The following is a 55,217-nucleotide window of genomic DNA, read 5'->3' as shown; positions in this document are numbered from 1 at the left end:
GTGAACTTCCCCACCCTACCCGATCGTCATCAGGCTGGCATTGCCGCCGGCCGCTCCAGCAGCAGCCATTCCAGGGCGTAGAAGGTGCGTCCGTCGGCCAGGTCGTCGCGGATCGCGCCCTGGACCGCGGTCGCTTGGTTCACCGTGTGCAGGGCAATCGGCGCCACCCTCGAACAGCACCGCGTCCGTCGTCAGAAGGCCATCGCAGCCGATTGACTCGGACGACTCCGGATCCATGATCTTTCCACTGCACCATCGCTTCGGCCCGTATCGGGGGGCGGGCGCGAGTGGGACCATTGCGGCCGGGCCCACCACAAGCCGGGATCGAGGCCCGTCTTCGAACGCTCCGGCCGGGACCGTGGCCTCGCGACGCGGGGGCAACCCGTCGTCGCCGTTGAGCACCTCCAACGCCGCGAGGCACTTCAGGAGGATCGACATGGCATATCTCGATGTGAGCCCGATGATCGTCGCGCTGCGCACCTCCCCGACCGAATTCGATCTCCGCCGCGGGCTGCTGCGCCACAAGCCCAGCGGCCACCGGGTGCTGTTCGACCCGCTGGGCGGCAGCGCCCGGATCGAAGCGAACTGCGACTGCGCCCTGCTTCGCATCTCGTACCAGCAGAGCCGCGAGCTGACCGAGGCGTATCACGACTGGGAGGAGACGTATTGGCGCGTCGTGCGGGTCAACCGCGACTTCGCCTCGCACTTCGACCGCCGCTTCTGGCCGAGGCTGGCGACCCATCTCGAACGCATCCTGCAGGCCGGCCTGACGGCTTTCGAACGGCTCGTCCCGGCACGGCGATCGAGGTCCGCCGAGACCACAGCCGCTCGCGACACCGCTCTGCCGCCGATGCCGGCGGAATGACGCCGTAATCGGATTGCGACAGGGCGGGACGGCCTGTTGCGGGCGGGGCGATCGGCGCCTCGCCCGCTCGGCTCACGCAGTTTTCACGCTGGGCGACCGGTCGGTACACGGAGCGTGCCGCTGTTCCGGAGACACTCCTGTCAACACCCCAGGACAAGGGAAAGACAGGGAGGTTCTCTTGTACACGACCAGAATGATCAGCAGGTCTCCGACCCGACCGGACGCCGCGACATACAGCCATCGGCACGCGTTGGGCCACGCACCCAGAATCGAACGCCGACGCCTCACCATCCTGGTCGCGGATGTCGTGGGGTTCAGCCGGCTCGTCGAGCTCGACGCCCTGTCCACGGCGCTCGATCTGCGGGCACTGCGGCGACGTTTCATGTTGCCGACCATCCTCGCCCATCGGGGCCGGCTGGTGAGCTCCGCCGGTGACGGCGCGCTGATCGCGTTCCCGCGCCCGGCGGACGCCGTGAACTGCGCCGTCGCGCTGCAACGCGGCGTGAACGCCGAGCAGGCTGGAGCCGGCACCGACCGCAGCCTTCGCCTGCACATGGGCGTCAGCACCGGCGACAGCATCGCCGTCGATGGCGAGTTGTTCGGGCATCCCCTGAACGTCGCCGCCCGCCTCCAGGCGCTGGCCGAGCCCGGGGACGTCTACCTGTCCGAGACCGTGATCGCCGAGGTCGCCGACACGACCGGGATCGGCTTCGAGGCCCTCGGACAATGCCTGCTCAGGAACATGGCCGAACCGATCGGCGTCTACCGGATCGCCCGCAGTGCGTTGGGGGGCTGATCAGCTCGACGCGCCGCTCCGCCTCCCATCGCCTTCCGGATGCCTGCGCATCCCAATGGAGGGCTTTCCATCTCCGGCCATCGGCCGCACGGTCATCTCATTTGACGCGCCAGGGGGAATGAACCATGCCGCGCTTCGATCCAATTGCCACCCCGAACGATTTTTCCGTGATCGACCTGGGCAACCGGGACCAGTTGCTCGCCGTCGGCGGGGAGGTCTTCAAGGCCGCGACGAACCCGGCCGATCTGGCCAACTTCATCGTCAACGCGAAATCCATCCTGCACCAGTCCAATCTCCTCAACGGGCTCGATCCCAGGGCTGTCGCAGGCAGGGGCATCAACGTGGTCGTCGATACCAATGAGGTGGTCAACATCGTCATCCCGCAGGTTCAGACCATCTTCAAGGACCAGCAGGAGAAGGATGACTACCTCAGGAGAATCGGGTTCATCGTCCTCTGCGGATGCCGGTGAGCGACCGATCCGTCTCGGGACGAGGTGATCCGCGCGACGGCGTCGACGAACTGCCATCGCCTGGCTTCGTCGGGGATGAGCACGACCTCGTCGAGCCAGCGGAGGGCGCGGTCGCGTGCGAACGGCTCCTCCCCTCCCCAGCTCCGGCCGAGGCGCCGGAAGAACTCCTCGCCGGTCGCCCTGGCCTCCACGGCGCGCCCCGAGGACGCCAGGGCCACCGCCCGCCAGGCGACCAGCTCGGGAACCGTGTCCGGGCCGAGCCGGGACAGTGTTAGTGCGCGCTCATAGGCCCCCGCATGGGTGCAGGCGACGGCCAGATACCAGTAGAAATAGGGCGGCGGGGCCGGGTGAATCTCGAGGGCGCGCTCGCCGCATCGGATCGCGTCGTCGATCGAGCCGAGATGCGCCAGCCCTTCGGCACAGGCGATCAGCGTCATCGGGTCGTCGGGGTTCAGCGCCCGTCCCTGCTCGAAATGGCGTCGCGCCTGCTCCGGCATGCGCTGGCGCAGATAGGCCCAGGCAGCGATGATGTGGCCATGGCTGTCCCATGGATCGATGGCGATGGCGTCCCGGGCGAGCCGGGTGGCGTGCGCGAAGGTCTCCGGGTCGCATCGTGAGCCGGGCACGAGCTGCTGCCGCGAGAGCTCGATCGAGGCCAGGCCGGACAGCGGGCGGGCAAAGCCAGGATCCGCCGATGCGGCGCGGTTCAGCAACGGTATGGCCGCGTCGAACGCCTCGCTGCTGAAGGTCTCCACCATCCGGTCGCCGGCGAGCCAGAGGTCATACGCTTCGGCGGTCTCGCCGAGCTGCGGGATGCGTGCCGTCCGGGCGACATAGTCGACCCGATACGCGAAACTCGCCAGGCCGGGCAGCACCGCGGCGAGGTCCGGGACCGCAGGAAAGGCGAGCACCTCGACCAGATGCTGCTGGTTCGTCGCCGTGTCGCACAGCCGCAGGCCGTACCGCCAAGCGGTTCCGTCGTGCCGCAGGCCGATCCGCAGCAGATAGGGGCCGGCCTCGGCCGCTTGCTCGGGCGAGGCGATCAGGCGGGTCGAAAAGGTCCGGTATCGGGACAGCGCGGTGACGAGCTCGTCTTCAAGCAGCTGCGACAGGTCGCGGACCAGCTCGGGCGGCCCGATGGCGGGCTGAACGAACACCGCCACCACCGGCGTGCGGTGCGGGATGACCCGTATGGTCGAGCCCGCGGGCGACGGCTGCTGACGACGGAGAGCGTCGACATGCGAACGCAGCTCGGCGGAGGGTTCGATGTCGAGCGCATGGGCCAGTGCCCGGCGGCATTGATCGAACTGGCGGAGAGCGGCCCCGATGGCTCCCTTGCGCGCATGCAGATCGATCAGGATGCAGTGCCCGCGCTCATGCGCCGGGTCGACCCGGAGCAGCGCCTGGGCGAGCGCCTCGATATCATGGTCCCGTCCGGACCGCTCCGCCGCCGTGACGGCGTCCTCCAGCGCATGGAGAATGGCGGCCTGGCGGGATGCGCGCTCGGCTTCCAGCCAGTGGTCGAAGGCCGTGCCGGGCGATGCGACGCCGTCGAGCAGCTCGCCCGTCCAGCCGGCGCTGGCCTGCAGGATCGACTCCACGGTCCCGGCCGCCAGGAGGCGGTCGATGCCCAGGGCGTCCACGGCCAAGGCCCGGGTGTCGAGCCGCACCGACAGGCGGTCGGCGATGAGCAAATCGTCGGCCTGATCGTCGAGACTCTGCCGCAGCTCGAGCAAGGCATGACGCAGCGACCCCTGGGCCTGCGCCTGGCCGCGATCGGCCCAGAACAGCCCGATCAGGCGCTCGCGCCGAGCCTGGCCGTTGGGCTGCAGGGCAAGATAGGCCAGAAGGCAGAACGCCTTCTTCAACCGCGGCGTGCAATCGGACCCGTCAGGCCCGACCAGTCGCGGATTCCCGAAAAGCTTCAGCGCAAAACCGCTCGCCAGCATATTCATGACCGTCGCCTCGCATTCCCGGCAGAGAACGTCGTCAGCAACGAAACCAACCGCACAATCACAGCAAAGGACGGCCGCAGTGTCAGATTTCAGGAATTCTCTCTTTTCTGCCGAGAGAATCCACAGGATACGGATATCTTCCTTTAGTCTGCAGATTTACTTAGTAATATTAGAAAACAACTTTGCTTAAATTATGTCAATCTGCACAACTCCGGTTCGGAATTGCTGGAGTGGGAAGGCTGCCGGTCTCACGGTGCGGGGTGCGGAAGCGCTCCCCGCACCGTGGATGGCCATCCAGAGCGTCACCCGATCGTCATCAGGCTGGCATTGCCGCCGGCCGCGGCGGTGTTGTTGCTGACCGAGCGCTCCAGCAGCAGCCATTCCAGGGCATAGAAGGCACGGGCCCCGGCGAGGTCGTCGCGGGTGACGCCCTGGACCGGGACCAGCGGGCCCGGCCGGGCCGCGACCGCCTGGTTGACCGCGTGCAGGGCGTCGCTGTCGCCCTCGAACAGCACCGCGTCGGCCTCGGCCGAGGCCCAGTCGTCGGCGCGGGACAGGAGGGGCTTCAGCGACGCCGGCACGGTCTTGAGCAGCGCATCGGCGACCTCCGACGGGGCCGACAGCACCGCCTTGTTGCCGGTGGCCAGGGCCACGCCGATCTGCAGCGCCGCGCCGGCCGCGGTCTGGGCCAGGCACAGCACCGTGCCGCGCGGCTCCAGGCTGTAGCTGTTCTTCTCGCCGACCGGGCCGGGCAGGTCGAGAGTCACGCCGAGCGGGCTGCGCGCTTCGAAGGCGGCGACGCGGTCGGCCTCCGCCGTCCGGCCGGCCTTGCGCAGGGCCGCCGCCCAGTCGCGCAGCGGCTGGAAGCGCTTGTCGTCCGCGACGCTATCCGCCGGCACCGGCCCGGCCTCGGGCCGGACCGAGAGCAGCCGGTACAGGTACATCGGCCCGCCGGCCTTGGGCCCGGTGCCGGACAGGCCGTGGCCGCCGAAGGGCTGCACCCCGACCACGGCGCCGATCAGGTTGCGGTTGACGTAGATATTGCCCGCCGTGGCGCGGTGCGAGACCCGGGCGATGGTCTCGTCGATCCGGGTGTGGACGCCGAAGGTCAGGCCGTAGCCGGTGGCGTTGATCGCCTCCAACAGCCGGTCGAGCTGGCTGCGGCGGTAGCGCAGCACATGCAGCACCGGGCCGAATACCTCGCGCTTCAGCTCGGCGATGTCGTCGATCTCGATCAGGGTCGGCGGCACGAAGGTGCCGTGCTTCGCCGCCTCCGGCAGCGGCAAGGCCTGGGTCTTGCGGCCCTTGGCCTGCATCGCTTCGATGTGCTTGGCGATGATCGCCCGCGCCTCGTCGGTGATCACCGGGCCGACATCGACGGCGAGGCGGTCGGGGTTGCCGATCGCCAGCTCCGCCATCGCCCCCTTCAGCATGGTCAGGACCCGGTCGGCCACATCCTCCTGGATGCACAGGACACGCAGCGCCGAGCAGCGCTGGCCGGCGCTGTCGAAGGCCGAGGCCAACACGTCGCCCACCACCTGCTCCGGCAGCGCCGAACTGTCGACGATCAGCGCGTTCTGGCCGCCGGTCTCGGCGATCAGCGGGATCGGCCGGCCCTCCGGGTCGAGGCGGTCGGCCAGCACCTTCTGGATGAGCTTGGCGACCTCGGTCGAGCCGGTGAACATCACCCCGCGGGTGCGGGGATCGGCCACCAGCCGCGCCCCGACCGGACCTGCGCCCGGCACCAGCTGCACCGCGCCGGCCGGCACCCCGGCCTCGCGCAGCAGGCGCACGGCGGCGGCGGCGATCAGCGGCGTCTCCTCGGCCGGCTTGGCCAGCACGGCGTTGCCGGCGGCCAGCGCTGCCGCCACCTGGCCGGTGAAGATCGCCAGCGGGAAGTTCCACGGGCTGATGCAGACCATGGGGCCGAGCGGCCGGTGGGTGTCGTTGGAGAACTGGTCGCGCACCTGGGCCGCGTAGTAGCGCAGGAAATCGACCGCCTCGCGCACCTCGCCGATCGCGTTCGGCAGGGTCTTGCCGGCCTCGCGGATGATGGTGCCCAGCAGGGCCGGCATCCGCGCCTCCATCAGGTCGGCGGCGCGCAGCAGGCAGGCGGCGCGGTCGGCGGGCGGGGTGGACTGCCAGATCGGCGCGGCCGCGGCGGCCTGGGCCATCGCCTCGTCGACCTGGTCGGCCGAGGCCTCGACCACCTGCCCGACCACGTCGCGCCGGTCGGCCGGGTTGCGGACCTCCCGGGCCGGGCCGTCGCGGTCGCCATCGCCCAGCATCGGCACGGCGCGGACCGCGGCGTCGACGCCGCCGAGCAGCGCGGCCGACAGCGAAGCCAGGCGCTGCTCGTTCGACAGGTCGATGCCGGCGGAGTTGTCGCGGCTGTCGCCGAACAGGGCGCGCGGCTGGGCGATCTTGGCGTGCGGGGCGCCCAGCGGCTGCACCTTGCGCGACGCCTCGACCGGGTCGGCGATGAGCTCGTCGATCGAGACGTCCGGGTCGCCGATGCGGTTGACGAAGGAGGTGTTGGCGCCGTTCTCCAAGAGGCGCCGGACCAGATAGGCCAGCAGCGTCTCATGGGTGCCTACCGGTGCGTAGATCCGGCACGGCCGGTCCAGCTTGTCGCGGCCCACCACCTCCTCGTACAGCCCCTCGCCCATGCCGTGCAGGCACTGGAACTCGTACTGGCCGCGATAGTAGTTCTCGCCGGCCATCTTGTAGATGGTGGCCAGGGTCTGGGCGTTGTGGGTGGCGAATTGCGGGAACACCGCGTCGGGTGCAGCCAAGAGCTTGCGCGCACAGGCCAGGAACGAGACGTCGGTGTAGATCTTGCGGGTGTAGACCGGGAAGCCTTCAAGGCCGTCGACCTGGGCGCGCTTGATCTCGCTGTCCCAGTACGCGCCCTTGACCAGCCGCACCATCACCCGGTGACCGCTGCGCCGGGCCAGGTCGACGATGTAGTCGATCACGAAGGGGCAGCGTTTCTGATAGGCCTGGACGACGAAGCCGATGCCGTTCCAGCCGGACAGCGCCGGGTCGAAGCACAGCGCCTCCAGCAGGTCGAGCGACAGCTCCAGCCGGTCGGCCTCCTCGGCGTCGATGTTGAGGCCGATGTCATAGCTGCGGGCCAGCACCGCCAGGGCGGTCAGCCGCGGCAGCAGCTCACCCTTCACCCGGTCGGCCTGGGCGCGGGAATAGCGCGGATGCAGCGCCGACAGCTTGATCGAGATGCCCGGCCCCTCATAGATGCCGCGCCGCTCCGCCGCCTTGCCGATGGCGTGGATCGCCTGCTCGTAGTCGCGCAGGTAGCGGTCGGCGTCGGCTGCGGTCGTGGCCGCCTCGCCGAGCATGTCGTAGGAGTAGCGGAAGCCCCTCGCCTCCAGCTTGCGGCCGTTGGCCAGCGCCTCGGAGATGGTCTGGCCGGAGACGAACTGCTCGCCCATCATCCGCATCGCCATGTCGACGCCCTTGCGGATCAGCGGCTCGCCGCCGCGTCCGATCAGTCGGGTCAGCGCGGCGGACAGGCCGGCCTCGCTGTTGGTGGTCACCAGCTTGCCGGTCACCACCAGGCCCCAGGCGGCAGCGTTGACGAACATCGACGGGCTCTGGCCGACATGGGACTGCCAGTCGCCGGACGAGATCTTGTCGCGGATCAGCGCGTCGCGGGTGGCGCGGTCGGGGATGCGCAGCAGCGCCTCGGCCAGGCACATCAGGGCCACGCCCTCATGGCTCGACAGCGAGAATTCCTGGATCAGCCCCTCGACGCCGGCGCCGACGCCCTTGGCACGCAGCGCCTCGACCAGCGTGCGGGCGATGCCCCGCGCCCCGTCGGTCACCGGCTTCGGCAGACTGGCGCCGGCCAGGATGAAGGGCAGGCATTCCTCCTCCGGCCGGCGATAGGCGGCGGTGATCTTGGCGCGCAGCACGGTCTGCGGCTGCACCGACTGGGCGAAGTCGAGGAAGGGCTGCGGCCCGGACTCCTCAGCCGCCGGGCTGTCGCTCGGGTCGCCGGCATCGGCCTCGTCGTGGCCGCCGAAGGTCTCGCCGCGCTCGACCCGGTCGAGCATCGCCAGCATCGCCTGCTTGACCAGCCAATGCGGGGTGCGGCCTTGCTTCTCCGCCGCCGCTTTCAGCCGCGCCCGCAACTCGTCATCGATCTTCACGCCGAATGTCGTGCTGGCCATGGCCCTGCCCCGCGAGATTGTTCTGCGGAAGTAGTACCATCAAAAGAGCAAAAGGTGAAACCTCACCTTTCTGAGGGTTGCACCTCTCGGCGGCAGCCTAGGATAGCCAGATCGGCTGCCGTGACGGGACACGCCCGGTGAGCGCGGCCTCGATGCAGTCGTCGAGGGTGCCGAGGCGCACGGCGCAGCCCGACAGCCCCGGTCCGTAATGGGCGTATTTGCCGGACGTGGTGATGACCGTCTGCGTCGCCGCCGGAAACACCGGCCGCGAGATCGAGCACCAGCACAGGTCGGGGATCACGTCGACGCCGCTGGCCCGGAGCTTGGCCATCGTGCCGTCCGCCTCGGCGGCGGCGATCACCTGCCGTCCCGCGGTGACGATCACCGCGACCTCCGGCTTCCGCCGACGGCCCGCCAGCCCATCGGCGAGGGTACGGCATTCTGCGAGCGAGGCGTGCGGGCTGCCGATCGCGATGAGGTCCATCACCTCCGGCCCGTCGTTCAGCCTGGCCCAGCCCTCGGCCAGCTGCGCGCGGGAGATGACGACGCGATCGGCGCCGGTGTCGACCATGGCTGCCTCCGGCGTGATGCCCTCGACATGCAGCATCGGCGCCGCCGAGGTCGTCCCGAAGGCGGCGCAGAGGGCCTTCAGGTCGTCCTGGGTCGGCATTGCCCCGGCCAGCCCGCGCAGCAGCGGTACTCGGTCGGGCGCGGCGTGGCCGGCGAGATAACCGATCAGCGGCCAGGCCTCCGGCCCGGCGCCGTCGGGAAGCTCGATATCGACGATGCGCTTCGCCCGCCGGTGCTCGTCCAGGAAGGCGCCGGCGAGAGGCGCTCGGCCGGTGAGCGCGATGCAGAGGTCCAGGAAGTCGGGATGCTTCGCCGTCCGCGCGCCGAGCACGGAGTTGGCGAAGATCACGGCATTCGATTCCGACCAGCCGATCGGCTCGCCCGAAGCCGGCGCGTCGTCCAGAAGGTAGGGGGCGCAGGTGAAGGTCGGCCGGCACCCCATCCGGACATAGCTGTCGGCGAGCCGCGCCGCCGGCCCGCCGAAGTCCGGCGACACGCCCTGGGCCTGCCAGTTCTGCCGGTCGACCGAGATGGCGTTCATCGTGGTCGGGACGCGGACCCGCGCGCCGAGCCCTTCCATCGCCTCGGCGAAGACGAGGTTCGCGGGACCGGCATAGATGCAGCCGTCGATATGGGCGCGCGTCACGTCGGTGAGCGCCGTCGCCCCCTGCTGCCGCGCCATGGCGGCGAGGATGCGCATGGCCTGCTGCAAAGCGGGGCCGTCCGCGCCGTCGAGCATGGCGCGGTCGCACGCGTCCAGCGCCAGCGCATCGGCGAGCGGCGGCGCGACCGGGATCCGCAGCCCATCGATCTCCACGGACTCCGGCGTGATCGACGCCGTCCCGGCGGCCGCCACGGCCGCGAAGGCCGCGGCCGGCAGGCGCAGCACCGGGATCAACCGCCCGAACATCTCCGCGGCGACGATCGCGCCCAGGGTCAGCGTGTCCTCCGGCTCGCAGAAGATCAGTGCCGCCGGCGCCCGACCGGCCATCGCCAGCTCGAGCAGCACGCCCGACCCCGAGCAGGAGCCGCGGCTGGTGGGCATGAGAACGACAGCCCCGGCCAGCGGGACACCATGCCGGGGATGATGCACGTCGATCACCATGCCGGTGGCGGCGTCGACCCCACCCCAGAAGCTCAGCCCTTCGTCCATGGCGATGACGGGACCGCAGGCGATCCCACTCAAGATGCTGAGTCCCTGGGCGAGGCGAGAGCTGTCGGCGCTGGTTGGCATCCGTGGAATCCGCTGGCTTCAGGCAGACAACTCTAGCGCCTCTCCATCATGGGTAAATCGGTCTGCGCCTAGACCAGGTCGCGCGGGATGTCCTCGGTCCAGGACCGTTCGGTCACCACCTGCCCATTCTCCTTCGCCGTCAGCTCGGTGGTCAGGTGCCAGCGGTCGAGATCGGCGGTCAGCACCGAGCGGCTCTCGATCAGGATGCGCCAGCCCTCGCGGCCCATCTCGTAGGACTGGGTCAGGACATAGCGGGCCGACAACGGGTCGTCATCGCGGATCGTCAGCTCGCGCTTCAGGCTGTGGGCCAGGGTGGTGTCGATCTCGTCGAAGCGCAGGATGCCTTCGCCGAACACCCCGCCGATACCCTCGGTGACATAGGTGGTCTCGCCGCTGATATGGTCCTGCTTCGAGTACCGCCGGATCGTTCCGGGCGACAGCTGTGTGGCTGGCGCGGCCGGGCCGCGGACCGGCGGCTCGAAGACCACATCCCCTGCCCCGCCTTGCCGAACCGGCAGGTCGAGATGGCTGGTGCCCGCCCGCAGGGTCAGGGTGGCGGCATACGGGGCCGGCCAGACGGTCGGCCAGTAGCCGGTGGCGATGGCGATGCGGATGCGGTGCCCCGCCGGGAAGCGGTGACCGCAATCGTTCAGCTTCACCCGCACCTGGTAGCGCTTGCCGGGCTCCAGCGGCACCGGCGCCTCATGCCCGTCGCGATGGGTCAGGTTCAGCACGCCGTAGCTGACCCGGGCCGAGCGCCCGTCCGGCGCCACGTCGCACAGCCGCACCGCCAACTGCGCCACCGGCGCGTCCGAGGCGAGGTCGAGCAGAAGCTCCGGCGCACCCAGGATCTCGACCGCCTCGTTGAGTGGCATAGTGTCGAACAGCTGCGCCGCGCCGTCATCGAGGCGCTGGTCGACCGGCAGCTCGCCGGGGCAGCCGGTGGCCATCCATTCGCCGGCCGCCTTGCCGTGGCTGAGCGGCGAGCGGACGAGGATGTCGCTCTCAGCACCGGCCGTATCGGCCAGCGCGCCCGGCGCGTTCAGGGCCCAGCGCCGCGGCCCGATCGCCGGGCTGGGCCATTCCGCCTCGCCGACCCAACAGCCTTTGGTCTCGGCGCGGGAGCCAACGGGGGCGTTCCAGTCCTCGACGAAGGCGCGCAGCATCGGCTCCGCCATCACCCCGGTGTCATGGCCCTTCAGCCACTGGTCCCACCAGCGCAGCGCCTCCTGCAGGAAGCCGATCGCCGGGCCCGGCGCGCCGTCCTGCGGATAGACATGGCCCCAGGGCCCGATGATGCCGCGGCGCGGCACCTTCAGCCCGGCCAGCAGGCGCGGCACCGCGTTGGTGTAGCTGTCGGCCCAGCCACCGACGGCCAGGACCGGGCATTGGATCGCCGACCAGTCCTCGCACACCGAGCCGTGCTTCCAGTATTCGTCATAACGCTGGTGCCGCAGCCACAGGGCCGGGAAGAAGGGCATCCGCTCCAGCCGTTCGAGCCACTGCCGGCGCCAGCCCTCGCCGACGATCGCCGGGTCGGCCGGCCGGGCCTGGTAGGCCAGCATGATGGCACCCCACCACAGATTGTCGTTGAGCAGGCAGCCGCCCTGGTAGTGGATGTCGTCCGAATAGCGGTGATCGGTCGAATAGACAGTGATGATCGCCTTCAGCGCCGGCGGCCGGCGCGCCGCCACCTGCAGCGAATTGAAGCCACCCCAGGACTTGCCCATCATGCCGACCGCGCCGGTGCACCAGGGCTGCGCGGCGATCCAGGCGATCACCTCCAGCGCGTCGTCCTGCTCCTGCTTCAGGTACTCGTCGGCCATATGGCCGTCGGACTCGCCGGTGCCGCGCATGTCGACGCGGATGGCGGCATAGCCCTGGCCGGCGAACCAGCCATGCATCGGCTCGTCGCGGCCGCGGGTGCCGTCGCGCTTGCGGTAGGGGATGTATTCCAGCACGGCGGGCGCGGGCGCCGCCTCCGCCCCCTCCGGCAGCCACAGCCGGGCGGCCAGGCGGGTGCCGTCGGCCAGAGGGATCCAGATGCTCTCCTCGACGCGGATCGGCATGTCGGGGTCTCCCATGAAGGCAGTCAGGCGGTGGCGCGTGCGGCGAGGACCTGGTCCAGCCAGTCGCGGCGCAGCTCGGGGACGGAGGCCAGCAAGCGGCCGGTGTAGTCGTGGAAGGGCGGCGTGAAGATATCCGGCGTCGGCCCCTGCTCCACCACCCGGCCGCGCTGCATCACCGCGGTGCGGTCGGCCAAGCGGCGGACGACGCCGAGGTCATGCGTGATGAACAGATAGGCGACGCCCAGCTCGTCCTGCAGCCGGCGCAGCAGGCGCAGGATCTCCTCCGCCACCAGCGGGTCGAGCGCCGAGGTCACCTCATCGCAGATCATCAGGTCGGGCTTGGCCGCGAGCGCCCGGGCGATGCAGACGCGCTGCTTCTGCCCGCCCGACAGCGCGCCGGGCAGCCGGCCGGCGAAATCCGGGTCGAGGCCGATCAGGCCGAGCAGATGCGCCACCTCCTGGGTCTGCTCGCGGCCCTTGAGGCCGAAATAGAAGCCCAGCGGCCGGCCGATCGCCTCGCCCACCGTCTGGCGCGGGTTCAGCGCCACATCCGGCAGCTGGTAGACCAGCTGGATCCGGCGCAGCAGGTCCCGCTTGCGGGCGGTGTAGGAGGACGGCAAGGCCTGCCCGTCCAGCCGTACCGACCCGGCGGTCGGCGGCAGCAGGCCGGTGATCACCCGCGCCAGGGTCGATTTGCCGGAGCCGGATTCGCCGACCACCGCCAGGGTCTCGCCCCGGCGCAGCGACAGCGAGACATCGGCCAGCACCGGCACCTTGTGGTAGGCGGCGGAGATGCCGTCGACGGTCAGCAGCTCGGCGCCGCCCTCATGCCGGCGCGGCTCGCCGGCCAGGCTGGCCTGGCGCTCGCCAACCAGGCGACGGGTGTAGTCCTCGCGCGGCGCCGCCAGCACCTGCTCGGTGGGGCCGAGCTCCACCGGCTTGCCGTGGCGCAGCACCTGGATCCGGTCGGCGATCTGCGCCACCACGGCGAGGTCGTGGCTGATGTAGAGCGCCGCCGTGCCATAGCGCTGGATCAGCCGGCGCAGCAGGGCCAGCACCTCGATCTGGGTGGTGACGTCCAGCGCCGTGGTCGGCTCGTCCAGCACCAGGATGTCGGGCCGGCAGGACATCGCCATGGCGACCATGGCGCGCTGCAGCTGTCCGCCCGAGACCTGGTGCGGGTAGCGGTCGCCGAAGCGCTCGGGGTCCGGCAGGTCGAGCGCCCGGAACAGCTCCAGCATCCAGGCGTGCGCCTCGGCCTTGGCCATCGTCCGGTGATGCTTCGGCCCCTCCAGCACCTGGCGGCCGATGGTCAGCGCTGGGTTGAAGGCGGCCGCCGCGCTCTGCGCCACATAGGCGATCCGGGCGCCGCGCAGCTTGGCGCGGGCGGCCGAGCTCTCTCCGGTCACCGTCTGGTCGTCGATCGCCACGGTGCCGCCGGCGATGCGGCAGCCGCCGCGGCCCCAGCCCATCGCGGCCAGGCCGATGGTCGATTTGCCGGCGCCGGATTCGCCGATCAGGCCCAGCACCTCGCCCTTCCTCAGGTCGAGGTCGATGCCCTGCACCAGGACGGCACCGTTCGGCGCCTCGACCCTGAGGCCGCGGATGGTGAGGATGTCGCTCATCGCCCCTCTCCCTGCGGCCGGGTGCGGCCGGCCAGCAGCCAGTCGACCACCAGGTTGACGCCGATGGTCAGCAGCGCGATGGCCGCGGCCGGGTACAGCGGCGCGTAGAGGCCGTAGAGGATGCCCTGCTGGTTGTCCTTCACCATGCCGCCCCAATCGGCATAGGGCGGCTGGATGCCGAGGCCGAGGAAGGACAGGCCGGCGACGAACAGGAAGGTGAAGCAGAAGCGCATGCCGAATTCGGCGATCAGCGGCGCCGCGGCGTTCGGCAGGATCTCCTTGCGGATCAGCCACCAGGCGCCCTCGCCGCGCAGCCGCGCCGCCTCGGCATATTCCATCACGTTGATCCCCTGCCCCAGGATCCGGGCCAGGCGGAAGACGCGGGTCGAGTCGAGCAGCGCGATGGTCACGATCAGCACCGGCAGCGAGGAGCCGAGCGCCTGCAGCACCACCAGGGCCGAGATCAGCACCGGCACGCACATGATGGTGTCGACCAGCCGCGACAGCACGGTGTCGACCCAGCCGCCGCGCAGCGCGGCGAGGAAGCCGAGCGGCAGGCCGACGGTGAAGGACAGCAGCGAGGCGGCCAGCGACACGCCGATCGACATCTGCGCGCCGAAGAGCAGGCGCGAGAGCATGTCGCGGCCGTTCTGGTCCAGGCCGAACCAGTTCAGCGCCGTGGCGGGGTCGAACGGGCCGCCGATGATGTCCTCCTCGCCGAACGGGGCCAGCAGCGGCCCGAACAGCAGCGCGGCGAGGTTGAGGGTGATGATTGCCAGGCCGATCCAGGCCGTGAGCGGGATGCGTCTCATGGGTCTACCGGGGATGCCGCAGGCGCGGATTGAGCGCGATGGCGGCGATGTCGGCGATCATGTTCAGGATGACGTAGGCGGCACCGAACACCATGGCGCAGGCCTGCACCATCGGCAGGTCGCGCTTGGCCACGGCGTCGACCATGAACCGGCCGAGTCCGTTGTAGTTGAACACCGCCTCGACCAGCACCACGCCGGTGATCAGATAGGCGATGTTGAAGGCGACGACGTTGACCACCGGCGCCGCCGCGTTCGGCAGGGCGTGGCGCAGCACCACCCGGCCGGTCCGCAGGCCCTTCAGATAGGCGGTCTCGACATAGGCGGAATCCATCACCGCCAGCACCGCCGTCCGGGTCATGCGCATGATCTGGGCGACGGTGACCAGCAGCAGGGTCAGCATCGGCAGCGTCGTCGCGTCCAGCCGCTCGGCGAAGCCCATGCCGGGATAGACGTCGGCCAGGCTGGGGAAGACCGGGTTCTGCACCGCCAGGACCAGAATCAGCACCAGGCCGAGGAAGTATTCCGGCAGCGACACGGTGCCGAGCGCCAGGATATTCACCAGCCGGTCGAACACCCCGCCGCCGCGGACCGCGGTGAGGATGCCGAGACCCACCGCCAGTGGCACGCCGATCACCGCGGCATAGGCGGCCAGGAACATGGTGTTCCAGAAGCGCGGCCACAGCAGCTCGGCCACCGGCTGCTGGTTGGCCAGCGACCGGCCTAGATCGCCCTGGACGAAGCCCCACAGCCACTGGCCGTAGCGGAGCAGCGCCGGCACTTCGAGCCCGAGGTCGCGGCGCAGCGCGGCCAGCGCCTCCGGCGTCGCCGACTGGCCGAGGATGGCCGAGGCGACGTCGCCGGGCAGCAGCTGGGTGCCGGCGAAGACCAGCACCGACACCAGCCACAGGGTGAAGAGTCCGAGTGCGATCCGTCTGAGGATCAGCGATGTCATCAGGCCGCCAGCCAGACGCGCTCCGCCAGCCGCCCGCCCATGAAGTTGAACATCGGATGCGGCATCACGCCCTGCACCTGGGTCGACACGCCGTCGAGATAATCGCCGAACATCGGGATCATGGCGCCGCCCAGATCCGAGATCATCTCCTGCAGCGTCCAGTAGATCTCTTTGCGCTTGGCGTCGTCGAGCAGCCCGCGTGCCTCCAGCAGCAGCCTGTCGAATTGCTGGTTCTTCCAATGGGTGTCGTTCCATTTGGCGTCGGAGGCATAGGCGATGGACAGCATCTGGTCCGCGGTCGGGCGGCCGCCCCAATAGCCCATGCTGAACGGTGCCTGCATCCACACCTTGTCCCAGTACCCGTCCGGGGATTCGCGCTTGATCGAGACGTCGATCCCGGCCTTGGTCGCGGCGGTGCGGAAGATCGCGGCGGCGTCGACCGCGCCCCCGAAAGCGGCGTCGGAGGCCGACAGCTCGACCTTCAGGTCGCTCATACCGGCCTGCTGCAGATAGTGCTTGGCCTTGTCGGGATCATAGGCGTGCTGCGGCAGCTCGCTGTTGAAGAAGCGGTCGGTGCGCGGGATCGGATGGTCGTTGCCGAGCTGGCCGTAGCCGCGCAGCGCCACCTTCAGCAGCTGCTCACGGTCGATCGCATATTTGATGGCGAGGCGGACATTGTTGTCCACGAATGGCGGCTTGGTGCAGTCCATCAGGAAGGTGAAGTGCTGGCCGCCGGCCGACTGCACGATCTGCAGCTTCGGGTTGCGCTTCAAGAGGTCGACCGTCTTGAAGTCGAGCCGGTTGATGGCGTGGACCTGGCCCGACATCAGCGCGTTGGTGCGCGCGGCGACGTCGTTGATGACGATGACCTCGACCGCGTCGACATTGGCGCAGCCCGGCTTCCAGTAGCTCGGGTTTCGGGTGAAGCGCGAGCGCACGCCGGGCTCGTAGCTCTCATAGACGAAGGGGCCGGTGCCGACTGGCTTCGACCAGTCGGTGAAGCCCTCCGGCACCACCAGGAAATGGTAGTCGGACAGGAGATACGGCAGGTCGGCGTTGCCGCCGGTCAGCTCGATCGCGATCTGGCTGTCGGAGAGCTTGCGGACGTCCTTGATCTGCTCGGCGATGGCACGGGCGGCGGAGGTGCTTTCGCCGCGATGCAGGTTGATCGAGTAGATCACGTCCTCGACCGTCAGCGCCTTGCCGTTGTGGAAGGTCACGCCCTGCCGGAGATTGAACACCCATTCCGCCGCGCCCGGTTTGGCCTCCCAACTCTCCAGCAGCTCCGGCACCGCCTGGTTGTCGCGGTCGATCTCGACCAGGCCGTTCATCAGCATGAAGGCCTGATTGAGCGGCACCCAGTCGGTCATCACCCGCGGGTCGAGCGTATCGGTCGTGCTGCCGCCGCCCATGCCCAGCTTCAGCACGCCGCCCTTGCGCGGCGTGTCCAGGGCGAAGGCGCGGCCGAATCCGCCCGATGCAGCCGTCGCGAGGCCGAGGCCGGCGGCGCCCAGCAGCAGGCCGCGGCGCGTGGTTTCGAGTTGCGGGAAGTCCCTGCGTGTCATGACCGATCCCTGTTGTCGGGTGGGTGGCGCTCTGTGGCGCCCGGGCGGCAGCCGTTGCGTCGCGCTGCCTTGAGCGGCCGGACCCTAGTGGATGATGGCAATAAGTCGGACATGATTTTTGGACATGACCCCATGAGCAAGATTCGGTGCCACTTGTCCCGGCCGGCCCCTATGCAAGGCGCCTTCGTTGATCGAGGTCGAATCGTGAGTCTGCCGGATGTGGTCGGCCTGGTCGGTGTCCTGGCCTATCTGCACGCCTATGCTCTGGCCCAGTTGCAGATCCTCGCGATCACGGACTGGCGCACTGCCCTGCTGAACATCGTCGGCGGCGTGTTGGTGATGTATTCGCTGCTGTGGAGCTTCAACCTGGCCTCCTTCGTGGCCCAGGCCTTCTGGATGCTGTTCACCATTGTCGGCCTGGTGAAGGCCCAGCGGATGCGTTCGCGGCCGGCGACAGCCAGCACCTAGCTGGCATTGCTGGCGACCAGCCAGTCCATCGCCTGGCGCACCACCCGGCGGACATGCCGGTCCAGCGGCCGCATCAGGTAGAACGAGCCTTCCGAGTGCAGGTAGAAGCCATTCGCCGGCACCAGTGCGCCGGAGGCCAGCTGGTCGCGCAGCAGCCAGGTCCAGCCCAGTGCCGTGCCCAGCCCCTGCGACGCAGCCTGCACCGCCAGGGCATAGGAGCCGAGCCGCCAGAACCGGGCCCGCGGCGGCATCGGCATCGCCGCGGCACCGAACCAGTGCGGCCAGTCCATCCATTCGCGCAGCGAATCCTCGATCGCCAGCAGGGTCGGCGCCGGGTCGTCCTGCAGTGCCGGCCGCCCGGGCGCCGCGACCGGCACGATCTCCTCGGTGCCCAGCACATGCAGCGCCACGCCGGACGGCCGCTCGCGCCGGTAGAAGATGGCGAGATCGAACTCGTCCAGCCGCAGGTGCTGGACATCGTCGGTCACGCGCAGCCGCAGCTCGATCCCCGGCAGCGCGGCGTCGAGCGCTTTCAACCGCGGCATCAGCCAGAGATCGGCGATGCCATGCGAGCAGGCCAGCGTCACCTGGCGCGGCCCGGCCGAGCCGCGCACGCCATGCGTCACCGCCATCAGATCGCCGAGGATGCGCCGGACCTCGGCGACATAGCTCTCGCCCAGCGGGGTCAGGCTGACGCCGGACGGGGTGCGCTGGAAGAGCTTGCCGCCGATGAAGGCCTCGAGCTTCAGGATCTGGCGGCTGACCGCGCTCTGGGTCAGGCCGAGCTCGGCGCCGGCGCGGGAGAAATTGGCCAGCCGCGCCGCCGCCTCGAACACGACGAGGGCGTTGAGCGGCGGCAGGCCGAGATGGGAGGACGCGGGCATCCGCGCACTCAACGGGAAGACCGCCCGCGGCACAAGCTAGGCGGCAGCAGAATCGTCATCGAACTTGTCTAGACCTCTATATGATGCCCGCCCGGAGAATCCGATGAGCACCAAGACCCTGGGGCCTGAACCCCTGATCGCCCCGAGCGCCCGAGTCTCGGCCTGCCAGCTCGGCATCTACACCGAGATCGGCGCCCATGCGGTGCTGAACGAGGTCACCGTCGGCGACTACAGCTACCTGATGGACGGGGCGATGGCCTGGTGCGTCCAAATCGGCAAGTTCTGCTCGATCGCCGCCTATACCCGGCTGAACGCCCCGAACCACCCGACCTGGCGGGCGACGCAGCATCACTTCACCTATCGCTCCGCCGCCTACGGCCTCGCCGACACCGACGACACCGAGTTCTTCGCCTGGCGCCGCGACCACCGGGTGACGATCGGTCATGACGTCTGGATCGGCCATGGCGCCATCGTGCTGCCGGGGGTCACGGTCGGCACCGGGGCGGTGATCGGCGCCGGCGCCGTGGTCACCCACGACGTACCAGCCTACACCATCGTCGCCGGCAGCCCGGCCCGGCCGATCCGCCGCCGGGTGACCGAGACGGTCGAAGCACGGCTGCTGGCGCTGGCGTGGTGGGACTGGCCGCAGGACCGGCTGCGCGCGGCGCTGCAGGATTTCCGGACGCTCGACGCCGAGGGCTTCTGCGCCAAGCACCAGGCCTGACAGCCTTCGACGGAACCGACCCTCCCGATACCCGGTTGTTGCAACGCCTGCTGCCGCAACCGGGAGGACCGGCCGATTCCGTCGATCATCGCCGCCGCCGCGCCGACGCTGCACGACCCGCAGGCCGAGGCGTTCTACTCCGACGCGCTGCGCGAGCTGGCGACGACCGGCCTGCCCTTTCTGCTGGCCGGCACCTATGCCGTCAGCGCCTATACCGGCATCTCGCGGCCGACCAAGGATCTGGACATCTTCTGCAAGGCCGGCGACAGCCCGCGCATCCTCGGCCATTTCCACGACCTCGGCTTCTCGATCGAGATCGAGGACGAGCGCTGGCTCGGCAAGGTGCACAAGGGCCGGCACTTCTTCGACGTGATCTATGCCTCGTCGAACGGCACCATGCCGGTGAACGACCAGTGGTTCGAGCACGCCCGCGAGATCGAGGTCTTCGGCACCCAGGTCCAGATCGTCGCCCCGACCGAGCTGGTCTGGTCCAAGGCCTTCATCCAGATGCGCCACCGCTACGACGGCGCCGACGTGATCCATGTCATCCTGAAGCAGCACGACCAGATCGATTGGCAGCGGCTGCTCGGCTACATGGAGCTGCATTGGGAGATGCTGCTGGTGCATCTGCTCAACTTCCGCTGGGCCTATCCGACCGAGCGCAACCGGGTGCCGCGCTGGCTGATGGACGAGCTGATGGACCGGCTGCGCCACCAGCTCGACCTGCCGCCGCCGCAGATGAAGGTGTGCCGCGGCCGCATGCTGTCGCGGGTCGACTACGCCATGGCGGTCGAGGAATGGGGCTTCGCCGATGTCGGCGGCGAGGGTGAGTGGCGCGACGCCTGACACAGGAGAACGGGACCGACTCATGGCGGAGAACGGAAAATTCACCGTCGCCGCGATCGGCGACATCCATGTCAAGGACGAGTCCGATCCGCTGCGCGAGATGTTCGGCGAGATCGCGCAGGCGGCCGACGCGCTGGTGCTGTGCGGCGACCTGACCGACACTGGCACGGTGCGGCAGGCCGAACGCCTGGCCGAGGATCTGCGCGCCTGCCCGGTGCCGGTGATCGGCGTGCTCGGCAACCACGATTATGAATGCGGCGAGATCGACAAGGTGCGGTCGATCCTGACCCAGGCGGGGCTGCGGCTGCTGGACGGCAGCGCGGTCGAGATCGACGGCGTCGGCTTCGTCGGGGTCAAGGGCTTCGCCGGCGGCTTCGGCCGGCGGATGCTGGGCTCCTTCGGCGAACCGGAGACCAAGGAGTTCGTCTCCGTCGCCGTGTCCGAGGCGATGCGGCTGGAGAATGCGATGCGGACGGTGAAGACGCAGCGGGCGATGGTGGTGCTGCACTATGCCCCGATCTCCGAGACCATCGAGGGCGAGCCGCTGGAGATCTACCCCTTCCTCGGCTCGTCGCGCCTGGCCGAGACGATCGACCGCTTCACCGTGAGCGCGGTGGTGCACGGCCACGCCCATCGCGGCGTGTACCAGGGCCACACCCCGGGCGGCGCGCCGGTCTACAACGTCGCCTGGGCGATCGAGAAGCCGAGCGGCCGGCCTTATGCGCTGATCGATCTATGAGCCGGGGTGCCCCAATAGAAAGGGCCGCCCTGCGGCGGCCCCTGCCCTTCGATGCGGCATCGTCACCAAGTGCGGACGTCGCCGGTGTCGACATGGACGAAGTTCGAGCGCGGATAGTAGCCGACGCCGCCGGCCTGCAGCCCGACCGCGTTGCGGCGCAGGCTGGCCAGGCTCATATTCGGCATGAAGATGTCCGCCGCCTGGCCCTGGATGTGCAGGGAATTGCGTGCGACGCCGCGGCTGCGGCGAGCCAGCATGGCGTTGGTGGCGCGGGAGCGATAGCCGCAGACGACGTGGATCGGCTCGTCCGACCCGCCCTTACGCTGCAGCGTGTTGAGGATGTCGAGCAGACCCGGATCCATCACCCGGACCTCGTCCGACCGCCAATCGCGCAGGAAGTAGTTGAACTTGGCCAGGACGTCCGGGTTGTACCAGCCATCAGCCCAGTACTCTTCCTTGATTTCGACAAGGTTGTGGGCGTCGTACAGATGGAGCGTTCGTCGATTGGGGGCGGCTAAGGCTGAGAGTGGTGCGATTGGCGCGACGGCGGCGGCTGCAACAGCCCCGGCCGACATCCTCAGGAAATGCCGTCTCTGCATCGTTCCCGCTGCTCCTAACCTTCACTAACCGCGCTTCCGGCATTTCTGACGCTTTACACGCCTATACTGGGCGCCGGGCGTTTGATGGCGTCCTTTGTGAAGCAGGGCGAAGCGGGAATCAACAGTTTCTTCTCAGCTTTACAAAGAAAGCCTGTGATATAATGGCAACATTGTGGTAGATCTGTCGCACTTTTGGTGATGGATAAAGTAAATGCCCTGAAAATCGTAATATAGATTTTACACCCATTCGAAATCATCAAGGCGACATAAAAAAAGGCGACCGAAATTCGGCCGCCTTTTGGAGCAACGTTCGAATCGTACGAGGATTTCAGCGGGAAGATGCGAGTTGTTCGCGCCGGGTTTCTCGGGCCTGGAGCGCTGCGATGACCTTGGCATCAATGCCGTAAATGTCGTCGCGGAACGCCACCTCGCCGGTCCCGTCGACCCAGGCTGTCTGGTAGACGATGTAGAGCGGCATCGGAGCGGGCAGATTGATCCGAGTCGTCGGGGTCCAGCTGCCCATCACCCGCTCACGCCGCGCCGGCGACCAGTCGGGCGATCCGTCGAGCAGATAGTCGGCCAGCCAGATCGGATCCTGCAGCCGGACGCAGCCATGCGACAGGGCGCGGTCGGTGCGCTTGAAGTAGCTCTTCGACGGCGTGTCGTGGAGATAGACGCTCCAATTGTTCGCCATCATGAACTTGACCTTGCCCAGCGCGTTGCCCGGCCCCGGGTCCTGCCGGATGCGCATCGACCGCATGGTGCCGGCGCCGACGCCGTACCAGTCGACATAGTCGGCGCTCATTTCGCGCGAGCCGCCGCCCCAGCCGGAGAACAGCCGGTAGTTGCGGCTGGCGAGATAGCCCGGATTGTTGCGCAGCTTCGGCAGGTACTCCTTGGCGGCGATCGAGGGCGGTATGGTCCAGGTCGGGTTGAACTCGAGATAGGTCAGGGCGCTGTTGAACAGCGGCGTCTGATTCTTGGGCTGGCCGACCACGACATCCATGGTCCGCACCAGCTGGCCGTCGGCGACGACGTCCATGGTGAAGGCGGCGATGTTGACCATCAGGTAGTCGGGGCCGAGATCGTCCGGCAGCCAGCGCAGCCGCTCCATGCTGGCGACGATCTGGTTCATCCGCTCCGGCCCCTGCCGGTTCAGCATGGCCAGGGTGGCGCGGCCGAGGATGCCGTCCGGCTTGAGCCCGTGCTTGGTCTGGAACTGCTCGACCGCGGCCACCAGCTGCGGGTCGTAGAGCCGGCTCTGGTCCGCGGGATCGCCGACGAGCTCGCCGGTGGCGGCCAGGCGGGCGCGCAGCACCGGCACCCGGTCGCTCTCCTCACCCGGGCGCACACTGTTGCCCGCCGGGATGGTCGGCCAGCCGGCCTCGGCCAGCGTCTCGAACCCGCTCAGCGCGCCCTTCAGCTGCTGGTACAGCGCATGCTTCGGCGCCAGATCGGCCAGGAACCTGTACGGGTCGGGCAGCATCGACGCGGCGGTGGCCAAAGCGGCCCTGTCGACCGGTTTCGGTGTGATGTCGAAGGTCGGATCGATCTCGCGCGGCACCAGCCGGCCGGAATGCACGTCGACGCCGTAGCGCATCACCGCCGCGCTGAGCAGGATCTCGGTCGCGACGACGTCGTCTGCATCGGCGGAGCGGATCAGCTCCTTCAACGACTCGACATAGTAGTCGGACGGGACCAGCCCCTCCTCACGCGCCTTGGCCAGCCGCGCCACGATCGGCTCGACGCGCGGATCGAGCCGCCCGTCCATGTCGATCCACAGCGGGAACCAGCCGCGGCCGGAATAGAGGCCGCGCACCTCCCGCGCCTTCAGCACCACGCCGCCGACGGTAATCGTGTCGGCGTCGCCGATCACGGCCTCGATCGCGGCCCGTGGGTCGGACAAGGAGGCCGCGTCCAGCGACGCGGCGGCCGGCGTCAGCCCGGCCTGTGCCACGGCCGGCAGGGCAGCCGCGCCAAGCAGCAGGGACAAAAGCGGGACAATGAAGCGTCGCATCAATGGATCTCCAGCAATCTTGAGATACGTAGCGCGGCACGGGGCGCAGAGGAGTCCTTTTGCCGTGATGCGATCGTGAAAGTCACACAGCGTTGCTGCATAGCAACATAATCATCGAATTTTAGCAATATACGCCTAGCGGCTGCGGCGGCTTTGCCCTTCCCGCCTGCGGATCGCCCGCTTAGGGTACGCGCCATGAACGCCGCCACGCCCCCTTCCGTCATCGACGCCGCCAAGGGCCGTCATCCCTTGCGCTCGCTCGCCCCCTATCTCTGGCCGGTGGGCCAGCTGGAGATGCGGGCCCGGGTTGTACTGGCGGTGCTGCTGCTGATCGCCGCCAAGATCGCCAGCGTCTACACCCCGATCTTCTACAAGGAGGCGATCGACGCCCTGTCGGTGAAGGGCGGGCTGCCGCTGATCCTGCCGGTCGGCGTCATCCTGGCCTATGGCGCCGCCCGGGTGCTGAGCCTGGCCTTCGGCGAGCTGCGCGACGCGATCTTCGCCAAGGTGGCGCAGCGCGCCATCCGCCGCACCGGCCTCGCCACCTTCCAGCACCTGCACGCCCTGTCGCTGCGCTTCCATCTCGACCGCCAGACCGGCGGCCTGTCGCGGGCGATCGAGCGCGGCAATGCGGCGATCGACACGCTGCTGCGCTTCATGCTGTTCAACATCCTGCCGACCCTGGTCGAGATCCTGTTCGTCGTCGCCGTGCTGTGGTGGATCCTCGACCTGTGGTTCGCGCTGGTCACGCTGGCCACCGTCGTCCTCTACATCGCCTTCACCCTGTGGGTGACGGAATGGCGGACCAAGTACCGCCGCCAGATGAACGAGACCGACCAGGAGGCCAACACCAAGGCGATCGACAGCCTGCTGAACTTCGAGACGGTCAAGTATTTCGGCAACGAGGACCATGAGGCGCGGCGCTACGAGGCGTCGCTGATCCGTTACGAAGCGGCGGCGGTGCGCAGCCAGGTGTCGCTGTCGCTGCTGAACATGGGCCAGGCGGCGATCATCGCCGTCGGCCTGACCGCGGTGATGTGGATGGCCGCGGCCGGTATCGTCCAGGGCCGGCTGACGGTCGGCGACTTCGTGCTGGCCAACACCTATCTGATCCAGCTGTACCTGCCGCTGAACTTCTTCGGCTTCGTCTATCGCGAGGTGAAACAGGCCCTAGTCGACATCGAGAAGATGTTCTCGCTGCTCGGCGTGCCGCAGGAGGTGACGGACGCGCCCGGCGCCCAGCCGTTGCAGGTGCAGGGGGGCACGGTCAGCTTCACCGATGTCGAGTTCGGCTACGACCCGCGCCGGGCGATCCTGAAGGGCGTCACCTTCGCCGTGCCGGCCGGGCACACCGTCGCCATCGTCGGGCCGACCGGGGCCGGCAAATCGACCATCAGCCGCCTGCTGTTCCGCTTCTACGACATCACCGCCGGGTCGGTGCGGATCGACGGCCAGGACATCCGCGACATCACCCAGGCCAGCCTGCGCGCCGCCATCGGCATCGTCCCGCAGGACACGGTGCTGTTCAACGACACCATCCGCTACAACATCGCCTATGGCCGCCCGGGGGCGAGCGACGAGGAGGTCGTGGCCGCCGCCCAGATGGCGCGGATCCACGAGTTCGTGCTGCGCCTGCCCGACGGCTACGACACCAAGGTCGGCGAGCGCGGGCTGAAGCTGTCGGGCGGCGAGAAGCAGCGCGTGGCCATCGCCCGCACCATCCTGAAGGACCCGGCGATCCTGCTGTTCGACGAGGCGACCTCGGCGCTCGACACCAACACCGAGCGCGAGATCCAGGCCAATCTGCGCGAGGTCAGCCGCGGCAAGACCACGCTGGTGATCGCGCATCGCCTGTCGACCGTGATCGACGCCGACGAGATCATCGTCCTGGCCGATGGCCGCATCGCCGAGCGCGGCAGCCACGCCCAGCTGCTGGCCGAGGATGGCCGCTACGCCGAGATGTGGCGCCGGCAGCAGGAGGCGGCGGAGCGCGGCGAGCTGGCGGCGCCGGAGCGGCCGAACCGCGATCCGGAGATGGTCGCGGCGTCGTGACGGCGCAGCAGGAGCCCGGTTGATGCGTTTCTCCAGCCGATCTTTCGCCTGGTGCCTGCTGCTGCTCGCGATGGCCTGCTCTCCACGGGCCCCGGCGGTGGAGGCGTCGTGGCCTCTGCCGCAAGCGGTGTTGTTCTCGCAGGCCTTCGGCCCCGGCTTCACCGTCACGCCGCCAGACGGGCCGATCGAGCTGTCAGGGCTGGAGATCGGCAAGTTGGCCGTGCCGAGTGGCCGGATCGTCGCCTGCGATCCCTTCATCTGCGATCGCATCGAGGCCTTCGGCCGGCGCGTGCCGGTGGGCAAGTTCCCGGTCCAGCTGGCCATGGCAAAGCTGCCGAACGACGAACGGGTGGCCTTCGCCCGCATCCTTTTCGCCGACCGGCCGGTGGAACGCTGGGAGATGGCACTGCGGCCCGGGCAGACGCTGCAGGACCTGAAGCCTGGCTACATCCACGGCTACGGCGTCGACACCGGCACCGGCGCGTTCATGGACGCCGCCACCCAGGTTTCCTATCTGGCGGCGACGGCCGGCGAGGCCGCGACGATGCGGTTGGTCGACGCCCTGAACAATGCTCCGTCCGGCAGCCGGGCCTGGCTGCTGCGCCCATACGGGCATGCCAATGTCGCGATGTTCTCCTCGGGCTGGGGCGACGGCTTCTACGCCTCCTATTTCGGCCTCGACAGCGCCGGCCGCGTGGTCGCGCTGGTCACCGATTTCGGCGTGGTGGAGTGGCGGGCCGGGACATAGCGCGCCCCGTCACGATCGCGGCGACCCGGCCAGCGGTCTGGCCATTCGCAGCCACTCCGTCCGGGCCGGGCTGCGCACGAACACCGCGACCGACAGTGCGCCCACGATCGCGATCGCGCCGGTCAGGACGAAGGCCCCGGCGAAGCCGCCCGACCATTCGACGATGAAGCCGGTGACGGACGGCGCCACGATGCCGGCGAGGTTGGCGATCAGGTGGACGAAGCCGCCGACGCTGCCGACCCGCCCCTCCTCCACCGTGTCGAGGATGATCGCCCAGTAGGTGTTCGCGGTCAGGTACATGAAGAAGACCGAGACCGCCATCAGCGCCACCACGCCGGCGACCCCGGTGACGATGCCGGCCAGCGCGACGCAAATGGCGGCGATGGCCAGGCTGCCGACCAGGATCAGTTTGCGCGCGAAGACGGCGTTGCCGGTGCGCTGGTAGATGCGATCGCAGACGAAGCCGCCCAGCACCATGCCGATGCAGCCGACCAGCCAGGGGATCGCGTTGACCACGCCCATGGTGCCGATGCTGAGACCCTGCGCCTTGACCAGGTAGGTCGGGAACCAGGACAGGAAGAAATAGAGGATGTAGGCGTAGCCGAAGAAGGCGAAGGCAGTGGCGAGGATCGCCGGGCGGCGCAGATAGGCCGAGAGCGGCAGCTTGGCCGTCACCGCCGGAGGCTTCGCCCGCTCCTGCTCCATCTCCTCGCGCTCGGCCGCGCCGAGCCAGCGATGCTGCTCCGGCCGGTCGGTGGCCAGCAGCATCCAGGCGAGGACCCAAGCCAGCCCGACCACGGCGATGACGGTGAAGGAGATGCGCCAGCCCGCCAGCACGGCGATCGACCCGACCACCGGCCCGGCCAAGGCGGCGCCGATCGGCTGGCCGGCATTGGCGAGGCCGACGGCGGTGGCCTGCTCGCGCCGCGGAAACCAGTTGCTGACCACCTTGTTGGCGGTGGCGCTGAACGGCCCCTCGCCCATGCCGAAGACCACCCGCACCACCAGCAGAAAGACCAGGCTGGTGGCGGCGGCGGTCAGGCCGCAGAACACCGACCAGACCGTCATTGCCAGGGTAAAGACATTCTTCGGCCCGATCTTGTCGGAGGCCCAGCCGCCGACGAAGCAGAACAGGGCATAGCCGAAGAAGAAGCTGCTGAAGACGATGCCGAGCCGGGCGGGGTCGAGATCGAGGTCCTCGGCGATCAACGGCGCCGCGATCGACAGCGCCGCCCGGTCGAGGTAGCTGATGCCGCCGCCGAGAAACAGCAGGAAGACGATGAACCAGCGCAGCCGCGCTCCCATGACGTCCCTCCCTTATGATTCGGCCTTTGCCGGCCGGTGGTTTGTCGGGCCGCCGCCCGGGACGGGCGGTCGGTGGCCGGGCCGCTACATGGCCGGCGGACGACCGGTGCCGCGCATCAGGATCTGCTGATGGGCGCCGGTGATCTGGGCATGGAAGGCCAGCGCGGCCTCAGACAGGTCGGCGTCCGGCCGCTGCTCGGGCTCGAAATTGTGGAATTCGTCGACGCCGCGGACGAGGGTCGCCGCGTCATGGGTGCCGACGATCTGGCGGACATAGGTGGGCAGGTAGCGGATGGCGAAGCCGATCCGGCGCTTGCCCGACGGGTTGGGGTCGGAGCCGTGGATCAGCCGGACATGGTGCAGCGACATCTCGCCGGGCTGCAGTTGCAGCATCCGCGCCTGCGCGTCGTCGACCTCGACCGCGATCTCCTGGCCGCGCGACAGCAGGTTGTTGGCGGCGAAGGTGTCGCGATGCGGTACCTGCTCCAGCATGTGACTGTCCGGGATCACCCGCATCGCGCCGTTCTCGGCCGTGCTCTCGGACAGCGCCACCCAGGCGGTGACGATGTCGGCCGGGTCGAGCCCCCAATAGGTCGAATCCTGGTGCCAGGAGACGAAGCCCGGATCGCGCGGTTCCTTGATGAAGAAGCTCGAACCCCAGACCAGGATGTTCGGGCCGATGATATCCTCGACCGCGTCGAGGAGGACGGGATGGCGGATCAGCCCGTCCAGCCAGGTGAACAGGAGATGGCTCTTGTGGCGCATCGGCCCCTTCAGCGTCCCATGCACGCTCTCATGCGCTTCGAGATGGCGGCGGATCTGCGTCGCCTCGTCGGCCGGCATCACCCGGATCGGGGCGTGGTAGCCGTGCGCGCGGTAATGCTCCACCGCGGCCGGGGACAGCATCTTCATGGCGGCTCCTCCGATGTCGGGCATCTTTGCGATGCACTAATTTTATTGGTGTCGTTATGATTTCAAATATGGAAAACCATATGAGCCAGGATGTCAACGCCGACGACAGGGATGCCAAGCCCGGTGCCCCGGCGCTGGAAAAGGGGCTGGACCTGCTGGAGGCGCTGGCGGCCGAGCCTGGCGGCATCAACCAGAAGTCGCTGGCGGCGCGGGTCGGCCGGTCGGTCGGCGAGATCTTCCGCATGCTCGGCGTGCTGGAGCGCCGCGGCTATGTCGCCCGCGACCCGAAGACCGGCGAGTACCGGCTGACCTTGCGGCTGTTCCAGCTGGGCACCCAGCATCCACCGACCCGGCGGCTGCAGCAGGCGGCGCTGCCGGTGATGGAGGCGCTGGCGGCGCAGGTCGGCCTCGCCTGCCATCTCAGCATGGCCAGCGGCGGGCATTTCCTGATCCTGGCGCAGGCCGAGCCGGACCGGCCGATGGGCTGGACGGTGAAGTTGGGCGCGGTGTTCCCGCTGTCGATGCACCTCGTCTCCGCCCGCATCCTCACCGCCTTCCAGCGCGAGCCGCGGCGCGGCGAGATGGTGCAGGCGATCGCGAAGCGCGACGGGATCCCGGTCGAGGATATCCTGGCGCGGCTGGAGGGCATCGCCGCGGCCGGGCACGACCTGGCGCCGAGCGAGACCGCCCCCGGCCTGACCGATATGAGCGCGCCGGTGCTGGACCCTTCCGGGCTGGCGGTCGCCGCGCTGACCCTGCCCTTCCTGCCGCAGCGGGGCAACACCGTCTCCCAGGCGGAGGCACTGGCCGCGCTGCAGGACGCCGCCGCGCGGATCTCGGCGCAGATCGGCGGGCCGGGCTGAGGCGCTGCCTCAGCCCTCCTGCTTCGCCTTGGCCAGCCGCGCGCTTTCCTTCTTCAACGGCCGGGCGACCGGGCAGATCTCCGAAACGAAGCCGTTCAGCGTGTTGGCCAGGTTGTCCTGCAGCAGCCGGTAGTAGATGTACTGGCCGCGCTTCTCCCCCGCGATCAGGCCGGCCGCCTCGAGCACGCTGAGATGCTGCGAGATCGACGGCTTCGACATCTCGAAGCGCGACGCGATCTCGCCCGCGCTCAGCTCCGCATGGGCGAGATAGGCCAGGATCTTGCGGCGGGGGGCCGAGGCCAGGGCTTCGAAGACGCGTTGCATGATCCATCCTGTCGCCGAACCGGCGCCATCATTTAGGTAATTAACTAACCATTGACAAGCGTCGCCGCCCCATAGTTAGGTAAATACCTAAATACCGAACCTCGCCGCATGGCGCAACCCTGCCGGAGGATCCGATGGCCTGCCTTTCCACCGCGCGGATGATCGCCGACCCCGATACCAGCGCCGCCCAGGGCCGGGTGGAATGGGCGCCGGCCCGCTCGCTGTGGACCGGCGGCATGACCGTCGCGGCGCTCGGCCTCGCTCCCTTCGCGACCAGTTGGAGCGCCGTGGCGCTGTTCGTCGCCACCACCGCCGTCACCATCTGCGCCGGCCATTCCGTCGGCATGCACCGGCTGCTGATCCATCGCAGCTTCTCGGCCCCGCTATGGCTGGAGCATCTGCTGGTGTATCTCGGCACGCTGGTCGGCATGGCGGGGCCGATCGGCATGATGCGGCTGCACGACACCCGCGACTGGGCGCAGCGCCAGGCGGGATGCCACGACCTGCACGCCCATCGCGCCGGGCTGCTGCGCGACGCCTGGTGGCAGATGCACTGCCGGCTGGTGCTGGACCGCCCGCCGCGCTTCGCGCCGGAGGCCCAGGTGCTGGACGACCGCTTCTACCGGTTCCTGGAGCGCAGCTGGATGCTGCAACAGCTGCCCTGGGCCCTGCTGTTCTGGGGCGTCGGCGGCCTGCCCTGGCTGGTCTGGGGCGCGCCGATGCGGGTGGCGGTGTCCCTGACCGGGCATTGGCTGGTCGGCCATTTCGCCCACCGCCGCGGCGACCAGGGCTGGCGGGTCGAGGGCGTGGCGGTGCAGGGCCACAACATCCGCTGGTGCAGCCTGGTCAGCTTCGGCGAATCCTGGCACGGCAATCACCACGCCTTCCCGGACTCGGCGCGGCTGGGCGTCGAGCCCGGCCAGGCCGACCCCGGCTGGTGGCTGCTGCGCGGGCTGGAGCGGCTCGGCCTGGTCCATGACCTGAGGCAGCCGGCCGACTTGCCGCCGCCGCCAGGGCTGCGACGGGTGCGCACCGCCGGGTCTCTCGTCCATCTCGAACTTCGCCGAGAGCCGCTACCATGACAGGATCGAAGGGCGGCGCATCGAAGGCGAGCGAGGCCTTTTGGTTACTAAGTGGCCTCCTCTTCCTTACGCTTGTTTGGCTCATGCTCATATTCACCCTTCGCTGGGGATGGCTCGCCAATACCGTTCTTCATGGTCCTAGCAATCACTTCTTTTGGATTGGTCACTTCGCCAGCATCATTTCGATAGTATTGTTATGGATCTTCTACCCATCGTCACTCGTTGTCGGTCTTTCCTATTTCGGTGGTTTCACTTTCCCCTATCTGATTTTTGGCATGCCCTCGCAATTGGAATTGCCAGGTCTGGCCGTGGCAGCGCTGTGTGCGATCGTGGCCGGTCTGCTCGCGCGCTTGCTCAACCTGTTCCGAGGTGACGGTTGAACGGCGTTGCCGCCGAGCCGCAGTCGCCGCCATTGGATCGGTTCCCGTGAAGGGCCAAATCGCCTAGCCTCGCTGCGCAAGACACGCGAGGGATTCGGACGGTGACGGCGGAGACGGTCGAGGCGATGGCGATGCAGATCCGGGTCGGCGACCGCCGCGCCCTGGCCCGCGCCATCACCCTGGTCGAATCCCGCCGTGCCGACCATCGCGAGCGGGCCGAGGCATTGCTCGAGGTTCTGGCGCCCGCCGCCGGCGGCGCGGTCCGCATCGGCATCTCCGGCCCGCCCGGCGTCGGCAAGTCGACCTTCATCGAGGCCTTCGGCCTGCACCTGACCGGCCAGGGCCACCGCGTCGCGGTGCTGGCGGTCGACCCTTCCTCGCAGCGCTCCGGCGGGTCGATCCTCGGCGACAAGACGCGGATGGAGCTGCTGACCCGCGACCCCGCCGCCTTCATCCGCCCCTCCCCGGCCGGATCGACGCTGGGCGGGGTGGCGCGGCGCACGCGCGAGACCCTGCTGCTGTGCGAGGCCGCCGGCTACGACGTGGTTATCGTCGAGACCGTCGGCGTCGGCCAGTCCGAGACCGCGGTGGCGCAGATGGTCGACGTGTTCCTGCTGCTGCTGCTGCCCGGCGCCGGCGACGAGCTGCAGGGCATCAAGCGCGGCATCGTCGAGGTCGCCGACATCCTGGTGGTGAACAAGGCCGACGGCAGCCAGAAGGGCGCCGCCAACCACGCCGCCGCCGAATACCGCCACGCCTTGGCGCTGCTGCGCGGCAGCGGCGGCTGGACCCCGCCGGTGCTGCAATGCTCGGCGCTGGAAAACCGCGGCATCGACAAGGTCTGGGAGACGATCGGGTCGTTTCGCGCTCAGATGGGCGAGGCTCTGGGCGAGCGCCGCGCCGAGCAGGCCAGGTCCTGGCTGTGGCGCGAGCTTGGCGACGGCCTCCTGGACGCGCTGCGCGCCCACCCCGCCGTGGCCAAGGCGCTGCCGGCGCTGGAGGCCGAGGTCGCCGCCGGCCGCCTGCTGCCGACCGCAGCAGCGCGACGGCTGCTGGAGCGATTTCTGGAGGGTTGAGCCCGCTGATTGACACGGCGTCGGCGCCCTCACACCCTTCCGGTGGGGGGACATGCCGATGCGGCACATGATTGCGGCGGCACTCATCTGCGCCGGGCTGGCCGGCTGTTCGGACCCGCACCCGGTCGAGACGGGTTGCCCATCGCCGGAATCCGACGCGAACGTGATCGTGATCGTCCATGTCTCGACCGGACTGGTCTTCTTCGACTCCGGCAGCGACCGGCTGAACCAGCGCGCCGTGGCCTATCTGGACCGGATGGAGCCGGCCATCTGGTTTGCCTGTTCCGATGCCGTCGTAATCACCGGCCACACCGATCGGGTCGGCTCCGCCACCAGCAATCTGGAGCTGTCACGGCGTCGGGCGGAGGCGGTGCGCGACGCCCTCGTCGCCCGCGGCGTGCCGGGCAATCTGCTCTCCGTCCACGGCGCCGGCGAAGCCGATCCGTTCGTACCCACCGCAGATGGCGCGGCCGAGCCGCAGAATCGGCGGGTTGATATAATCCCCTATTAGCCGAGAGAGCGACTGCAGCGGACCGCGAAGCCCGTGCCGGCCGAATCCTTGAGAGATCCGGCCGGCGCCGGGTGTCAGGCCTTCTTCAGCGTCGAAGGTGCGGCCGCAGCGCCCTTTTTCAGGGCCGCGTCCTTCTTCGGCTTCTTGGCTTCCTTGGGCTTGCGCATTTGACCCTTGGCCATGGCATGCCTCCTTCGCTCGTGGCCCACACATCATAGCGAAACGCCACGGATCGTCATAAAAATTCAATGTCGGCCGACGATACGAGAGATCCCGTCCCCGGCGGCCGGATGCGCTATCCTCTCCCCAGAAACAGGGAGGCGGCGATGACCAGCTATGACGCCATCATCATCGGCACGGGCCAGGCCGGACCGGCGCTGGCGGACCGGCTGAGCCGGGCCGGGCAGCGCGTCGCGGTGATCGAGCGGGCACGCTTCGGCGGCACCTGCGTCAACACCGGCTGCATCCCGACCAAGACCATGGTCGCCAGCGCCTATGCCGCCCGGATGGCGCAGCGCGCCGCCGAATTCGGGGTGGTGCTGCCCGGCCCGTACCGGGTCGATATGAAGCAGGTCAAGGCGCGCAAGGACGCCGTCTCCGGCCAGTCGCGGGTCGGGGTCGAGGGCTGGGTGCGCGGCATGGCGAACAGCACCGTGATCCAGGGCCACGCCCGGCTGACCGGCCCGAGGACCGTCCAGGTCGGCGACGAGACCCTGACGGCCGAGCGGATCTTCCTGAATGTCGGCGGCCGGGCCACGGTGCCGCCGATGCCGGGGATCCAGGACGTGCCGTTCCTGACCAACAGCACGATGATGGACCTCGACACGCTGCCGGAGCATCTGGTGATCGTCGGCGGCTCCTATATCGGGCTGGAGTTCGGCCAGATGTTCCGCCGCTTCGGCTCCCGGGTGACGGTGGTCGAGATGGGACCGCGGCTGATCGGCCGCGAGGACGAGGACGTCTCCGCCGCCATCGCCGGCTTCCTGGAGAAGGAGGGCGTCGCGATCCGCACCAACGCGAAATGCATCAGCCTGGCGCCGGACGGCGACGGCGTGGCGGTGTCGGTCGACTGCACCGCCGGCGCGCCGGTGGTCGCCGGATCGCATCTGCTGCTGGCGGTCGGGCGCAAGCCGAACACCCACGATCTCGGGCTGGAGGCCGCGGGCGTGGCCACCGACGAGCGCGGCTACATCACCGTCGATGACACGCTGCAGACCAGCGTGCCCGGGATCTGGGCGCTGGGCGACTGCAACGGCCGCGGCGCCTTCACCCACACCGCCTACAACGATTTCGAGATCGTCGCCGCCAACCTGCTGGATGGCGACACGCGCCGCGTCAGCGACCGGATCACGGCCTATGCCCTCTACACCGACCCGCCGCTGGGCCGCGCCGGCATGACCGAGGCGGAGGCGCGCCAGTCCGGCCGCCGCATCCTGGTCGCCAAGCGACCGATGACCCGGGTCGGCCGCGCCGTCGAGAAGGGCGAGACCGAGGGCTTCATGAAGGTCGTGGTCGACGCCGAGACGCGGCAGATTCTGGGCGCCGCCATCCTCGGCACCGGCGGCGACGAGGTGGTGCACGGGCTCCTGGACCTGATGTACGCCAAGGCGCCGTACGATTTGCTGCAGCGCTCGATGCCGATCCACCCCACGGTGTCCGAGCTGCTGCCGACCCTGCTCGGGTCGCTGGAACCGGCGTCATGAGCGGGCGCGACCGGGCCGAGGCCACGGTGCTGCGGGTGCTGGGCACCGCGGCGCCGGCGGGCCGCACCGTCACGCCGGACGATCGGCTGCTGGAGGATCTCGGCCTCGCCCCGGCCGACGTCACACGGCTGGCCTGGGACATCGAGGAGGCGCTGGGCGTCGACCTGCCGCGCGACGACCTGGCCTCGGTCTTCACCGTGCGCTCGCTGATCGATCTGGTCGACCAGCATTACGACCCGGCGACGGCCGATCCGAAGCATGGCTGGCACATGTGACGGCACCGGCCACGGTTACGACTAATGGATGAGTGCACTGCAACGCGGGACCGGCTCTCCGGCGTTGCGGGATCCGGAAGCAGACACCAAGCTGGCTCAGCAGCTGGAGACGCCCGCCCATGAATCCCCAGCGCCGGCTGACGGTCATCGTTTCGCTCGACGTCGCCGGCTTCACAAGGCTGGTGCAGGAGGATGAGCGCGGCACCCTGGCAGCGCTCGCCTCGATCCGCCGCGAACTGCTGGGCGCGCCGCTGCGGGCCCGGCATGGCCATGTGTTCAAGACCATGGGCGACGGCGTGCTGATCGAGTTCTCCAACATCGAGGACGCCGTGTGCTGGACGGTCGACTTCCAGAAGGCGATGGCGATCCGCAATGCGCAGAAGCCCGCACGAGCGATGCTGGTCCGCGCCGCCGTTGCGCTCGCCGACGTCTACATCGAGGGTGAGGACCGTTTCGGGGCCGCGGTCGCCTTCGTCGTCCGCCTGCAGCAGGCGGCGCCGCCGGGCGGGATCGCCATCACCCATTCCGTGCGCTGGCAGCTCGGCAAGTCGTTGTCGGCGCCCTTCATCCGGGTGATGAAGACGTTGAAGGACATGGGCGATCCGATGGAGGTCTGGATCTGGGCGCCTCCCGGCACCGAGGTCGAATCTGCCGCAGCGGCGAACCGCGACGCCGATGCGGCGGAGGACGATGAGGACCTGCCCTCGATCGTCGTCCTGCCGTTCGACAACCTGTCGGGCGATCCCGCCGCGTCTGCCCTCGCCGACGGTGCGGTGGAGGAGATCACCGCGACGCTCTCCCGCATCCGGGATTTCACCGTCATCGCCCGCCATTCGGCCGTGGCCTATCGCGCCGCCGGGCGACCCGTGGATCCGCGGGAAATCGCCCGCACCTTCAAGGTCCGCTACGTGCTCGAAGGCAGCGTGCGGATCTCCGGCAGCCGGGTGCGGATCTCGGCGCAGCTGATCGATGCGGCCAGCGCCTTGCACCTGTGGTCCGGGCGTTTCGACGGTACGGTCGAGGACATGTTCGACCTGCAGGACCGGATCGCCGAGGGCGTCGCCGGCGCGCTGCACCCCTCGATCCGGGCGGCGGAGATCGCGCTGGCGCTGAGCAAGAAGCCCGGCAGCCTGGCGGCCTACGACCTGATGCTGCAGTCCCTGCCGCATCTCTGGGCCCATCGTAAACCGGAGAATGCCGAGGCGATCCGGCTGCTGCGGGAGGCGCTGCGGCTCGACCCCGACTACAGTCGTGCCGCCGCCCTTGCCGCCTGGGCCCATGGGCAGCAGGTCACCTACAACTGGGCCGCCGATTATGCGGCCGAGCGGGCGGCGGGCGATGTCCTGATCAAGCAGGCGTCGGAAGGCGCCCAGGACGATGCGACGGCGCTGAGCGCCCTGGCCACGGCGACCATGCTGCTGTTCGGCGACGTCGGCCGGGCCGAGCAGTTCGTCGATCGGGCGCTGACGCTCGACCCGAACCATGCCTGGGCCTGGACGCGCCGCGGCTTCCTGCACGTCTATCGCGGCAATCCGGCTGCGGGCCGACCCTGCTTCGAACGGGCGATCCGCCTGAGCCCCCTCGACCCCTTCAGCTTCAACTGCTTCATCGGCCTCGGCCTTGCCGCCTTCGCCGAGGGCCGTCCCGACGAGGCGGCCGGCTGGACCCGCAAGGCGCTGCACCAGAAGCCGGCGGCGACCTGGATGTTCCGCGACCTCGCCACCTTCCTCGCCCATGCCGGCCAGGACGAGGCTGCACGCAAGGCGCTGTCGCAGTTCACGGCGTCGCGGCCCGGCGTCGCCGTCTCGACCGTGGCCGACGCCCTGCACTATTTCGAGCCGGATCTGCTGCGCCGCTATCTCGATGGCCTGAGCCGTGCCGGCCTGCCGCAAGAGCCGGCGGACAAACCGGCCTCATGACCGCCGACGGCCTCATCTTCCGCCCGGTCGACGCGGCGCGATGGCCCGATTTCGAACGGCTGTTCCAAAGCCGCGGCGGGCCGAAATACTGCTGGTGCATGGTCTGGCGTGCGACGCCGCAGGAGGTCAAGCTCGACGGCGCCGGCCGCAAGGCGGCGCTGCATGCCAGGGTGCGGGACGGGGTGCCGATCGGGATTCTAGGCTATCGCGACGGCGAGCCGGTGGCCTGGTGCTCGATCGCCCCGCGCGAAACTTACCGCCCACTCGGCGGCCCGAAGGACGAGGACCGGGTCTGGTCCCTGGCCTGCATGTTCGTCCCCCGCCGGCTGCGCGGCCGCGGCCTGGCCGACCGGCTGATCATGGCGGCCGTCGAGCATGCGCGGGCGCAGGGCGCCACGGCGGTCGAGGCGTATCCGGTCGATCCGGACTCGCCCAGCTACCGCTTTATGGGCTTCGTCCAGGCCTTCACCCGGGCCGGCTTCACCGAGATCGGCCGCGCCGGCAGCCGCCGCCACGTGATGCGGCTGTCAGTCTAAGCCGGCTTCCATCAGGCCGATGGCGGATACGGTCAAATCCGCAAGCTCTTCAACCCTAAAGTAGGACAAAACCACAGGGAGAGAGCGCGATGCGATCGTTCCGGTCCATGCTGGCCGCCACTGCCGTCCTGGCGCTCTCCGGCCCGCCCGCCTTCGCCGCCGACCCGGCGCCGACAGTGCCGGCCTCGGACCTCACCGACCTCCAGGCCGAATTCGACCCGATGGGACCGGCGGTGCAGGCGCTGACGCTGCCGGATGGTCGCGTGGTGCACTATATCGACGAGGGCGAGCCCGGCTGGCGGCCGGTGCTCTATGCCAGCGGCACCGGCACCAGCGCCCGCGCCTTCGGCATGACCGAGTATCTGCGCAGCCTGCGCACCCGGCTGAAGCTCCGCTTCATCAGCGTCGAGCGCAACGGCTTCGGCGACACCGAGTTCCGGCCGGGCTGGACCACCAAGGACTATGCGACCGAGGTCCGCGCCGTGCTGGACCATCTCGGCATCCAACAGACCGCGGCGCTGGCCATCTCCGGCGGTGGGCCGTATCTGGCCGAGATCGCGGCGGAGATGCCGGACCGGCTGATCTCGCTGCACTTCCTGGCCGCCACCTCCGGCTTCGGACCGGAGAAGAAGGCCTGCACCATGTCGGAGGCCGAGCTGACCGGGATGATGAAAGTGGCGCAGAACCCGGAAGACTGGTGGGCCTATCCGGAGACCAGCCCGACCCGCAAGATCCCGGGCTTCGCCGACCGGGCCTATGAGGAGGGCGCGCGCACCTATTTCATCCGCGGCCAGATGGGCGATCTGCGTGGCCAGGTCGCCGAATACCGCCGCTACTGCACCGAGCCGAAGGCCGATGTCACGAAGGTCCAGGTGCCGGTCTATGTCTATCAGGGCACCGCCGACACATCGGTCCCGCTCGACCAGGCGCAGTACTGGCAGTCGCAGTTCCCGAACCTGCGCAAGGCCCGGATCTACGAGGGCGAAGGCCATGACGTGCAGTACCGGCACTGGGATCAGCTGCTGCTGGACGTCGCCGGCCATGCCGAGCTGACCATGCTGTGCGCCGACGGCCGGTCGCAGGCGGTGCCGGAGGCCGACGCCCAGGCGCTGCTGGCGAAGGGCGCCGCGCTGGGCATCTGCGCTTGGCGCTGAAGGCCGGCTTGCGGGTAGACTAGGGGCTCCGCAGCGAAGGATGCGCGCCATGGCCACCACGCCCCCGCCCCTTGCCCTCGACCTGCCGGCCCCGGGCTTCAGCCTGCCCGCCACCGACGGCCAGACCTATTCCCTGGACGATGTCGCCGGGCCGCGCGGCACGGTGATCGTCTTCATCTGCAACCACTGCCCCTATGTGAAGGCGGTGATCGACCGGCTGGTGGACGACGCCATGACGCTGCTGGCCGAGGGCATCGGCTTCGCCGCGATCTGCTCGAACGATTCCGTCGCTTATCCGGAAGACGGCTTCGACCGGATGAAGGCCTTCGACGAGGCGCACGACCTGCCCTTCCCCTATCTGCACGACGAGGACCAGTCGGTGGCGCGGGCCTATGGCGCGGTCTGCACCCCGGACTATTTCGGCTTCGATTCGCACCGGCAGTTGAAGTACCGCGGCCGGCTGGATGAAGGCCGGACCACCCCTCCCCCGCCGCATGCGCGGCGCGAGCTGGTCGAGGCGATGATCCAAATCGCCGAGACCGGCCAGGCGCCCGCCGACCAGGTGCCGTCGATGGGCTGCTCGATCAAATGGAAGGCCGCCTGAGCCGCTTGGCGGGACTCGCTATCTCGCGGCCTTGATCTGCGGCAAGTCCCGGGTGAACGCGCGGAAGCCCACGCCGTAGTACAGGTCCCGGGCGGCCGGGCGCGCCGGCGCGCCGAGACAGGCGACCAGCATGCGGTTCGCGCCGGCCGCCCTGGCCAGCTGCATGCCGTACAGCTGCAACGCGGTGCCCAGCCCGCGTCGCCGGAAGTCCCGGTGCGTGCCGACGGGCTCGAACTCGGCGGTTTGCGTCGCCTCGTCCAGCCAGATGATCGCGGTCGCGGCCAAGGTGCCGTCCGGTGCCTCGATCAGCACATGCAGATCGGCCCGATACGGCCAGGTCCGCTGGACCCGGTCGAACGCCGCGGCGGTGAGCCCGGATGTGGGCCACGCGTCCCGATGCGCTTTGACCGCGTCTGCCGCCGGGACGTCCCCGGCCGTCCGAAACCGGAATCCCCCGGGCAGCACCGGATCCGGCACCTCCGTCAGCGCCCGAACATTGAACTGCACCCAGGATCCGTTGTCCGAACCGGCTTCCGTGTCGAACGCGTATCCGTGCGCGGCGACGATAGCATGCGCGTGCACATCCGCGGACTGCACCGTCAGCAACCGGTCGACGTCGCCCGCGACCTCGTCGTACCAGTCCAGCATCCCTGCCAGCAGCTCCGGCCGGTCCGGGTGCGCCTGCCAGATCAGGTTGGCCGCCTCGGCCTCGCGGAACGTCCCGTCGCCGCGCGGGACCCGGTACGGCAGATGCACCCATCCCCATGCGGCCAGCCGGCCGTCGACGAACCACAGCCGGTGCCGCCAGAACCGGCTGAGCGCGTCGACATCCTTGGCCCAGACCCAGGCCAGCTCGCCAACGGTCGCGTCGCCGTTCACCAGCTCCGGCCGCAGTGCCATCACCTGCTGGGCCAGGCCCTGCATCCGCCGGAGTTCGGTCAGGCCAAGAGCTTCCATGCGGGCACCTTGGCAGGGCCCGGACCAGGCTGTCGAGGGATTGCGACCAGGGCAGCGCAGACCGGCAACGGCGCTCGAAACGCATGCGCGTCTCCGCCTTGTTCGCACCCCGGCATCGGCTCCGGCAGCCATGGACATCTGAACAGCCGCTGCGCTTGGATGATGCAGTCCTTCTCGCATTGGTCATGAATAGGTCGTTCTCAAATTTTCCAAAGCACAACGCACAATAGGTTAGTATTCCTTGTATTATTACAGTCACTTGCCGCCCGGATGCGAATCTCAAGATTGTTGTTGGAGGGCTCCCGGTTGTGATGCCAAATGCATAAATTCGTATTTCCATTTTCTTGGGGGGGGCACGTCCAAATGGCAATCATCAACGGCACACCCGACGACGACACCCTGATCGGCACCAGCGATCCCGACACCCTCAACGGGCTGGGCGGCAACGACACCCTCCGAGGCGGCGCGGGCGGCGATATCCTGAGCGGCGGCGACGGCTCGGACACCGCCGATTACCAGGGCTCGAGCGCCGAGGTCTTCATCAGCCTGCCGGGCAACCTGTTCTTTGGCGGCGACGCCACCGGCGACCAGTTGAGCAGCATCGAGAATGTCATCGGCTCCAGCTTCGACGACAGCCTCGCCGGCGGTGCCGGCAGCAACATCTTCCGCGGCGGTGACGGCCGCGATCTGCTCCAGGCCTATGCCGGCGACGATTCGCTCTTCGGCGACGCGGGCGACGACACCGTCGACGGCGGCAACGGGAGCGACCAGTTGTTCGGCGGCGCCGGGAAAGACCTCATGTTCGGCGATGACGGCGTCGATCTGCTCGACGACGGCGCCGATTCGATCGACGGCGGGGCCGATGACGACGAGATCTGGGGCCATGGCGGCAACGACACCCTCGTGGGCGGCACCGGCAACGATGTGATCAAGGGCAATGAGGACAACGACGTCCTCCGCGGCGGCGCAGGGGCGGACAAGCTGGACGGCGGCACCGGCAGCGATACGGCGAGCTACTACACCAGTGGCACCGGGATGCTGGTCAGCCTCGCCACCGGCCTCGGCAGCGGCGGCGAGGCGCAGGGCGATACCCTGACCGGCATCGAGAACGTCTCCGGCAGCCAGGCCGGCGACAGCCTCTACGGCAATGCAGACGCCAATGTCCTGCAGGGGTGGAACGGCAATGACGTGCTCGTCGGCCGGGCGGGCAAGGACACGCTCACCGGCGGCGCCGGCGCCGACCGTTTCGTCTATGTGGCGACCACCGAGAGCATGGTCGGCGCCAATGCCGACCGGATCGCCGACTTCAGCCACGCCCAGGGCGACCGGGTCGACCTGGCGGGCATCGACGCCAACACGACGGTCGGCGGCGACCAGGCCTTCAGCTTCATCGGCTCCGGCCTCTACACCGGTGTCGCCGGGCAACTCCGCTTCGCCGTCGCCGGCGGCGTGACCACCGTCGCCGGCGATGTCAACGGCGACGGTGTCTCGGACTTCCACATCCAGCTGACCGGCGCCATCGGCCTCGTCGCCGGCGACTTCGTGCTGTAGCGCCTGCCGGCCGGGGCGCCCCGTCGGACGCCCCGGCCGATCAGCGCCTACGGTGCCCGGTCGAGTACGCCCCAGTCGAAGCCGCGCGCCCAGTCCGCGAAGCCGCGCCAGCCGACCTCAGGGAAATCCCGCCGCAGCGCCGCGATGTCGGCGGAATAGCCGGTCCGGTCGAACCATTCGAACATCAGTGCCGCATCCTCGCTCTGCTGGCGCATCACGGCGATCGGGATCTCCTGATAGGCGATCGGACGGCCGATGGCCTGCGACAGGATCTTCGCCTGCTCCTCGCCGGCCAGCTCGTCTCCGGCAATGTCGAAGCGTTTGCCGAACACCGTCTCGCGCCGCTCCGCCAGGGCGGCGACGAAGGCGCCGATATCGGCCACCGCCACCAGCTGGACGGCGCGCCGGGGCGGCAGGGCGAAGGCGTGCACCCCCTGGCGCAGGCCGGCAATCGACCATGGCGCGACGGCGTTCTCCATGAAGGCGACCGGCGCGCTGATGGTATAGGGGATCCCGAGCCCGGCGATGTGCCGCTCGACACGGACCTTGCTCTCGAAATGCGGGATGCCGGTGGCCTTGTCCGCGTCGCCGACCGACGAATAGATCAGGTGGCCGATGCCGGCTGCCTTGGCTGCGTCGGCGGCGATGATGCCCTGGTGGGTCTCCTCCTCCGTCCCGGCTTCGTAGCTGTTGCCCATCAGGAACATCGTGTCGACGCCCTGGGCGGCCTGCCGCACCGAGGCGGCGTCGCCGAGATCGCCGGCGCGGATCCCGGCACCGGCCGAGGCCAGCCGCCGCGCGGCGTCGCCGTCCGGCTTGCGGGTCAGCGCCGTGACGCGATGGCCCCGGGACAGCAATGCGGCGGCAACCGCCCCTCCCTGCTGGCCGGTGGCGCCGGTCACCAGGACATGTCGCTTGGTGGTCATGGGTCTGCTCCTCGTTTCCAACGGAGCAGAGTTGGGGCTTCCCCTATTGGCCCATAATGAAGGATAATCGGGAAATTCTGTCCCATCCCAGCCTACAATGATCGACCTCAACGACATCCAGGTCTTGGCCCGTGTGGTCGAGGCCGGCAGCTTCACCGCCGCCGCGCGGTTGCTCGGCATGCCCAAGACGACGGTCAGCCGCCGCATCGCCGCGCTCGAGCGCGAGGTCGGGGTGCGGCTGCTGCAGCGGACGACACGCAGCCTCAGCCTGACCGATGCGGGCCGCCTCTATTACGAGCAGAGTAGCCAGGCGCTGCGGCTGATCGAGAGGGCCAATCTGCGGCTGGCGGAAGCGCGGGCGGAGCCGTCGGGGACAATCCGGATCTCGGCGCCGGTCGGCTTCGGCGGTCATTTCCTGACCGCGACGGTGTTCGACTTCCTGACGGCCCATCCGAAGACCAGGGTCGAGCTGCGCCTCACCGACGACACGCTGAACCTGGTCGAGACCGGAATCGACCTCGCCTTCCGGACCGGGGTGCTGCCCGACTCCACGCTGGTCGCCCGCAGGCTTGGCTCGACCCATCGGATCCTGTGCGCCAGCCCGGACTATCTCGCACGCTGCGGCGTGCCGGCAGTGCCGGCCGACCTCGCCGGGCATGACTGCGTTATCGCCGGCCCGTCGGCGGCCGGCGCCCCCTGGGTGCTGGAGGGGCCGGAGGGCAGCGAGACGGTCACGGTGTCGGGGCGCTTCGCCGCGAACGAGATGCAGGCGGTGCATGCCGCCGCGCTCGCCGGCCTCGGCATCGCCCAGCTGCCGCTGGGGATCGCCGAGGCCGCGGTGGCGGAGGGGCGGCTGCGCCGCGTCCTGCCCGAGCACACCACGCCGGCAGGCGGCCTCTACGCCGTCTATCCGAGCAGCCAGCACCTCTCGCCCCTGGTCAGGGCGTTCATCGCGCTGGCGGCGGAGCGGGTGAGCGCCGCCGTTGGGCGGCCTTAGCCGAACGCGGCCTCGTACTGCTCCGGCTTGAAGCCCACCAGCAGTTTGCCGCCGATGTCGAGCACCGGCCGCTTGATCATCGAGGGCTGGTCGAGCATCAGCCCGATCGCCCTGGCCTCGGTCAGCCCCTCGCGGGCGGCGTCCGGCAGCTTGCGGAAGGTGGTGCCGGCGCGGTTCAGCAGCACCTCCCAGCCGGCTTGGCGCACCCAGCCCTCGAGCGTGGCGCGGTCGATCCCCGCCGCCTTGTAGTCGTGGAAGGCATAGGCGACACCGCGCTGGTCGAGCCAGGCCCGCGCCTTCTTCATCGTGTCGCAGTTCTTGATGCCGTAGATCGTGACCGTCTTCGCCATGTCGCTTCCGCTGGTTCTCCGTCGTGCCGTCCCGACCATAGATGAAGGTCACGGCCGGCGAATAGCTGACGCCGGATGACAGCCATCGCCTGATAGAGTGCGTGGGCACGGAGAGCGAGGTTAGGGATGGCGAAGACAGCGGTCGAGAAGGTCCGGCAGTCGCCGGCGGCGGTGGCGGAGGGCCGGTGCCTGTGCGGCCGGGTGCGGATCGAGATCGGCGTCCCGGCGCGCTGGGCCTGGCACGACCACTCCCAGGACAGCCGGCTGGCCCATGGCGCGGCCTATGCCACCTATGTCGGGTGCTGGCGCAGCCGGATGCGGATCACCAAGGGCGAGACCGCCCTCGCCCGCTTCACCGAGGAGGAGACCGGGCGGACCCGCAGCTTCTGCCGCCACTGCGGTACGCCGGTGCTGTATGAGCGGCCGCATGCGCCGCAGATGGTGAACATCCCGCGCGCCCTGTTCGAGACCCGCACCGGCCGCGAGCCGCTGTACCACATCGCCATCGAGCAGGCGCAGGAATGGACGTATCGGGGCGAGAAGCTCCGGCCGCTGAAGGGCTTTCCCGGCGTGGTGTGGACCGGGCCGCAGCGCAGGAAGCGGCCGTTGTTCGACGACGAGTTCTGAGAGCCCGTCCACAGGCATCAGACCAGTCTCTCGTCACCCCCGAAGATCGCCAGCCGCTCGATGAACTTCCGCTTCGTCCCGTGCTGCACCCGGATCGAGGCGAGGCGGCGATCGAAGGTGCTCCGGTTTCCTTCCTCCGCGGCCAGCGCCCGGAGGTCGGCGAGCAGATTGACGGCCCGGTCATAGCCCGAGGCATTGCGACGCTGGATTTCGACTTCGATCTCGCGCCAGACGGCAGCGGTACCGCGGCGCCTGAGGGCCTCGATCCGGACGCGGCGCTCCTGCTCCGCCGCTGCGGCCTGGCGGCGTCGCTCCGCTTCCCGGCGCTCGGCCTCGGCGCGTTCGCGGGCTTCCGCGATCTCCCCGGCCCGACTCCGCAAGGCGCCGGCCGTGCGGCGCGGAGCAGATGGTTCCGGGCGCTTGCGGAGTCTGCGCACAAGCTCGGCGGCAACGAGGCTGTCGCCCTCGACCACCCGCAGCAGCAGGTCCGTCTTCTCGCCATCGGAGATCGCCGCCAACGCATCCCGCAGGCCGTCCGAGCCCGTCGCCGCCTCGACCGCGGCGGTTTCGGCGGCCGCCTGGACAAGATCCGGATCGATGCCGAAGACCTCGGCGAAGGCGGCAAGCGCCCCGGTCAGCGGTCCGATGCCCGGCAGCGGCTCGACGTCGCCGTCGGAAATCACCTCGTCCTGCACCGCCGCCAGCCACGGGAGATAGAACAGCCTGAGATCGCCCGAGAGCACGTCGGATCGCAGCGGCGCGAGCGCGGCCAGCCGGTCGGAATCGTCGATCCAGTGGTCGTCGAGGTCGATCTCGTCGCGGCAGATGTCGACGATCAGGTTGTCGCCGGCGATCCAGACCTTGACCCAATCGACCTCTTCGAGAAAGGGAGCGATGTCCGGTAGGGTCAACAGGCGCGCGGGCACCCGCATCATCAGACGCCGCGTGCCCCAATTCGCGATGTAGAGATGGAGGTCGAACCAGCGCTCCATGAACTTGCGCGGATCGCCTTTGAAATCGCCCCAATTGTATTCATTGGTGAAGCTCGTCGCGGTGATCCGCGCCCGCGACGAAACCGACCGGATCGCGTCCTGCGCAGCCCTGTCGAGGGGGCGATCGATCGCCTGGAACTCGTAGCACTGGTATTCGCTCATGGCTGGGTCCGGTGTTTCGGAATGGAACTGCAGTGGCCCGCGCGGTCTATGCCGGCGCGGCGTGGCCTTCCGTCTTCACAGAGGCCACAGCAACTCATCCGTCTCGATCAACCGCAGGGCTTCATCGAGCGTCACAGAGGAATGGAGGCGCCACCATCGCCCGGTATGTCTGTACCACATGACCCGGCATCCGCCATCTCTGCCCGATCCGGCCGTCGCTGGCAAGGTGAGGCAGGAAGAAACCGCTAGGCGACTTGGCGCACCGGAGCGGCGACGGCTACCGGGTTGTCGTCGATCGGGAAATGCAGCAGCGCCGCCACTAGCCCGGCGATCGCGGTGGCGATCCAGACCAGGGAATAGGAGCCGGTGACGTCGAAGACGAAGCCGCCGGCCCAGGCGCCGAGGAACGAGCCGATCTGGTGGCTGAGGAAGCAGACGCCGAACAGCGTGCCGAGATGGCGCGTGCCGAACACCTTGGCCACCAGCCCGCTGGTCAGCGGCACGGTGCCGAGCCAGGTCAGGCCCATCACCGCGGCGAACAGCACCACCGACGCCTCGGTCTTCGGCGCCAGGAAGAAGGCGGCGATGGCGGCGCCGCGGATCAGGTACAGCCAGGCGAGCACCTGCTGCTGGCGGAACCGTCCGCCGAGCCAGCCGCAGCCCCAGCTGCCGATCATGTTGAACAGCCCGACCAGCGCCAATGCGGTAGCGCCGAGCCCGGCCGGCATGTGGCACAGCAGCAGATAGTTCGGCAGATGGGTGCCGATGAAGGCGAGCTGGAAGCCGCAGGTGAAGAAGCCGAGGGTCAGCAGGCGATAGCCGCGATGGCCGAGCGCCTGCGCCACCGCCGCCCGCAGCGGCATCGCCGGCTCGGCCTGCGCCGGCGCGCCCCGGCTCTGCCGATCCAGGATCAGCCCGAGCGGCGCCACCGCCAGCAGGCAGCCGGCGAGCACCACCAGCGATGCCGCGGTGCCCGACAGATCGGTGACCCATTGCGACAGCGGCACCAGCAGCACCTGCCCGAGCGATCCGCCGGCGCTGGCCAGGCCCATCGCCATGCTGCGCTTCTCCGGCGGCGCCGCGCGGCCCAGGGCGGTCAGCACCACGCCGAAGGTGGTGCAGCTGATGCCGATGCCGACCAGCACGCCCAGGCCGAGCACCAGCATCGCGCCGGATGAGGCCAGAGCGGTGAGGACCAGCCCGGCGGCGAAGGCGACCGCCCCGAAGGCGACCACCGGCGCCGATCCCCAGCGGTCGGCGGCGGCGCCGGCGAAGGGCTGGGTGAAGCCCCAGACCAGATTGTGCAGGGCGATGGCGAAGGCGGTCAGCGTCACGGGCAGACCGCGGTCGAAGGAGAACGGCCCGATGAACAGGCCGAAGGTCTGCCGCGATCCCATGGCGGCGCTCATGATCAGCGCCCCCGCCAGAATCACCAGCCCGGCCTGGATGCCGGGAGCTGCAAGCCGACTGCTATCCGTCACCGCCATTGTAGGGTCCTCCTCGCCCGGCCCCACCATGGCAACCGGCGAAGGGCGCGGCAAAAGAGAAGGTTTCGGCGACGGGTGAAGGATCTTCACCTGTATCGGCGAGCCTATGCGGTCCGGCGTCCGCCTGCGGCCGTGCCCTGCCCGGCCGCCTCGACCTCGCGCAGCAGCCAGCGCTTGAAGCCAAGCAGGTCCGGGCGACGGTCCGCCCCTTCGGAACCAACCAGCCAATAGGCGGTCTCGGCCGCGATCGCCGGCAGGCCCGCCTCGACCAGGGCGCCCGAGGCGAGCTCCTGGTCGACCAGCGGCCGCCGGCCGAGGGCGACACCGAGCCCCAGGACGGCGGCCTCGAACGCCATCTGGACAGTGTCGACGCGCAGGCCCCCGGCGAGGCCGACGCCTTCGATGCCGGTCCGCTCCAGCCAGGCCTGCCAGTCCTCGCTGGCCGGGGTGACGTGGATCAGCGCGGCCCGGCGGAGGTCGACCGCCCCGTCTTCGCCGGCCATGGCCTCGCGATAGGCCGGGCTGCACACGGGTACCAGGCTCTCGCCGAACAGCCGCGCGGCGCCGGCGGCGGTCGCCCGGCTCATCCGGATGGCGAAGTCGAAGCCGTCGATCGGGAAGCCGACCTGCCGGCGTGAGGTGTCGACGGTGACGCCGATGGTCGGCCAGCGCTCGGCGAAGCGGTGCAGCCGCGGCAGCAGCCAGCGGGCGGCGAAGGTCGGGGCGCAGCTGACGGTGATGCTCCGGCGCTCCCGGTGGTGCGGCAGCCGCTGGGTGCCGATGGCGATCAGCGACAGCGCCTCGGAGACATAGGGCAGGTAGTCCGCGCCCTCCGGCGTCAGCGACAGCCTGCGCGGCTCGCGCACGAACAGCTCGACGTCCAGCGCCCGCTCCAGCCCGACGATGCCGTGGCTGACCGCGCTGGGCGTCACATTCAGCTCGGCGGCGGCGAGCTTGAAGCTGAGATGGCGCCCGGCCGCCTCGAAGAAGCGGAGGGCGGGAAGCGGCGGCAGGCGAAGCGGCATCCACGCAGCATATCCCGGCGGACCTAGCTGCGCAGCCCCCGGGCGATGGCGTCGGCGAAGCCGGCCGCGATGGCGCCGTCCGGGTCCAGCGCGGGGTTGAAGATGGTGAGGTCGATGCCGGCCATCCGCCCGCTCGCAGCGGCAGCGCCGAGGACCGTCGCCAGCTCGTCGAAGGACAGGCCGTCCGGCATCCGGTAGTCGACCGCCGGCATCACCGCGTCGTCGAGCACGTCGGCGTCGAGATGGACCCAGAAGCCGAGCAGCTCTGGCCGGGTCAACCAGTCCAGCGCCCGTTCCAACGCCGCCTGCGTGCCCACCCGCCGGATCGCGGCGAGGTCGAGCAGCTCGACGCCGCTGTCCTCGATTCGCTGGCTGCCGAATTTTTCCGCGTCCTCGGCGTCGCGGATGCCGAAGGCGACCACATCCTCGTCGCGGACCAGCGGCCGCAGCCCTTCGGGATCGGCCACCAGCGCCGGGCCGCGACCGGTGGCCAGCGCCAGGTCCATCGACGCCGCCTCGCCATTGGGCTCGGCCTCCGGCTGGTAGAAATCGGCATGGCCGTCGAGGAACAAGAGGCCGAAGCGCCCGCGGCGGCGCAGCGGCAGCAGGCAGCCGAGCAGGATCGAACAGTCGCCGCCCAGCACCACCGGCACCTCGCCGGCGCCGAGGGCGAGCCCGACGGCGTCGGCCAGCGCGACCGAATAGGCGGCGATGCCGGACGGGTTGAGCAGCATCGTCTCCGGGTCACGCCGGGGGTCGTAGGGCGGCGGCTCGACCCGGCCGGCCCGCCGCGCCCCCAGCCTGTCGGCCAGCCCGGCCCCGAGCAGGGCCTCGGGCAGCCGTTCGACGCCCTTCGGGAACAGCCCCAGCACCGAGGGCGCCTCGACGATCGCGTAGCGGGGACGGCTCATGGCGACGCCTCCTCATCTCTGACCCATCCTAACCGGATCGCGGCGATCCGGGTTCCCGGCTTGACATGCAACTAAAAGGTTGCATATTACGATGATGCAGAGCGACGACGATGCCGTGTTCCGGGCCTTGGCGGATGCCAGCCGCCGGGAGCTGCTGGACCGGCTGCATGCGGAGAGCGGCCAGACGCTGGGCGAGCTCTGCCAGGGCATGGGGATGACACGCCAGGCGGTGACCAAGCATCTGGCGATCCTGGAGGAGGCCAATCTCGTCTCCTGGCAGCGGCAGGGCCGGGAGAAGCGGCACTTCATCAACCCGGTGCCGATCCACGCGATCGCGGAACGCTGGATCCGCAAGTTCGAGCAGCCGCGGCTCGAGGCGCTGTCGGAGCTCAAGCAGAGGCTCGAACGGCAGGGCGGCGACGGCTAGCCCCGCGAACGACCGAGACAACCAAGGAGCGACGTCATGGCTGGAAGTACCTTCGTCTACGTCACCTTCATCCGCACCACCCCGGCCGCGCTGTGGCAGGCGCTGACCGAGCCGGAGTTCACACCTCGCTACTGGCTGGGCGTCCGCCACGAGGCCGAATGGCGCGCCGGCGGCGCCTGGAAGCTGATCCTGCCGGACGGCCGGATCGGCGACACCGGCGAGGTGCTGGAGTTCAACCCGCCGCGGCGCCTGGTGCTGCGCTGGCGCAACGAGTTCCGGCCGGAGTTGAAGGAAGAAGGCTGGTCCCGCTGCATCATGGACATCGAACCGGCCGGCGAAGCGGTCAAGCTGACGGTGACCCACAGCATCGAGCGCGAGGAGTCGAAGTTCATCGAGGCGGTCTCCGGCGGCTGGCCGCTGATCCTGTCGAACCTGAAATCGCTGCTGGAGACCGGCTCGGTGGTGATGACGTCCCGGCCGGGCTGACCGCGGCTGACCCGGGACCGTCCATGGTCCCGGGTGTCGGGCGCGAGCATCAGGTGCCCAGCGGCCAACGGTCGATCACCTCGTACTGGGTGAGGCCGAGCCGGCTGCGGATCAGGACGAAGTCCTTCGCCTGAAAGCGGATCGGCTCGATCGGCTGCGTCGGGACCGGTTGCGGGCCATAGGACAGCGTCACGTGCGGCGTGAACGTGGCCGCCGCCTTCAAGCCGTTCCGAAGCATGGCCGCGCCGAGGGTGCGGAACAGCGTCATCAGGGCCTCGCCGCCGTCGCCGAGCAGAACCAGCGGTCGCCGGTTCTGCCTGTGCGGCGCGGGCTCGAAGCTGTGTACGGCGCGGAGCCAGATCTCGAACGGTGCCGACATCACGGCCTTCGCAGCCAGGCGCGCCGCATACACAGCCTTGCTCGGCAGGTGCGGATAGTCGCCGACATGGTGCAACGACATGTGCAGGCGGTCCCGCCGCAGCCGTGATCCGTCCAGGCGATGCTGGAGGAAGATGTGGTCGCCGAGCCGCATGACCCTGCCGCCGGCCGCCTCATCCGGCATCACGCAGAAGAACAACCGGTCCCAGTTCGGCGGAGGACCGAGAAAATCGAAGACGTGCTGCATATCCAGCCTCCTGGAGTGAGCTCGCCTTCCGCTTCCCTTCGTTGTTGGTGTTGATGTAAATTAGAACATATAGAGAACAAATGCAAGCCGCGAGGCACCATGCCCCGCTCCTCGAAAGGACGGGCATGGCAATTCCACCCCTGCAATTCCACCACTAAGGCAGCAGCACCGTCGCGCCGGTTGTCTCGCGTCCCTCCAGCCGGCGGTGCGCTTCGGCGGCCTCGGCCAGCGGCAGCCGGGCATTGACCGGGATCGTTACCGCGCCGCCGGCGACGACGTCGAACAGGTCCCGGCTCATCGCCAGAACGTCCTCGCGCTTTCGGAGGTGCTCGAACAGCAGCTGCCAGGTGGCGAAGAGCGAGCCCTTCCGCATCAGCAGGGTGATGTCGAAGGGGTCGATCGGGCCGGAGGCCGAGCCGAAGGCGACGAAGGTGCCGAAGGGCCGCAGGCTGTCGAGCGAGCCCTCGAAGGTCGCCCGGCCGACGCCGTCATAGACCACGTCGGCCCCCTGCCCGCCCGTGATCTCGCGCACCCGCGCGGCGAAATCCCGGTACTCGATCACGTGATCCGCGCCGTTCTCACGCGCCAGCGCGGCCTTCTCCGGCGAGCCGACCGTGCCGATGACGGTGGCGCCGAGATGCTTGGCCCATTGCGTCAGGATCAGGCCGACGCCGCCCGCCGCCGCGTGCAGCAGGACGGTGTGGCCGGGCCCGACCCTGATCGTACGCCGCAGCAGGTATTGGGCCGTCAGCCCCTTCAGCATCATCGCCGCGCCGGTCTCGAAATCGATCGCCTCGGGCAGGGGCACCAGGAAATGCACCGGCACGATGCGCTGCTCGGCATAGGCGCCGAGGGTCTCGACATAGGCCACGCGGTCGCCCGGCGCGAAGCCGGCGACGCCCTCCCCGACCGCGACGACCTCGCCGGCGCCCTCGTTGCCGGGGATGAAGGGCAGGCCCGGCGGAGCATAGGCGCCGGTGCGGAAATAGGTGTCGACGAAGTTCAGGCCGATCGCCCGGTTGCGGACCAGGACCTCGCCGGGGCCGGGCCGGCCGACCCCGACCTCCTCATAGGTGAGAACCTCGGGGCCGCCATGACGGTGAACTCTGATCGCTTTCACTGGGTACCTCGCTGCGCTGCTGATACCCGGGAAGATGGCGCGGCATGGGATATGGCTGTAGCCTGATATCGGCAACATCAGAGTTCAGCGAAAATGATATCCGAGCAGATCGGCCTCGACCTCCTCCGCACCTATGTCGCGGTGTGCCGGCAAGGCAGCCTGAGCAAGGTGGCAGCGCAGACCGGCCGGACCCAGTCGGCGCTGAGCATGCAGATGCGCCGGCTGGAGGGGCTGCTGGAGCGGCACCTGTTCCAGCGCACCGGCCGCGGCGTGGTGCCGACCGCGGAGGGCGAGATCTTCCTGGGCTACGCCACCCGCATGCTGGCGCTGGGCGACGAGGCCGCGGCGCGGCTGCAGCAGAAGGAGCTCCGCGGCAGCGTGCGCATCGGCCTGTGCGAGGAGGTGGCAACCACGACGCTGCCGGCCGCGCTGGGCCGGCTGCACCGCGCCTATCCCGACATCCGCCTGGACGTCGTGGTCGAGCATGCCGTGGCGTTGGGCAAGCTGTGGGGCGAGGACGGGCTGGACATCATGCTGGGCCCGACCTCGGTGGTGACGGCCGACGCGCTGATCACCTGGACGGTCGAGCTGCAATGGGTCTGCGCCCCCGATCTCACCCCGGATCCCGACCGGCCACTCGACCTGGTGGCCTTCACCGCGCCCTGCCTGTGGCGCCGGCGGATGATCGAGGCGCTGGCGGCTGCCGGCCGCGAACATCGCGTCACCTTCACCAGCCAGAGCGTCACCGCGCTGCAGCCGGCGATCGAGAACGGGCTGGGCGTCGGGGTGCTGCCGCCCGATTCCGTCCGCCCGGGGTCGATGAAGGTGCTGAAGACCGGGGTGCCGGGGCCGCTGGCCGCCCAGTACGGCCTGTTCGCCCGCGACCGGCGCCCCCCGGTGGTGGAGGCCGCGATCGGGGTGCTGCGCGAGGGACTGCCAGCGGCGCCCCGGCCCTGATCAGGCCCGGCCGATCGCGTCGAGCTCGGCCATCGTCGCATCCGGCAGCACCAGCTCCGCCGCCTTCAGGTTCTCGCGCAGATGCTCGGGCGAGGACGTTCCCGGGATCAGCAGGATGTTGGGCGCGCGGCGCAGCAGCCAGGCCAGCGCGACCTGGCGTGGCGTCGCGCCCAGCCCCTCGGCGATCCGCGACAGCGCCGCGGACTGGATCGGCGAGAAGCCGCCGAGCGGGAAGAAGGGCACATAGGCGATCCCCTGCCCCGCCAGCTCGTCGACCAGCGCGTCGTCCTCGCGCTGCACCAGGTTGTACTGGTTCTGGACGCAGACGATCGGCGTGATGCGCCGCGCCTCCGCCACCTGGGTCGAGGTCACGTTGCTCAAGCCCACATGGCGGACCAGCCCGCGGCGCTGCAGCTCCGCCACCGCCGCGACCTGCCTCTCGATCGAGCCTTCGGACGGGGCGTGAACACTGCCCATGATCCGGACATTGACGACGTCCAGCACATCGAGGCCGAGGTTGCGCAGGTTGTCGTGGACCCCGCGCTCCAGCTCGGCCGGCTCCGGCGCGGGCAGCCAGGCGCCGTCATCGCCGCGGAACGCCCCGACCTTGGTGACGATCGTCAGGCTGTCCTGATAGGGGTGCAGCGCCTCGCGGATGATTTGGTTGGTGACGTGCGGGCCGTAGAAGTCGCTGGTGTCGATGTGGTCGACGCCGGACTCCACCGCCTCGCGCAGCACGGCGACGGCGGCGGCGCGGTCCTTCGGCGGGCCGAACACGCCGGGGCCGGCCAGCTGCATGGCGCCATAGCCCATGCGGCTCACGGTGCGGTCGGCGAGTGGGAATGTGCCAGCGGCGGAAAGAGTCATATCGGGTCTCCTTGAGGGACGAGCCGGATATGGCAGCGATTGTCCTGTTTGATAACTCGACCTAATCTGCACGGGCTGTTGAAAGCCGTGAACAATGGACCTGAACGACCTCGCCGCCTTCATCTCCGTGGCCCGCGCTGGCGGCTTCCGCGACGCGGCCCGGGTCGGCGGCGTCTCTGCCTCCGGCCTCAGCGTCGCGGTCAGCCGGCTGGAGGCGCGGCTGGGCCTGCGCCTGCTGAACCGTACCACCCGCAGCGTCACCCCGACAGAGGCGGGCCAGCGCCTGATCGAGCGGCTGGCGCCGGTGCTGGGCGAGATGGAGGCGGCGCTGGACGTGCTGAACGCGTTCCGCGACCGTCCGGCCGGCACGCTGCGCCTCAACGTTCCCTCGAGCGCCGCCCGCATCGTGCTGCCGCCGGTCGTGGCCCCGTTCCTCAAGGCCTATCCCGACATCCGGCTGGAGGTGGTGGTCGAGGATGGCTTCGTCGACGTGCTGGCCGCCGGCTGCGACGCCGGCATCCGCTACGGCGAGCGGCTGGAGCAGGACATGATCGCGGTGCCGATCGGGCCGCGCACGCAGCGCTTCGCCACCGTGGCGTCGCCCGCCTATCTGGCGGCGCGCGGGCGGCCGGAGCATCCGCGCGACCTGCTGTCCCATGCCTGCCTGCGCGGGCAGTTCGCCGGCGGCGCCACGCCGACCTGGGATTTCGAGCGCGACGGCGAGGCGATCAAGGTGGACCCGCCGGGGCCCCTGATGGTCCGGCCGGGCGCGGCGTTCGACCTCGCCATCAGCATGGCCGTGGCCGGGCTGGGCATTGTCCATATCTTCGAGGGGCTGCTGCGCCCCCATCTGGACGGCGGCGCGCTGGAGCCGGTCCTGCAGCCATGGTGGGAGAGCTTTCCGGGGCCGTTCCTGTACTACCCCGGCCGCCGCCATGTGCCAGCGCCGCTGCGCGCCTTCATCGACTTCATCAAGGAGCACGGGGCGGCGGCCTAGGGCCGTCCGCTCACATCGGCGGCATCTTCTCGAATTGCGGCAGGGCCTCGTCGATGCGGTCCCAGGCGTGGCCGCGGATGCGGTAGGTCACGACCTGCGGCCTGAACCGGCCCGGATCGTCCAGGCTGGCGGCGTGCACGGTGAAGAAATCGGGCTTGGCGGCGGAGGTCAGGTAGACCGGCGATCCGCAGGCGGGGCAGAAGGCGTGGCTCTTCACGTTGCCGTTGTCGGCGACGATGCTCCAGCGCGTGGCCTCGCCCTGCAGCCTCTTCACCCCGGCGCTCAGGAAGGTCAGATAGGAGCCATGGCCGGTGCCGCTCCGCAGCTGGCAGTCGCGGCACTGGCAGTCGTTCATGAACACCGGCTCGGCCGCGATCTCGTAGCGGATCGCGCCGCAGGCGCATCCGCCGCTCCAGGGCTCGCTCGCCTCTTCCTCCTGCTCATCGGCGATGGCACCGATATTCGCGGCAACCTTCTTCCAGCCTTCACCGAGGGTCGCGAGGGCGGATCCGTTCCTCGAGGGGACGAAGCCGGAATGAACCAGGCGAAGGCGCGTCCCGGTTTCGGTCGCTGCGAGCGTCCAGGTGATCACCGTGTCCAGCCGCGAGCCGTATCCGGCGTTGCCATCATGCCCGCCCTTCCAGCTATGGACCAGGCGTGCGTTCGGGATCACCTCCAGCACCTGGCAGTGGATGACGCCGTCCCAGGCGCCGGCCGGCGTGGTCTGGAAGGTGAAGCGCTTGCCCTCCACCGGCTCGAACCCCGTCGGCACCATCATCCAGCGGCCGATCAGCTCGCTGGTGGTCAGCATTCGCCAGATCGTCTCCGGTGCGTGCAGGAAGTCGGTGTCCACCACGATGTCCTGCGTGCCGGATCTCGGCGAGACGTCGTTCATGATCGATCTCCTTCAGGGCATTCAAAGGTCG

At 69.4% G+C, this 55,217-nt stretch carries 53 protein-coding genes; 27 read left to right on the top strand and 26 right to left on the bottom strand.

What is annotated here, in order from left to right; genetic code table 11:
- Positions 1 to 29: 29 nt before the first annotated feature.
- Positions 30 to 167: a hypothetical protein gene (locus tag FFK22_RS42985; protein ID WP_186002490.1), complete on the bottom strand. Its 138-nt coding sequence runs from the start codon at positions 165 to 167 to the stop codon at positions 30 to 32.
- 269 nt (positions 168 to 436) lie between these two features.
- Between FFK22_RS42985 and FFK22_RS16215 the strand changes: the two genes are divergently transcribed.
- The 3 genes from FFK22_RS16215 (at position 437) to FFK22_RS16205 (ending at position 2,131) form a co-directional block, all read left to right on the top strand.
- Positions 437 to 865 (top strand): hypothetical protein, encoded by a 429-nt coding sequence (locus FFK22_RS16215; RefSeq protein WP_138889742.1) that lies wholly within the window; start codon positions 437 to 439, stop codon positions 863 to 865.
- Between the two features lie 178 nt (positions 866 to 1,043).
- On the top strand, positions 1,044 to 1,661 hold the full coding sequence (locus tag FFK22_RS16210) for an adenylate/guanylate cyclase domain-containing protein (protein ID WP_138889741.1): 618 nt from the start codon (positions 1,044 to 1,046) through the stop codon (positions 1,659 to 1,661).
- 125 nt (positions 1,662 to 1,786) lie between these two features.
- The gene (locus FFK22_RS16205) at positions 1,787 to 2,131 is read left to right on the top strand and encodes a hypothetical protein (RefSeq protein ID WP_138889740.1); all 345 of its coding nucleotides are present in this window, start codon (positions 1,787 to 1,789) and stop codon (positions 2,129 to 2,131) included.
- On the opposite strand, the gene FFK22_RS16200 is transcribed toward FFK22_RS16205, so the two are convergent.
- The 8 genes from FFK22_RS16200 to FFK22_RS16165 form a co-directional block, all read right to left on the bottom strand.
- Entirely contained in the window at positions 2,086 to 4,086 is a 2,001-nt protein-coding gene (locus FFK22_RS16200) for a BTAD domain-containing putative transcriptional regulator (RefSeq protein ID WP_138889739.1), read from the bottom strand. The genes FFK22_RS16205 and FFK22_RS16200 overlap by 46 nt on opposite strands.
- A 302-nt stretch (positions 4,087 to 4,388) precedes the next feature.
- Entirely contained in the window at positions 4,389 to 8,279 is a 3,891-nt protein-coding gene (gene putA, locus FFK22_RS16195; protein WP_138889738.1) for a trifunctional transcriptional regulator/proline dehydrogenase/L-glutamate gamma-semialdehyde dehydrogenase, read from the bottom strand.
- 97 nt (positions 8,280 to 8,376) lie between these two features.
- Positions 8,377 to 10,035 carry an aconitase X gene (locus tag FFK22_RS16190; protein WP_221938635.1) on the bottom strand — a complete coding sequence of 553 codons (1,659 nt, stop codon included), beginning with the start codon at positions 10,033 to 10,035 and terminating at the stop codon, positions 8,377 to 8,379.
- Positions 10,036 to 10,151: 116 nt separating this feature from the next.
- Positions 10,152 to 12,152 (bottom strand): CocE/NonD family hydrolase, encoded by a 2,001-nt coding sequence (locus FFK22_RS16185; RefSeq protein ID WP_138889736.1) that lies wholly within the window; start codon positions 12,150 to 12,152, stop codon positions 10,152 to 10,154.
- A gap of 23 nt (positions 12,153 to 12,175) precedes the next feature.
- Entirely contained in the window at positions 12,176 to 13,777 is a 1,602-nt protein-coding gene (locus FFK22_RS16180) for an ABC transporter ATP-binding protein (protein WP_138889735.1), read from the bottom strand.
- Positions 13,774 to 14,589 (bottom strand): ABC transporter permease, encoded by an 816-nt coding sequence (locus FFK22_RS16175; RefSeq protein WP_138889734.1) that lies wholly within the window; start codon positions 14,587 to 14,589, stop codon positions 13,774 to 13,776. Before FFK22_RS16175 ends, FFK22_RS16180 begins: the two co-directional genes overlap by 4 nt.
- A 4-nt stretch (positions 14,590 to 14,593) precedes the next feature.
- Positions 14,594 to 15,541 carry an ABC transporter permease gene (locus FFK22_RS16170; protein WP_138889733.1) on the bottom strand — a complete coding sequence of 316 codons (948 nt, stop codon included), beginning with the start codon at positions 15,539 to 15,541 and terminating at the stop codon, positions 14,594 to 14,596.
- Complete coding sequence (locus FFK22_RS16165; protein WP_138889732.1) at positions 15,541 to 17,106, bottom strand: ABC transporter substrate-binding protein; 1,566 nt, start codon at positions 17,104 to 17,106, stop codon at positions 15,541 to 15,543. Before FFK22_RS16165 ends, FFK22_RS16170 begins: the two co-directional genes overlap by 1 nt.
- A gap of 204 nt (positions 17,107 to 17,310) precedes the next feature.
- On the opposite strand from FFK22_RS16165, the gene FFK22_RS16160 reads away from it, so the two are divergent.
- The gene (locus FFK22_RS16160; RefSeq protein WP_138889731.1) at positions 17,311 to 17,574 is read left to right on the top strand and encodes a cyclic nucleotide-binding protein; all 264 of its coding nucleotides are present in this window, start codon (positions 17,311 to 17,313) and stop codon (positions 17,572 to 17,574) included.
- Here the strand turns inward: FFK22_RS16160 and FFK22_RS16155 are convergent.
- On the bottom strand, positions 17,571 to 18,458 hold the full coding sequence (locus FFK22_RS16155; protein ID WP_138889730.1) for a LysR substrate-binding domain-containing protein: 888 nt from the start codon (positions 18,456 to 18,458) through the stop codon (positions 17,571 to 17,573). The two genes, FFK22_RS16160 and FFK22_RS16155, sit on opposite strands and share 4 nt — an antisense overlap.
- A gap of 103 nt (positions 18,459 to 18,561) precedes the next feature.
- Here FFK22_RS16155 and FFK22_RS16150 point away from each other — a divergent pair, with 103 nt between their 5' ends.
- The 3 genes from FFK22_RS16150 (at position 18,562) to FFK22_RS16140 (ending at position 20,767) form a co-directional block, all read left to right on the top strand.
- Complete coding sequence (locus FFK22_RS16150; protein ID WP_138889729.1) at positions 18,562 to 19,182, top strand: DapH/DapD/GlmU-related protein; 621 nt, start codon at positions 18,562 to 18,564, stop codon at positions 19,180 to 19,182.
- Between the two features lie 342 nt (positions 19,183 to 19,524).
- Positions 19,525 to 20,028, top strand: a complete 504-nt coding sequence (locus FFK22_RS16145; RefSeq protein WP_221938634.1) for a hypothetical protein — start codon at positions 19,525 to 19,527, stop codon at positions 20,026 to 20,028.
- Positions 20,029 to 20,050: 22 nt separating this feature from the next.
- A complete protein-coding gene (locus FFK22_RS16140) occupies positions 20,051 to 20,767 on the top strand; it encodes a metallophosphoesterase (protein WP_138889727.1) in 717 nt (238 codons plus the stop codon).
- 62 nt (positions 20,768 to 20,829) lie between these two features.
- On the opposite strand, the gene FFK22_RS16135 is transcribed toward FFK22_RS16140, so the two are convergent.
- Entirely contained in the window at positions 20,830 to 21,366 is a 537-nt protein-coding gene (locus FFK22_RS16135) for a DUF882 domain-containing protein (RefSeq protein ID WP_138889758.1), read from the bottom strand.
- 328 nt (positions 21,367 to 21,694) lie between these two features.
- On the bottom strand, positions 21,695 to 23,383 hold the full coding sequence (locus tag FFK22_RS16130) for a murein L,D-transpeptidase (protein ID WP_138889726.1): 1,689 nt from the start codon (positions 23,381 to 23,383) through the stop codon (positions 21,695 to 21,697).
- Positions 23,384 to 23,578: 195 nt separating this feature from the next.
- Between FFK22_RS16130 and FFK22_RS16125 the strand changes: the two genes are divergently transcribed.
- Together FFK22_RS16125 and FFK22_RS16120 are read left to right on the top strand one after the other, a co-directional pair.
- Positions 23,579 to 25,435, top strand: a complete 1,857-nt coding sequence (locus FFK22_RS16125; protein WP_138889725.1) for an ABC transporter ATP-binding protein/permease — start codon at positions 23,579 to 23,581, stop codon at positions 25,433 to 25,435.
- A gap of 22 nt (positions 25,436 to 25,457) precedes the next feature.
- Positions 25,458 to 26,183, top strand: coding sequence for a DUF4241 domain-containing protein (locus FFK22_RS16120; RefSeq protein ID WP_186002489.1), 726 nt, complete (start codon positions 25,458 to 25,460; stop codon positions 26,181 to 26,183).
- A 9-nt stretch (positions 26,184 to 26,192) separates the two neighbouring features.
- Here the strand turns inward: FFK22_RS16120 and FFK22_RS16115 are convergent, their stop codons facing one another.
- Both FFK22_RS16115 and FFK22_RS16110 read right to left on the bottom strand, forming a co-directional pair.
- The gene (locus tag FFK22_RS16115; protein ID WP_138889723.1) at positions 26,193 to 27,488 is read right to left on the bottom strand and encodes an MFS transporter; all 1,296 of its coding nucleotides are present in this window, start codon (positions 27,486 to 27,488) and stop codon (positions 26,193 to 26,195) included.
- 84 nt (positions 27,489 to 27,572) lie between these two features.
- The gene (locus FFK22_RS16110) at positions 27,573 to 28,400 is read right to left on the bottom strand and encodes a phytanoyl-CoA dioxygenase family protein (protein ID WP_138889722.1); all 828 of its coding nucleotides are present in this window, start codon (positions 28,398 to 28,400) and stop codon (positions 27,573 to 27,575) included.
- Between the two features lie 80 nt (positions 28,401 to 28,480).
- Between FFK22_RS16110 and FFK22_RS16105 the strand changes: the two genes are divergently transcribed.
- Entirely contained in the window at positions 28,481 to 29,263 is a 783-nt protein-coding gene (locus FFK22_RS16105; protein WP_186002488.1) for an IclR family transcriptional regulator, read from the top strand.
- 9 nt (positions 29,264 to 29,272) lie between these two features.
- On the opposite strand, the gene FFK22_RS16100 is transcribed toward FFK22_RS16105, so the two are convergent.
- A complete protein-coding gene (locus FFK22_RS16100) occupies positions 29,273 to 29,587 on the bottom strand; it encodes a metalloregulator ArsR/SmtB family transcription factor (protein ID WP_138889720.1) in 315 nt (104 codons plus the stop codon).
- 134 nt (positions 29,588 to 29,721) lie between these two features.
- On the opposite strand from FFK22_RS16100, the gene FFK22_RS16095 reads away from it, so the two are divergent.
- The 10 genes from FFK22_RS16095 to FFK22_RS16050 all read left to right on the top strand — a co-directional run bounded on the left by FFK22_RS16095 (position 29,722) and on the right by FFK22_RS16050 (position 38,827).
- Positions 29,722 to 30,669, top strand: a complete 948-nt coding sequence (locus tag FFK22_RS16095; RefSeq protein ID WP_138889719.1) for an acyl-CoA desaturase — start codon at positions 29,722 to 29,724, stop codon at positions 30,667 to 30,669.
- Complete coding sequence (locus FFK22_RS16090; protein ID WP_138889718.1) at positions 30,666 to 31,049, top strand: hypothetical protein; 384 nt, start codon at positions 30,666 to 30,668, stop codon at positions 31,047 to 31,049. The genes FFK22_RS16095 and FFK22_RS16090 overlap by 4 nt, the downstream gene beginning before the upstream one ends.
- Before the next feature lie 101 nt (positions 31,050 to 31,150).
- Positions 31,151 to 32,125 (top strand): methylmalonyl Co-A mutase-associated GTPase MeaB, encoded by a 975-nt coding sequence (gene meaB, locus FFK22_RS16085; RefSeq protein WP_138889717.1) that lies wholly within the window; start codon positions 31,151 to 31,153, stop codon positions 32,123 to 32,125.
- A gap of 52 nt (positions 32,126 to 32,177) precedes the next feature.
- Positions 32,178 to 32,636: an OmpA family protein gene (locus tag FFK22_RS16080; protein WP_138889716.1), complete on the top strand. Its 459-nt coding sequence runs from the start codon at positions 32,178 to 32,180 to the stop codon at positions 32,634 to 32,636.
- A 326-nt stretch (positions 32,637 to 32,962) separates the two neighbouring features.
- Positions 32,963 to 34,339: an FAD-containing oxidoreductase gene (locus FFK22_RS16075; RefSeq protein WP_138889715.1), complete on the top strand. Its 1,377-nt coding sequence runs from the start codon at positions 32,963 to 32,965 to the stop codon at positions 34,337 to 34,339.
- A complete protein-coding gene (locus FFK22_RS16070) occupies positions 34,336 to 34,614 on the top strand; it encodes an acyl carrier protein (RefSeq protein ID WP_138889714.1) in 279 nt (92 codons plus the stop codon). The genes FFK22_RS16075 and FFK22_RS16070 overlap by 4 nt, the downstream gene beginning before the upstream one ends.
- Positions 34,615 to 34,733: 119 nt before the next feature.
- Positions 34,734 to 36,533 carry a tetratricopeptide repeat protein gene (locus FFK22_RS16065; protein WP_138889713.1) on the top strand — a complete coding sequence of 600 codons (1,800 nt, stop codon included), beginning with the start codon at positions 34,734 to 34,736 and terminating at the stop codon, positions 36,531 to 36,533.
- On the top strand, positions 36,530 to 37,069 hold the full coding sequence (locus FFK22_RS16060) for a GNAT family N-acetyltransferase (RefSeq protein WP_138889712.1): 540 nt from the start codon (positions 36,530 to 36,532) through the stop codon (positions 37,067 to 37,069). The genes FFK22_RS16065 and FFK22_RS16060 overlap by 4 nt, the downstream gene beginning before the upstream one ends.
- Positions 37,070 to 37,158: 89 nt before the next feature.
- Positions 37,159 to 38,223, top strand: coding sequence for an alpha/beta fold hydrolase (locus tag FFK22_RS16055; RefSeq protein ID WP_138889711.1), 1,065 nt, complete (start codon positions 37,159 to 37,161; stop codon positions 38,221 to 38,223).
- Between the two features lie 49 nt (positions 38,224 to 38,272).
- Positions 38,273 to 38,827 carry a thioredoxin family protein gene (locus FFK22_RS16050; RefSeq protein WP_138889710.1) on the top strand — a complete coding sequence of 185 codons (555 nt, stop codon included), beginning with the start codon at positions 38,273 to 38,275 and terminating at the stop codon, positions 38,825 to 38,827.
- 18 nt (positions 38,828 to 38,845) lie between these two features.
- Here the strand turns inward: FFK22_RS16050 and FFK22_RS16045 are convergent, their stop codons facing one another.
- Positions 38,846 to 39,784: a GNAT family N-acetyltransferase gene (locus FFK22_RS16045; protein ID WP_138889709.1), complete on the bottom strand. Its 939-nt coding sequence runs from the start codon at positions 39,782 to 39,784 to the stop codon at positions 38,846 to 38,848.
- A gap of 363 nt (positions 39,785 to 40,147) precedes the next feature.
- Between FFK22_RS16045 and FFK22_RS16040 the strand changes: the two genes are divergently transcribed.
- Positions 40,148 to 41,335, top strand: a complete 1,188-nt coding sequence (locus FFK22_RS16040) for a calcium-binding protein (RefSeq protein ID WP_186002487.1) — start codon at positions 40,148 to 40,150, stop codon at positions 41,333 to 41,335.
- 47 nt (positions 41,336 to 41,382) lie between these two features.
- On the opposite strand, the gene FFK22_RS16035 is transcribed toward FFK22_RS16040, so the two are convergent.
- Complete coding sequence (locus FFK22_RS16035; RefSeq protein ID WP_138889707.1) at positions 41,383 to 42,261, bottom strand: NmrA/HSCARG family protein; 879 nt, start codon at positions 42,259 to 42,261, stop codon at positions 41,383 to 41,385.
- A gap of 97 nt (positions 42,262 to 42,358) precedes the next feature.
- On the opposite strand from FFK22_RS16035, the gene FFK22_RS16030 reads away from it, so the two are divergent.
- On the top strand, positions 42,359 to 43,258 hold the full coding sequence (locus FFK22_RS16030) for a LysR family transcriptional regulator (RefSeq protein WP_138889706.1): 900 nt from the start codon (positions 42,359 to 42,361) through the stop codon (positions 43,256 to 43,258).
- Here FFK22_RS16030 and FFK22_RS16025 read toward each other — a convergent pair.
- A complete protein-coding gene (locus FFK22_RS16025) occupies positions 43,255 to 43,608 on the bottom strand; it encodes an ArsC family reductase (protein WP_138889705.1) in 354 nt (117 codons plus the stop codon). The genes FFK22_RS16030 and FFK22_RS16025 overlap by 4 nt on opposite strands.
- Before the next feature lie 126 nt (positions 43,609 to 43,734).
- Between FFK22_RS16025 and FFK22_RS16020 the strand changes: the two genes are divergently transcribed.
- Entirely contained in the window at positions 43,735 to 44,235 is a 501-nt protein-coding gene (locus FFK22_RS16020; protein ID WP_138889704.1) for a GFA family protein, read from the top strand.
- A gap of 17 nt (positions 44,236 to 44,252) precedes the next feature.
- Here FFK22_RS16020 and FFK22_RS16015 read toward each other — a convergent pair whose 3' ends face one another.
- From FFK22_RS16015 to FFK22_RS16000, 4 genes are all read right to left on the bottom strand, one after another.
- A complete protein-coding gene (locus FFK22_RS16015) occupies positions 44,253 to 45,227 on the bottom strand; it encodes a hypothetical protein (RefSeq protein ID WP_221938633.1) in 975 nt (324 codons plus the stop codon).
- Positions 45,228 to 45,634: 407 nt separating this feature from the next.
- A complete protein-coding gene (locus FFK22_RS16010; protein WP_138889702.1) occupies positions 45,635 to 46,876 on the bottom strand; it encodes an MFS transporter in 1,242 nt (413 codons plus the stop codon).
- A 104-nt stretch (positions 46,877 to 46,980) separates the two neighbouring features.
- On the bottom strand, positions 46,981 to 47,901 hold the full coding sequence (locus tag FFK22_RS16005) for a LysR substrate-binding domain-containing protein (protein WP_138889701.1): 921 nt from the start codon (positions 47,899 to 47,901) through the stop codon (positions 46,981 to 46,983).
- A 23-nt stretch (positions 47,902 to 47,924) separates the two neighbouring features.
- Positions 47,925 to 48,812: an arginase family protein gene (locus tag FFK22_RS16000; RefSeq protein ID WP_138889700.1), complete on the bottom strand. Its 888-nt coding sequence runs from the start codon at positions 48,810 to 48,812 to the stop codon at positions 47,925 to 47,927.
- 91 nt (positions 48,813 to 48,903) lie between these two features.
- Here FFK22_RS16000 and FFK22_RS44425 point away from each other — a divergent pair, with 91 nt between their 5' ends.
- Both FFK22_RS44425 and FFK22_RS44420 read left to right on the top strand, forming a co-directional pair.
- Positions 48,904 to 49,239, top strand: coding sequence for a helix-turn-helix transcriptional regulator (locus FFK22_RS44425; RefSeq protein WP_138889699.1), 336 nt, complete (start codon positions 48,904 to 48,906; stop codon positions 49,237 to 49,239).
- 36 nt (positions 49,240 to 49,275) lie between these two features.
- Entirely contained in the window at positions 49,276 to 49,725 is a 450-nt protein-coding gene (locus FFK22_RS44420) for an SRPBCC family protein (RefSeq protein ID WP_138889698.1), read from the top strand.
- Between the two features lie 49 nt (positions 49,726 to 49,774).
- Here FFK22_RS44420 and FFK22_RS15985 read toward each other — a convergent pair whose 3' ends face one another.
- Together FFK22_RS15985 and FFK22_RS15980 are read right to left on the bottom strand one after the other, a co-directional pair.
- Positions 49,775 to 50,350: a 2'-5' RNA ligase family protein gene (locus FFK22_RS15985; RefSeq protein WP_138889697.1), complete on the bottom strand. Its 576-nt coding sequence runs from the start codon at positions 50,348 to 50,350 to the stop codon at positions 49,775 to 49,777.
- Positions 50,351 to 50,504: 154 nt separating this feature from the next.
- A complete protein-coding gene (locus FFK22_RS15980) occupies positions 50,505 to 51,470 on the bottom strand; it encodes a quinone oxidoreductase (RefSeq protein ID WP_186002486.1) in 966 nt (321 codons plus the stop codon).
- 93 nt (positions 51,471 to 51,563) lie between these two features.
- Between FFK22_RS15980 and FFK22_RS15975 the strand changes: the two genes are divergently transcribed.
- Positions 51,564 to 52,427, top strand: a complete 864-nt coding sequence (locus FFK22_RS15975; protein ID WP_138889695.1) for a LysR substrate-binding domain-containing protein — start codon at positions 51,564 to 51,566, stop codon at positions 52,425 to 52,427.
- On the opposite strand, the gene FFK22_RS15970 is transcribed toward FFK22_RS15975, so the two are convergent.
- Positions 52,428 to 53,294 (bottom strand): aldo/keto reductase family oxidoreductase, encoded by an 867-nt coding sequence (locus FFK22_RS15970; protein ID WP_138889694.1) that lies wholly within the window; start codon positions 53,292 to 53,294, stop codon positions 52,428 to 52,430. It lies immediately after the preceding gene.
- A gap of 94 nt (positions 53,295 to 53,388) precedes the next feature.
- Here FFK22_RS15970 and FFK22_RS15965 point away from each other — a divergent pair, with 94 nt between their 5' ends.
- Positions 53,389 to 54,291 carry a LysR family transcriptional regulator gene (locus FFK22_RS15965; protein WP_138889693.1) on the top strand — a complete coding sequence of 301 codons (903 nt, stop codon included), beginning with the start codon at positions 53,389 to 53,391 and terminating at the stop codon, positions 54,289 to 54,291.
- 10 nt (positions 54,292 to 54,301) lie between these two features.
- On the opposite strand, the gene FFK22_RS43850 is transcribed toward FFK22_RS15965, so the two are convergent.
- The gene (locus tag FFK22_RS43850; protein ID WP_221938632.1) at positions 54,302 to 55,186 is read right to left on the bottom strand and encodes a GFA family protein; all 885 of its coding nucleotides are present in this window, start codon (positions 55,184 to 55,186) and stop codon (positions 54,302 to 54,304) included.
- Positions 55,187 to 55,217 lie beyond the last annotated feature (31 nt).

The sequence above is a fragment of the Mycobacterium sp. KBS0706 genome (genome assembly GCF_005938675.2).
In the GTDB taxonomy this organism is placed as follows: domain Bacteria; phylum Pseudomonadota; class Alphaproteobacteria; order DSM-16000; family Inquilinaceae; genus Inquilinus.
This window is presented reverse-complemented; position numbering and strand designations above follow the sequence as displayed.

What these genes read in the sequence shown, in the direction of transcription:
- FFK22_RS16200 (WP_138889739.1), bottom strand. Translation starts at nt 4,086, where the DNA reads ATGAATATGCTGGCGAGCGGTTTTGCGCTGAAGCTTTTCGGGAATCCG.
- FFK22_RS16140 (WP_138889727.1), top strand. Translation starts at nt 20,051, where the DNA reads ATGGCGGAGAACGGAAAATTCACCGTCGCCGCGATCGGCGACATCCAT.
- FFK22_RS44425 (WP_138889699.1), top strand. Translation starts at nt 48,904, where the DNA reads ATGATGCAGAGCGACGACGATGCCGTGTTCCGGGCCTTGGCGGATGCC.
- FFK22_RS16185 (WP_138889736.1), bottom strand. Translation starts at nt 12,152, where the DNA reads ATGCCGATCCGCGTCGAGGAGAGCATCTGGATCCCTCTGGCCGACGGC.
- FFK22_RS16110 (WP_138889722.1), bottom strand. Translation starts at nt 28,400, where the DNA reads ATGAAGATGCTGTCCCCGGCCGCGGTGGAGCATTACCGCGCGCACGGC.
- FFK22_RS16055 (WP_138889711.1), top strand. Translation starts at nt 37,159, where the DNA reads ATGCGATCGTTCCGGTCCATGCTGGCCGCCACTGCCGTCCTGGCGCTC.
- FFK22_RS15975 (WP_138889695.1), top strand. Translation starts at nt 51,564, where the DNA reads ATGATATCCGAGCAGATCGGCCTCGACCTCCTCCGCACCTATGTCGCG.
- FFK22_RS16125 (WP_138889725.1), top strand. Translation starts at nt 23,579, where the DNA reads ATGAACGCCGCCACGCCCCCTTCCGTCATCGACGCCGCCAAGGGCCGT.
- FFK22_RS16005 (WP_138889701.1), bottom strand. Translation starts at nt 47,901, where the DNA reads ATGCCGCTTCGCCTGCCGCCGCTTCCCGCCCTCCGCTTCTTCGAGGCG.
- FFK22_RS16215 (WP_138889742.1), top strand. Translation starts at nt 437, where the DNA reads ATGGCATATCTCGATGTGAGCCCGATGATCGTCGCGCTGCGCACCTCC.
- FFK22_RS16025 (WP_138889705.1), bottom strand. Translation starts at nt 43,608, where the DNA reads ATGGCGAAGACGGTCACGATCTACGGCATCAAGAACTGCGACACGATG.
- FFK22_RS44420 (WP_138889698.1), top strand. Translation starts at nt 49,276, where the DNA reads ATGGCTGGAAGTACCTTCGTCTACGTCACCTTCATCCGCACCACCCCG.
- FFK22_RS16050 (WP_138889710.1), top strand. Translation starts at nt 38,273, where the DNA reads ATGGCCACCACGCCCCCGCCCCTTGCCCTCGACCTGCCGGCCCCGGGC.
- FFK22_RS16135 (WP_138889758.1), bottom strand. Translation starts at nt 21,366, where the DNA reads ATGCAGAGACGGCATTTCCTGAGGATGTCGGCCGGGGCTGTTGCAGCC.
- FFK22_RS16155 (WP_138889730.1), bottom strand. Translation starts at nt 18,458, where the DNA reads ATGCCCGCGTCCTCCCATCTCGGCCTGCCGCCGCTCAACGCCCTCGTC.
- FFK22_RS16045 (WP_138889709.1), bottom strand. Translation starts at nt 39,784, where the DNA reads ATGGAAGCTCTTGGCCTGACCGAACTCCGGCGGATGCAGGGCCTGGCC.
- FFK22_RS16080 (WP_138889716.1), top strand. Translation starts at nt 32,178, where the DNA reads ATGCCGATGCGGCACATGATTGCGGCGGCACTCATCTGCGCCGGGCTG.
- FFK22_RS16015 (WP_221938633.1), bottom strand. Translation starts at nt 45,227, where the DNA reads ATGGAGCGCTGGTTCGACCTCCATCTCTACATCGCGAATTGGGGCACG.
- FFK22_RS15965 (WP_138889693.1), top strand. Translation starts at nt 53,389, where the DNA reads ATGGACCTGAACGACCTCGCCGCCTTCATCTCCGTGGCCCGCGCTGGC.
- FFK22_RS16060 (WP_138889712.1), top strand. Translation starts at nt 36,530, where the DNA reads ATGACCGCCGACGGCCTCATCTTCCGCCCGGTCGACGCGGCGCGATGG.
- FFK22_RS16180 (WP_138889735.1), bottom strand. Translation starts at nt 13,777, where the DNA reads ATGAGCGACATCCTCACCATCCGCGGCCTCAGGGTCGAGGCGCCGAAC.
- FFK22_RS15970 (WP_138889694.1), bottom strand. Translation starts at nt 53,294, where the DNA reads ATGACTCTTTCCGCCGCTGGCACATTCCCACTCGCCGACCGCACCGTG.
- FFK22_RS16035 (WP_138889707.1), bottom strand. Translation starts at nt 42,261, where the DNA reads ATGACCACCAAGCGACATGTCCTGGTGACCGGCGCCACCGGCCAGCAG.
- FFK22_RS16165 (WP_138889732.1), bottom strand. Translation starts at nt 17,106, where the DNA reads ATGACACGCAGGGACTTCCCGCAACTCGAAACCACGCGCCGCGGCCTG.
- FFK22_RS16150 (WP_138889729.1), top strand. Translation starts at nt 18,562, where the DNA reads ATGAGCACCAAGACCCTGGGGCCTGAACCCCTGATCGCCCCGAGCGCC.
- FFK22_RS16010 (WP_138889702.1), bottom strand. Translation starts at nt 46,876, where the DNA reads ATGGCGGTGACGGATAGCAGTCGGCTTGCAGCTCCCGGCATCCAGGCC.
- FFK22_RS16170 (WP_138889733.1), bottom strand. Translation starts at nt 15,541, where the DNA reads ATGACATCGCTGATCCTCAGACGGATCGCACTCGGACTCTTCACCCTG.
- FFK22_RS43850 (WP_221938632.1), bottom strand. Translation starts at nt 55,186, where the DNA reads ATGAACGACGTCTCGCCGAGATCCGGCACGCAGGACATCGTGGTGGAC.
- FFK22_RS16095 (WP_138889719.1), top strand. Translation starts at nt 29,722, where the DNA reads ATGGCCTGCCTTTCCACCGCGCGGATGATCGCCGACCCCGATACCAGC.
- FFK22_RS16070 (WP_138889714.1), top strand. Translation starts at nt 34,336, where the DNA reads ATGAGCGGGCGCGACCGGGCCGAGGCCACGGTGCTGCGGGTGCTGGGC.
- FFK22_RS16040 (WP_186002487.1), top strand. Translation starts at nt 40,148, where the DNA reads ATGGCAATCATCAACGGCACACCCGACGACGACACCCTGATCGGCACC.
- FFK22_RS16100 (WP_138889720.1), bottom strand. Translation starts at nt 29,587, where the DNA reads ATGCAACGCGTCTTCGAAGCCCTGGCCTCGGCCCCCCGCCGCAAGATC.
- FFK22_RS16115 (WP_138889723.1), bottom strand. Translation starts at nt 27,488, where the DNA reads ATGGGAGCGCGGCTGCGCTGGTTCATCGTCTTCCTGCTGTTTCTCGGC.
- FFK22_RS16030 (WP_138889706.1), top strand. Translation starts at nt 42,359, where the DNA reads ATGATCGACCTCAACGACATCCAGGTCTTGGCCCGTGTGGTCGAGGCC.
- FFK22_RS16000 (WP_138889700.1), bottom strand. Translation starts at nt 48,812, where the DNA reads ATGAGCCGTCCCCGCTACGCGATCGTCGAGGCGCCCTCGGTGCTGGGG.
- FFK22_RS16065 (WP_138889713.1), top strand. Translation starts at nt 34,734, where the DNA reads ATGAATCCCCAGCGCCGGCTGACGGTCATCGTTTCGCTCGACGTCGCC.
- FFK22_RS16090 (WP_138889718.1), top strand. Translation starts at nt 30,666, where the DNA reads ATGACAGGATCGAAGGGCGGCGCATCGAAGGCGAGCGAGGCCTTTTGG.
- FFK22_RS16120 (WP_186002489.1), top strand. Translation starts at nt 25,458, where the DNA reads ATGCGTTTCTCCAGCCGATCTTTCGCCTGGTGCCTGCTGCTGCTCGCG.
- FFK22_RS16130 (WP_138889726.1), bottom strand. Translation starts at nt 23,383, where the DNA reads ATGCGACGCTTCATTGTCCCGCTTTTGTCCCTGCTGCTTGGCGCGGCT.
- FFK22_RS16020 (WP_138889704.1), top strand. Translation starts at nt 43,735, where the DNA reads ATGGCGAAGACAGCGGTCGAGAAGGTCCGGCAGTCGCCGGCGGCGGTG.
- FFK22_RS15985 (WP_138889697.1), bottom strand. Translation starts at nt 50,350, where the DNA reads ATGCAGCACGTCTTCGATTTTCTCGGTCCTCCGCCGAACTGGGACCGG.
- putA (WP_138889738.1), bottom strand. Translation starts at nt 8,279, where the DNA reads ATGGCCAGCACGACATTCGGCGTGAAGATCGATGACGAGTTGCGGGCG.
- FFK22_RS16105 (WP_186002488.1), top strand. Translation starts at nt 28,481, where the DNA reads ATGAGCCAGGATGTCAACGCCGACGACAGGGATGCCAAGCCCGGTGCC.
- FFK22_RS16175 (WP_138889734.1), bottom strand. Translation starts at nt 14,589, where the DNA reads ATGAGACGCATCCCGCTCACGGCCTGGATCGGCCTGGCAATCATCACC.
- FFK22_RS16205 (WP_138889740.1), top strand. Translation starts at nt 1,787, where the DNA reads ATGCCGCGCTTCGATCCAATTGCCACCCCGAACGATTTTTCCGTGATC.
- FFK22_RS16075 (WP_138889715.1), top strand. Translation starts at nt 32,963, where the DNA reads ATGACCAGCTATGACGCCATCATCATCGGCACGGGCCAGGCCGGACCG.